This window comes from Algibacter sp. L1A34 (assembly GCF_009796805.1).
Classification (GTDB): Bacteria; Bacteroidota; Bacteroidia; order Flavobacteriales; family Flavobacteriaceae; genus Algibacter.
Genome location: NZ_CP047029.1, coordinates 4,547,129 through 4,604,799, shown reverse-complemented (window position 1 = coordinate 4,604,799; position 57,671 = coordinate 4,547,129). Strand labels below are relative to the sequence as shown.

The following is a 57,671-nucleotide window of genomic DNA, read 5'->3' as shown; positions in this document are numbered from 1 at the left end:
ATATGGTTATCATAGTTAGTAAAAGTCCAAAAAATATAGATTCCCATGGAGACATATGGTATAAACTAACCGAGTTAAACCTATCGGTATGTTCATGATGCTTTGCATGGATTTTCTTTAATATTCCTAAGCTATGAGATAGGTAATGTAAAACATACATTAAAAAATCCATTAACAAAAACACACTAATAAAAGAGACCCAAACACTAGATTCAGAAAATGTAATAATACCATTAAGCCATAATAAATATCCTGGTATCGCTATTACAATATTTATGCATAAAATAATTATTGAACCAATTATTTCCTCTCTAGGTAGCGTTTCTTGATGATTATAGACGTAATTCCAAAGCTTGCTAATAACAATAGTTAGTACATATGCTGCAATATTTGTTATTATTAGTAAAGGGAAAAATGTGAAAGGATTTTTTAAGTCCATATTCTATTTAGTGTTTTTTGTTTCAGTTAGCGGCTAATGTACTTCATGTTTACTGATGATTTTTTGTGAAAGGGTTTTAATGTAAAACGAAGTTAACTGTTTTGTTTTAGAAAGTCAAAAGCTTTTTTATTTGAGTATTTAATCAAACAGTATCTAAATTTCGGGTTTTGAACATATTTGCGTGCTAGAGTTTATGAGTAAAATATAAATAGTTTTTTATCTTTGCAGCATGAGTGAATTTAAAGAATATTTCGAAAAATTACAACAAAGCCTAATAAAGGATGAGTTTGTAAAACTTACACTAAGTAAACCTGTTAAACGAAGTGAAAGTTTATCAAATGTATACATGCGTTTATTTGTAGTTGATGGTAAAGAAGTTTTTCAATTTAAATACCGTTATACGGAAGAAGAGCTTTACAAACAGTTTACTTTAAAGGAGGCCATTGCCGAATTGGAAACATTGCTAATGGAATCTTTTAGAACAGGAACTCTATTTACTTTAAGTGAAGATTTGTTAGTGATTATTTCTAAGAAGAAAGTTGTTTCTTATAGAGAGACAGCTCCAAGTTTTAAAAATAAATTACCAGAAATACCATTAGAATCATAAGAATATCAATAATCTCTATTGATGTTGATAGAGGTTTTTATTCCATTAATAATTTTTTTATTTCTTCAATAGAATAGGTGAAATCAGACATTTTTTTACTTTTTCCAATGTGAATTGGACTATTGTTCATTCGGTTGGCTAAATCTTTTATTGGCATTTTTTCTAAAGATCCAAAATCATTTTTCCACCAATCCAATTGTTCAAGTCGTTGATTTTGGAATCCTGTAGTGCTTCGGTCATTATCGGTTGGAAGAAAATCTAGACTACCAATAATTGAATTCAGGTTTTCAAAGTCAATTATTATTCCATCATAAATTAGCTGTCCGAAAAGAGCATCCTTAAAAATTTCTTCAATGTTGCTTAATTCCGATGCTTTTATATCAGTCAAAATTACATTGTATTTAGTATATCCGTTTGTAATTAACCAACATTTTTTTCTGTCTACATAAAACACTGTAGCATTCCATTTTCCTAAAATTCCGCAATCAGTTTCTTTGTCTGTTGAGATAAGTTTCTTAACTAACTTTTCTAACTTTTTGGTAGTATGAATTTTTGTTCGTCTCAATTGATTCAGAATGATTTGGTATAGAAATACTTAACGAAGTTAATTGTTTTTTTGAAAAAATCAAAGTAAATTTTAGTTATTCTAATCAATAAAAAAAGATAAAATCTTACATATTCAAAATACTAATTCCATTTTAATATCTGCTCGGTTATATTGGTTGTTTTCTTCCAACGGGATTTCAATAAAACCATTTTTTTCATAAATGTAAATAGCATTTTCTAGCTTTCGGTTAGAATAAATAATAAGTTTAGAAATCTGTTTTGTTTTCGCAAACTCTATGACATGATGCATTAATTTCTGGCCAATTTTTAATCCGCGATGTTTTGGGGAAACGGCCATTTTGGTTAATTCAAAATTATCAGTATCTTTCGTCTTCATTAGAGCCACCGTGCCAATAATATCGTTATCAAGTTTAGCGAAAAATATATATCCACCTTGGTCTATAATATGTTCTTTAGAGTTACTTAGCACTACATCATCGTAAGGTTCAACATAAAAAAGAGATTGCAACCACTCTATGTTTAAGTTGTAAAAATCTTTTGCGTATTGCTGTTCAAAAGGGATTATTTGTAATTTCATAAAATTTAAAGCAACCTATAATTTATGTTTTAATATTCACCTTAATTTAAATAGGTAATTAAATTACGTAATATTTATTTTAACAATGTAATACGTCCAAAATAAAAAGAAGTTCGTATATAAAGCAAATATCGAGAATACATTAGTATTTTAAAATTAAACACAAAAGTAAGAAATATGGAAAATAATAGTAGTAGTACAGGGCTTAAAGTTGCTTTAGGCATTGCATTGGTTTTGTTTTTAGCAACTGGTTTTTATGCTATGAACCTAAATAAGAAAAGTAACGAAGTTGAAAAAGATTTAACCGAGCAAAAACGTTTGGTAATGAATGACCTTAATACTATGGCTAAGCAATATGACGAGGCTATTAGTGAAAATCAAATTTCGAATAAAAATTTAATTGATGCTCGTGGAAGAATTCAGGGTTTAATGGATTCTTTGCAAATATCTGAAACTAACGTAAAAAGCTTGTGGAGATATAAACAAAAGTATACATCATTACAGAAAGAAATGGATGTGTTAATGGCACAAAACGATTCTTTACGTGTTGAAAACTCTTATTTAGCTACATCTTTAGATAGTACTAGAGTGCGTTTAGAGGAACGTACTATTTTTACAGACTCTTTACTTATACAAAATACTGCATTGGCAGAAGTGGTTAATAGCGCATCTGTTTTAGGAGCTTTTGGTTTAAAAGGCTTTGGAGTTATAGAACGTGCATCTGGAAAATTAATACCAACAGAACGTGCTAGCCGTACCGATAAAATAAGAGTATGTTACACGGTTGCTAAAAACACCTTAGTGCAGAGTGGCGATCAGGAACTTTATGTACAAGTTATAGATCCTTTAAATCATACTTTAGGTTTAAATGAGCAAGTTCAGTTTGATGAAACTATATTGAACTATAGTATGATTAGTAAATTTAATTATGAAAACGCTTCTCTTAATGTATGTGAGTTTGTTGCATCTAAAGGAAAAGAGAAATTTGAAAAAGGACGTTATATTGTTAACGTTTATAATGAAAAAGATTTAGTATCAAGCTCTGAGTTTAGGTTAAAATAGACTCGTTAATTAATTCTTAATAGAAAAACTCAAGTTTAAAAAACTTGAGTTTTTTTTGTTTTATTAAAAGGCTGGTTATTTTTAAAATAGGTTAGTTGTTGTTTTATCTTATATTTGAAAACATAAAATAATTAAATTCCCAAATTTAAACCTATGAGAACCATTAAATTAATTGCTAGCGCTGTATTAATAATTTTATTTTTTAGCTGTGATGCACTAGATGAATTAACCAAATTTGAAATAAACTATACGGAAGAAATTGTAATAGAATCTGCTACTGTTATAGATTTGCCTTTTAATGCAGGAACACCCGAAGTTACTTCTAATTCTGAATCTACTTTTGAAAGTAATAATACGAATAAGGATTTAATAGAATCTATTGAATTAACTGCTATGGAATTGGATATTACAGCTCCTGAAACTGGTGATTTTGATTTTTTAAATTCCATTAAAATTTATATTTCTGCTGAAAATGAAGAAGAGGTTATTATTGCTTGGTTGGATCAAGTTCCTGAAAACTCGGAGAATGTTTTGGATTTAGAAACAACTTCAGACGATTTAAAAAACTATATAAAAAGTGACACCTATACTTTAAGAGTAGAAACGGTTACAGATGAATTGATTACAGAAGACCATAATATTGATGTAAATTCCACCTTCTTTGTAGATGCTAAAATATTAGGATTATAGATTTACTTTAGTTGATAATTGCTGATAAAAAAAACGGAATTTTAGTTTAAAAACTACCGCTGCGAACTATGCGCAAGGGATAGTAGTGAAAAGCCCACAGTAAGCCCGATGATAATCGGGATTACGAGGACTTGCAACGTATAGCCCGACCCGATAGGGTTGCGCCCAAAATAAAGTTATTGACTAGGGTTTCTACTTATCTTTTTTTGCATTACCTTTGTTTACCAAATACGTTTGGAACACCATATGAGTCAAAAAGTTTTACTTAACGCTAAAGCCATAAATATCATTCTTCACAGATTGGCTTGCCAACTTATTGAACGACATCACGATTTTTCGAATACCGTTTTAATTGGTTTACAGCCACGTGGCGTATTTTTAGCCAGTAGATTGGCTAAAATTTTAACCGAAGATTATAAAATTAAAGATATTAAACTAGGTAGATTGGATATTACCTTTTACCGCGACGATTTTAGACGAAGCGATAAACCGTTGGAGGCCAATGCTACTAAAATTAATTTTTTAGTTGAAGATAAAAATGTCGTTTTTGTGGACGATGTTTTATATACAGGACGTAGTATTCGTGCAGCTTTAACTGCTATACAGTCTTTTGGGAGACCTCAAGAAATTGAACTTTTAACATTTATAGATAGACGTTTTAGTAGGCATTTACCAATACAGCCCGATTATCGTGGCCGACAGGTTGATGTAATTAATAATGAAAAAGTAAAAGTAAACTGGACGGAGCAAGATGGTGAAGATGCGGTTTATTTAATTGAAAAATAGTTTTTTAGTTTTAGAAGAAGCTAGACAATATACAATTTGAACAACTGGCAACTATTGGGGCCAACTGAATATTAAAATCATGAGCGAATTAAGTGTAAACCACTTATTAGGTATTAAATACCTGAACAAACAGGATATTCAACTTATTTTTGAAACGGCCGATCATTTTAAAGAAGTGATAAACCGACCAATTAAAAAAGTGCCTTCGCTGCGTGATATTACGATTGCCAACCTATTTTTCGAAAATTCTACACGAACAAAGTTATCGTTTGAGCTGGCAGAAAAACGTTTGTCGGCCGATGTTTTAAATTTTTCTTCGGCGCAATCATCGGTTAAAAAAGGAGAAACTTTAATCGATACGGTAAACAATATTTTATCGATGAAAGTGGATATGGTTGTTATGCGACACCCAAACCCTGGCGCTGGTGTATTTTTATCTAAACATGTTAAGGCTAGTATTATAAATGCTGGTGATGGCGCGCATGAGCATCCAACACAAGCCTTGTTAGATTCGTATTCTATTCGTGAAAAACTAGGCGGCGTAAAAGGAAAAAAAGTGGTTATTGTTGGCGATATTTTACATAGTAGGGTAGCACTATCTAACATATTTGCATTACAATTGCAAGGCGCAGAGGTTATGGTTTGTGGACCAAAAACGTTGTTACCAAAATATATTGATAAATTAGGAGTAAAAGTAGAGACCAATTTAAGAAAAGCCTTAAATTGGTGCGATGTTGCTAATATGCTGCGTGTGCAAAATGAACGTATGGATATTAGTTATTTTCCATCCACTCGAGAATATACACAACAGTTTGGTGTTACTAAAGATTTACTAAACTCGCTAGATAAAGAAATTACTATCATGCATCCTGGCCCAATAAATCGTGGTGTTGAAATAACCAGTGATGTTGCCGATTCTGACCAAGCTATTATTTTAGATCAGGTGCAGAATGGAGTAGCGGTGCGTATGGCAGTAATTTATTTATTGGCATCTAAAATAAAACAGTAATTATGATAATAAATCAAAAAGAAAATACATCCATTATTACTCAAGTAAAAGCTACGAGTATAGAATTGATAAAAAAAATACAAGCTTTATACCCTAAGTTTAAAAACAATAACATAATTATAGCTTTAACGTCGTTAGATGCAATAAGTAAGGCTGAGGTTAGTGAGTTTTTACAAATTTCGAATACGCATCGTGCAGCAAACCATTCGTTTGTTATTGTTTCGGGTAAGATTGATTTAGACGAAGCTCCAGAGGAGTTAGCTATTGTGCCAACTTTGCAAGAAGCTCATGATCTTATTGAAATGGAAGTTATGGAGCGCGATTTAGGACTTTAATATGAGTCGGTATTTTTTATCTCAAGTAAATATAGCTAAATGTTTGGCGCCTTTAAGTGATCCCGTTATGCAAGGTTTTTTAGATAATGTGGATAAAATGAATGCTATTGCGGATGTTAGTGATGGTTTTATTTGGCGTTTAAAGGATGAAGATAAGGATGCGGCTGTACTTGTTTTTAAAGATGATACTTTAATCATTAATATATCGGTTTGGGAAAGCAGAGAAGCACTTTTTAATTATACCTATAGCTCTGGACATATTGAGGTTTTTAAGCGTAAAAAAGAATGGTTTAGCAAAATGAAAATGCTACACATGGCTTTCTGGTATATTCCTGAGGGTTATATACCAACGTTTCAAGACGCTAAAGATCGATTAGATTACTTAAATATACATGGTGAGACGCCTTATGCGTTCACCTTTAAAAGTAAATTTTCTGTTGAAGAAGCTTTACATTACAAACTAATAAAATAAATTTATGAAGCTCACAATTTTAGGCTGTTATAGCGCAACTCCAAGAGCTTTAACGAACACAACTGCACAGGTTTTAGAAATTAACAACCACATGTTTTTAATAGATTGTGGAGAAGGTACTCAAGTACATTTACGTAGGCATAAAATTAAATTCAACCGCATAAAGCATGTGTTTATTTCGCATTTGCATGGCGATCATTTTTTTGGATTAGTAGGTTTAATCTCTACTTTTAGACTGCTAAAACGAGAAGCCGATTTACATGTTTATGGACCAAAAGGTATTAAAGAAATAGTAACATTACAGATGAAGTTGGCCGATTCTTGGACCAATTATAATTTGTATTTCCATGAATTAACATCCAAAGAATCGGAATTAATTTATGAAGATGATGTGGTAGAAGTTCATACCATTCCGTTAGAACATCGTGTTTATACCAATGGCTACCTTTTTAAAGAGAAAATAGGCGAACGTAAACTCAATGCTTATTTAGCTGAAGAAGCCAATATAAATGTGGCGTATTATCGTAAATTAAAACAAGGTTTTGATGTTGAAAATGAGGATGGTGTTTTAATAAGAAATGAATCTGTTACTAGTCCTGCCGAAAAACCTAAAAGTTATGCTTTTTGTAGTGATACGGTCTATAAGGAAGATATTGTACCTATTATAAAAAATGTAGATGTGTTATATCACGAGTCTACGTTTTTGGAAAAACACGCACACTTAGGTCCAAAAACAAAACATTCTACAGCAAAAGAAGCAGCTAGGATTGCTAAGCAGGCCAATGTAGGTACTTTGGTGTTAGGACATTTTTCTACGCGCTATGGAGGTTTAGAAGGCTTTAAAACCGAAGCTGAGGAAGTTTTTGATAATGTGGAGTTAAGTGCAGATGGTAAAGTGTTCGATTTTGGTTAATTGTAGTAATTTTAATAATTACACTTTCAGTTTTTTTAATTTTAATAACTAGGTAGTGGCTTCTTTTAGAGATAAGCAGCGTTTTAGTTTTTTTTTGAGAAAAGTGTTTTTCTAGTGTAGTACTTTATAGCTTGATTTTTATTGCGCTTGTAACCATAAAGTTATATTCGGTATGCGTTCTCACCCAATTATTTGGGTCTACAGAGTAATTGTTTATTCTATTTGATATAAAATCAACTTTAGCATCTTCACCATAAAACTCTAAGATTTTATTAATCATCATGTAGCCTTTTTTTTCAATCAAAATGTACGCCTTCATTTAATTCTGAAATTATAATTTTGTTACAAAAATAGTACGTTCCGAAGGAAAGTTTTATTTTCTTATGCATCATGTTATTAAAATATTTTGAATTGTATTTTTTATTATTTACCACTCTTAATATTCGGAAAATCTTACGTTAAAAAAGTTTATAGAATTATTTTTTTTTGTTATTTTGTATCTATGGAAAATGATTTAAGTAACTATAGAAAATCTTATGATAAAGGCGAATTGCTTTTAAAAGAAGTGCCCGAAAACCCAATGGAATTATTTCAAAAATGGTTTCATGAGGTAGATTTACATTTTACTGAAGATGAAACAAATGCCATGACGGTTTCAACTTTTGGATTAGATGGCTATCCTAAAAATAGGGTTGTACTATTAAAACGCTATACTTATGAAGGTTTTATTTTTTATACAAATTATGAAAGTGAAAAGGGAAAAGCTATTGCAGTAAATCCAAATGTTTGTTTGTCTTTTTTTTGGCATGGTGCAGAGCGGCAAATTATTATAAAGGGTAAAGCTGAAAAAATAGCAGAGAACATGAGCGACGGATATTTTGAGTCGCGTCCAGTTGGGAGTCAGTTAGGAGCTTTAGTTTCTCACCAGAGTGAAGTTATTCCCGATCGTGCTTATCTTGAAAACAAACTGTCTGAATTAGAAAAAGAATATGAAGGCAAACCTATTTTGCGTCCTAAATATTGGGGAGGTTATATTGTAAAACCTATTGAAATAGAATTTTGGCAAGGACGACCTAATAGATTACACGATAGAATTCGATATCAACTTCAAGAGGATTATAATTGGTTGGTTAATCGCTTATCTTCTTAAAATGTCGTTGAAATACATTTTTAGATTTATTAAATATGTATTTCAGCGATAAAAAGCATTTAAAATCGATGAAAGGCTTGTTTTTCATCGATTTTAACATTTCGTTAACATTTTCTTTTAAGTAGGTGTATAACTTTGTTGAACCAAGTCAACAATTTTTAACCTACCTACTTATGAAATCATTTTTTAAACTTCCGTTATTTGCTTTTATAGCCATGTTTGCTTTTTCTTGTTCTACAGAGCGTATGGATGATGATTCTGGAACAATCGTGATTAGTGAAGTTACCATGGAATCCAAAACAATTGAAGTTGAAACTTTGGAATTAATTAATGATTACAGGCTGTCTAAAGGATTAAACCCTTTGGAGGATATGGATATTGTAAAATCTGTGGCTTATAGCCATACCGATTATATGCTTGAAAATAATAAAATTTCACACGATTATTTTTTTAAAAGAAGTGAGTATTTAAAATCTCATACAGGAGCAGAAAGAGTCTCAGAAAATGTTGCTTATGGTTATAGTTCGGCTAAAACATTAGTAACAGCTTGGTTAGAGAGTGAAGGACATCGCCATAATATTGAAGGAGATTTTACAAACTTTGATATATCTGCAGAACAAAATGAAAATGGAAGATGGTATTATACCAATATTTTTATAAAAAAATAAAGTAACGTAGTTACTTTAATGATAGCTTGTTTATTTACTAATTAATAGCCATAATGAATTAAACAGGTAAATTAATAACAAATTGAAGTGTTGTTATTTAATTTGAGATAAAAGAATCCTCTGAGTTAATCAGGGGATTTTTTTTGTGCGTAAATTTAAAATAATACCCTGTTAATATTTGAGTGTCTTTTCTGTTGTTATTAATCTAAAAATTTTCATTTATGAGTATTTGGTAAGCTTAATAAATATAACAGGCCGTAAGTTTTTAATAGGTCAAATTTTATAGAGATAATTCGATATCTGTTGATTTTAAAGCACTTTTATATTAAATACGACTATAATTTATACTAATTGCGCTATAATTTATGATGTTAAATATTTATTCTTACTAATATTGAATTATAAAATTAAGTAGTCTGCGATTGAAATTTAATCGCAATAATTAGATGATCGAAACTTGAAAAATTAAGTAAGAAAATTATAGATATTAAATATGAGGAATATGAAATTACAAATTTTAGGTGCGCTCTTTGTAACACTTCTAATGATAAATTGTGGCAAAAATAAAAGTGAAGTAGCACTAGAAACTAGTTTTGATGTTGATGCTCAATTAGCATATTGCGTTGGTCAGGCTTCGAGTGCTTTAAAATTGGTTCCAGCCGAAGGTGATATTCCAAGAAATATTGCACCAGGTAGTAAAGAATGGCGTTATGTAGATTATAAAGATTGGACTAGCGGTTTTTGGCCAGGAGAACTTTGGTATTTATATGAATTTAATAATGAAAAAACATGGGAGCAAACGGCAGATAAATTTACAGAATATCTTAAACCTCTTTCTGTAACACCTGCTTTAGATCACGATTTAGGTTTTCAAGTATTTAATAGTTACGGTAATGGTTATCGTTTAACTAAAAATCCAGAATATAAAGATGTTATATTAAAAACGGCAGATACATTGGCAACGTTGTTTAATCCTAATGTGGGAACTATTTTGTCATGGCCAAGAGATGTGCCTAATATGGAATGGCCGCAGCATAACACCATTATGGATAACATGATTAACTTAGAATTACTATTCTGGGCTTCTAAAAATGGTGATAATAAAGCGTTGTATGACATGGCTGTTAGTCATGCCGATGTAACTATGGAAAATCAATTTAGACCAGACTATAGTTCTTATCATGTTGTGATTTACGATAAAGATACAGGTGAGAAAATTAAAGCAGTAACACACCAAGGTTATAGTGATAGCAGTATGTGGGCTCGTGGACAATCGTGGGCTATTTACGGTTACACTATGGTTTATAGAGAAACAAAAGATCCTAAATATTTAGATTTTGCACAAAAAGTAACTCAAGTGTATTTAGACCGTTTACCTGAGGATTTAATACCTTATTGGGACTTCGATGCTCCAAATATTCCAAACGTAGAAAGAGATGCTTCTGCGGCTGCTGTGGTGGCTTCTGCCATCCTAGAATTATCAACCTTTACTAAAGATGAAAATTTAGCTAAAGAATATAGAGAAAAGGGAGAGAAGATGTTAGAAGAGTTGTCGAAAAACTACCAAAGTAAAGACGTTAATACGGCATGTTTATTGCATTCAACAGGTCATGCACCTGCTAATTCAGAAATTGATTATTCTATTATTTATGCCGATTACTATTATGTTGAAGCTTTATTAAGATTAAAGAAGTTAAATGAGGGTATTCCTTTATTGGAGCCTTTGCATAAAATATAATTTAGTAAAGGAGATTTTTGAGCTAGTCCTAAAAATCTCCTTTTTTATACTCTCCGTAATCATTTTATAAATTCTACTTCAAGTTGTTTAATACATTAGTTTTTTATGTTTTCTTACGCAACCAAATTCAAAAAGGTGTATCTAGAAAATAAAACTCAAAAGTATGAATAACAAAATTTATCTTATCGCATTAATTTTATTGGGAAACTTGATGTTATCTTGTGAATCTGATGATATTTCGCATAAAAATGGTTTTGAAGTTAGTCATCAAGTTCTAGAGGAATTTAAAATATCTAACAATAATTCATATAAATATATTGTTATTAAAAGTTCTTGGGTTGGTTGGTATTCGGAGACTACTATCACCGTTGCTAATGGTGTAATAATTAAAAGACACTTTGAATATTTTATTACTGACGATTTATCTGAAGATATTACAGATGAAGAATTGGAGTGGACCGAAAATGAGGATGAAATAGGGGATCACAAATACGCTGGAGCGGAAGCTTTAACGTTAGATGAAGTTTATGATAAAGCCGAAAATGAATGGTTGATTGATAGAGATAATTCCAAGGTTTATTTTGAAACTGAAAATGATGGATTAATTTCAACATGCGGTTATGTTCATGAAAATTGTGCAGACGATTGTTTTAATGGAATTTACATAAAAAAAATTGAAAGTATTTAATTGAAGTATAATAGGATTAGCTCTAAATACAAGTAAAATAAACGGGCTGAAAAGTATATTTCTTTTCAACCCGTTTAGATATAGAAATTATTTATTTTGTTCTGAAATTTATTGCTGAAAAATGAGATTCTCCTTTCTTATTGACAATTACTTGAGTGAAATTCAGATAATCTATTTTTTAGCGTTTCATTTCGGTCAGTTTTGGATTTAATTTTATCAAATTCAGATTCTAAAGATTTGATTTTCTTCTCAAGCTTTTCTCCTCGCTGAAGAGAATAAGTTTCAAAGTATTCAAAATTTATATTTTTCAATAAATTCCGATTATTTTTATATGTGTACTTCTGTTTCATTGCTGTTTGTTAAGTGACATAGTTTACACAAGTTAAAGATCATGCTTTACACTAAGTTTTGATTAAGCCATATAACAAAAATGCCCGATAAGTTAATTTTGAACTTATCGGACAGATTTATAATTTATTAAAGAAAATATGATTTTAATATTCTAGTTTAATAAGGTTTCTAACGGTATCTAGAGTATTTATAAGTTTTTCACTAAACTCGAAAGTCATAATATCACTTTCTGTTTTTCCAGCACGGATCAATTCATTAAAGTGAATAGCCTCGTAGTTATACCCAATAGTTTTATACCCAAAATCTAAAGTTTTTTCTTCTCCATTAGCGATCACAGTTACCGTGGTAGGCATGTGGAACATGGTATTAATTTTAATAGTTCCATTTTCACAATAAAAAATAGCTTCGGTTGGAGTATCTTCCAAAAGTGTGCTTTTTAGTTTCGCGGTTTTACCATTTTTATAACTAAAGGAAATATTGCAAGATGAATCTGCACCATTTTTAAAAAACGTAGCTTCGGCTTCCATTTTTTCTGGAATACCTAAAGTTGATAAGGCTGTAAAAATTGAGTAAATCCCAATGTCGAGTAGGCTTCCACCACCGAGCGATTTATTAAATAATCTTGCTGAATTATCAAAATCACGATGAAAACCAAAATCGGTTTCCACTTTTAAAAGCTTACCGTAAGTTTCATTTTTCAATTCCTTTAAAACAAACTGATAATGCGGTAAAAAGTAAGTCCAAAGCGCTTCCATTAGCAACACGTTTTTTTCTTTGGCTTTCGCTATCATAATACTAACTTCTTGAGCGTCCATAGCAAAAGGTTTTTCGCATAAAACTGCTATGCCTTTTTCTAAGCATAACAAGGTGTTTTCTTTATGTAAAGCGTGAGGTGTGGCAATGTAAATGGCGTCTATATTTTTGTCGTTTGCCAAGGCTTCATAACTATCATATGCTTTGGTAGCGCTATATTTATCAGCAAAAAGATCTGCTTTATCTTGTGATCGCGATGCTACAGCGTAAAGTTTAGCGTCTGGAATAGTTAATAAATCTGTTGCAAATTTATTAGCAATACTTCCTAAGCCAATAATACCCCAGTTTATTGTTTTAACTTGTGATTGGTTTTTCATTTGGAATAAGTATTTGAATTATACATGAAATTGCGATTACAATAGCACAACCCACAAAATTTAACCATAAAAATGGCAAGTTAATAAGATTGTTTAAGTCTAAAAGATATAATGCAATTACAATAAATTGCGTTATTAAGGCTCCTATAAATACGGCATTTCCTTTTACAAATTTAAAGAAAAAAGCTAACAAAAACACACCTAAAACGTTGCCATAAAAAATAGATCCAATAATATTTACAAGCTGAATTAAGTTTTCGGCTAAATTGGCAACACAAGCTACACCTATAGCAATAATTCCCCAAGCAAATGTAAACCAACGTGAGGCTCTTACCATTTCTTCTTCTGTTTTTTCGCTAGTATTTCGTTTGTATAAATCTATGGTTGTTGTAGAGCCTAAAGCGTTTAATTCACTTGCAGTACTCGACATGGCTGCGCTTAAAATTACTGCTAAAAGTAAACCGATTAGTCCGCGTGGTAAATTATTCAGAATAAAATGAATAAAAACATAATCCTTATCGTTGCTTTCTATTTTTATACTTTCACTTTCCGAAGCTTTATCAATTAAATCTCTAGCTTTTTGTCGCAATTTATCATTGGCTTCATTGGCTAAAGCGATTTGTTTTGATGCTTCTGGATTATCAGAATTTAAAAAAGATTTAATGATATTTTGCTTATCGTTAAAAATTGTTTTTTGTTCATTTTGAAGGGTTTTAAATTCATCGGCATATTTAGAATTTAAAACAACTTCTGTTGCTGTTGGATTAAAATTTACAGGAGCTTCATTAAATTGATAAAACACGAAAACCATAACGCCTACCAATAAAATAAAGAATTGCATAGGTATTTTTAAAAGTCCATTAAAAATTAAACCAAGTTGCATTTCTTTAACAGATTTGCCAGAAAGGTAGCGCTGTACTTGGCTTTGATCGGTCCCGAAATAGGATAACATTAAAAATGTACCGCCAATAATACCACTCCAAAAGGTGTAACGATTATTTAAGTTGAATGAAAAATCTAAAACTTCCATTTTACCACTAGCTCCAGCAATATCAAGTGCTTTACTGAATGTAATATCTTGCGGAAGCTTACTAACAATTAAAAAGAAAGCAACAAGCATCCCGATAAAAATAACGACCATTTGGTGTTTTTGAGTTACGTTTACAGCGCGTGTTCCTCCGGAAACGGTGTAAATAATGACTAGAAACCCGATAACAATATTTAGTGTCAGTAAATCCCATTTAAGAACTACGGAAAGAATAATTGCAGGTGCAAAAATGGTAATTCCTGCTGCCAAGCCACGTTGTATTAAAAACAGAATGGCCGTTAATGTTCGAGTTTTTAAGTCGAAGCGGTTTTCTAGAAATTCGTATGCTGTATAAACTTTTAATCTGTGGTATAATGGAATGAAAACCATACAAATAACTACCATGGCAATAGGTAAGCCAAAGTAGAATTGTACAAAGCCCATACCGTCGTTAAAAGCTTGCCCAGGCGTTGAAAGAAAGGTGATGGCACTGGCTTGGGTTGCCATTACCGAAAGACCGATGGTCCACCATTTTGATGTATTTCCTCCTTTTAAATAATCTTGTACATTACGGCTACCTCGGGTTTGGTACGTGCCGTAAGCTACTATAGCTATTAAAGTTACACAAAGCACTACCCAATCGATCCAATTTAAAGTTTGCATAAATTAAAAGGCTTTTGTTATTAAGTAAAAAAGGACGAAATAGATAGCGTTGGCAATTAGAACTAAAGAATATAATTTTAGCCAAACTTGTTTTTTTGGTTGTTTTTCTTCCATAGTTAATCGTTTAGTTTTGCCTCTTGTTTTAAATCTTCTTTACCAATAGAAAGCATATTAGCAAACAGTCTATAAGCTCCAGAAACTCCTGCCGGAAATTCTCTAAAAAAACTTAAACCAGTATAAATAAAATAACCATTACCATGTTTTGCAACGAGTAAGCTTCCTTTTTTGTCTGTTTCACCTTTATCATGCATTGATAGAATAGGAGTGAAGGTGGGCGCCCATTTATTAGGGAAATAAAGCCCACGTTCTTGCGTCCATCCTTCAAAATCATTTTGGGTAATTTTATTTGGGTAATTTAAAATAGGATGCTCTGGATTTAGAAAAGTAACATCGGCGGTTTCATCGGTAACTCTATCACGAGAAAGTTCTAATCTGAATGGTGCTAAATTGTCAACTTTTAAACGACGATTGGTATTGTATTGCACAATCATATTTCCGCCTTGAGCGACAAAATTAAACAGTAATTCTTGCTTAAACTTTAATTCTTCAACGGTGTTATAGGCTCTAATTCCTACAACAATAGCATCAAAACGGCTTAATGTTTCTGCATTAATTTCGTCGGGTTTTAAAATACGGACATTATATCCAATTTGTTGCAAACTCTCAGGAACCACATCGCCAGCACCTTGAATATAAGCAATATTTTCGCCTTTCTTTTTAATATCTAAGCGCACAATTTTACTTTCGCTTGGTAGTAAAACCGTTTGGAAAGGAATGTGATCATAATCAATTGAAATTAATTCTTTGGTATAATCTTTATCGCCAATATGTACGATAGGGCTAATAATACCTTCGCTTTGAGTTTTAGGAGGAATTACGGTGAATACTAAAGTTTGTTCTTCTCCTTTATTTTTAATTGAAATTTTTTGATTTTTTGGAAATATACTCCAATCTTTAGGATGGCAAACTTCTACCGACCCTTCTAAATTATCACGTCCAGCTTTTACAATTACTGAAATATCATGCTGGGCATTGGAATTTAGAATAATAACATTTTCTGTGATTTTTGCCGAAACTTCTGGGATAATTTCAAATGGACGATACAACTCACCTTTATCTGGTTTAGAAAATCGATACACCACATTTTTTGTGAATGTAATGGGTGTGTTATTAATAAGAAGATTGAAATCCACTTTGTAAACTCGTGGTGTTTCGGGTAAGCCTATTAAATTTGTATCATCCACTTGGTACATACCTAAAGTTCCTTTTTTAGTAAGCCAATATGGTGTTGTTGGTTGTTGATGACTTCCTATTTTAAAGGTTTCTTTGAAGTTGAATTTTGTGTTTTCTTTTAATTCAATATGTTTTGCAATATTTATAGCGTTTGCGTTTTTAATACTTTCTAAAGTAATGTTTTGATTACTTCGGTTTAAAACTTCAATATCTAATTTAACTATTTCGTTTTGGGTTGCCCAAGGCGTTTCTGCCGATGCCTCTAAATACAAACCAGCACACATTTCTATAATAGATTTTAATTCTTTAGTTTTTTGAATTCTCCAATGGTCGTCGTCTATGTTCTGAAGTAATTTATAGGCTTCAATTAATTGCGGAATATGTTCTGAAGGGTTTTTGAAATTGAAATTATTTTCAACTTCATATAAAATATCACCAATGGCTTTTCCTCCTTTTACTCGATTCCATGAGGTGTCAATTCCATTAAAAATATCTTTGTTTTCACTTAATGGATCTCCTTTTAAAAATTCAATATATTCTGTTTGCGAACCGCGCTCTAATGTGCGCCCAAAACCTTGACATAAATGCTGGCTTCTAGCTTGTGCAGCAACTTCGTTGTTAGACAGACCTTTTAACGGATAATATACCCCAATATCAAAATTTAACATGTTGCTTTTATCGACTGCATTAAATTTTTCTTCACTACCGTAAGCCCACCAACTCGTGTTGTAAAATATGCGTTTTGGTTGCCATAAAGAAGTTTGTTTTAATTGTTCTGGATAAGAGGAGCTATTGTTTGCTAAATCGAAGGCTTCTAAGCTTAAAATGGCAGAACTAGTATGGTGACCGTGCGTGCTTCCAGGAGTTCTGTGATCGAACCTATTAATAATAACATCGGGTTTAAACTGGCGGATTGCCAAAACAACATCGCTTAAAACTTGATCTTTATTCCAAATTTGTAAAGTTTCGTCTGGATGTTTAGAGTAACCAAAATCATTGGCTCTAGAAAAAAATTGTTCTCCACCATCAACGCGTCTAGCTGCTAATAATTCTTGAGTTCTAATAACGCCTAGTAATTCTCTTATTTCTGGACCAATTAGGTTTTGACCACCATCGCCACGTGTTAAAGAAAGATAGGCTGTTCTAGCTTTTACCTCGTTAGAAAGGTATGAGATTAATCTTGTGTTTTCATCATCGGGATGAGCTGCAACATATAAAACTGAACCTAAAAAATTAAGTTTTTGGATAGATTCGTAAACCTCGTTAGATGCTGGTGTTTTTGGTTTTTGTGCCTGTGAAAGGGAAACAGTTAAAACTAGTAATAAAAGATAATATTTTGAACTTTGCATAAATATATAGTTAGCTAAGCATCAAATATAACAAAGATTGAAAGGGTATATGACGGTTTTAATGTTTCTTTAACTTTATGTTTTTCCGTGTTTGTCGCTAATAGGTTTTAATATGTGTTTATTGAAGTTAAAGCCACTTTTTTCGTTTAAAATAGATAATCATTCCAATAAAAATAGCAATCATAACGCACCAAAGAATGTAATAGGAATTGTGGTAGTGTAACTCAGGAATGTTTTCGAAATTCATGCCGTAAATGCCTGCAATAAATGTTAACGGAATAAAAATGGAAGCCATAATAGTAAGTACTTTCATTACTTCGTTCATTTTATTGCTAATGGTAGTCATGTACATATCCATTAAACTCCAAATCATTTCGCGGTAAATATCGATGTTTTCAGCGACTTGAATTAAATGGTCGTAAACATCTCTGTAATAATTTAGAGTTTGTTTTGAAATTAATTCGTTGTCAGTTTTTTCAATACGGTTTATAACTTCGCGAAGTGGGAAAATGGCGCGGCGCACTTTTAAAATTTCACGTTTTAAATTTTGAATGTTCTGACTTACATCTTCCGTAGCATTTCCATTAAAAATATCAGTTTCAAAATCTTCAATTTTATCGCCTAATATTTCTATAATATTGAAATAATAATCCACTACAGCATCTATTAATACATAAAGTAAATAGTCGGAATTCATGTTTCTAACTCTTCCTTTCCCATGTCTAATACGCTCTCTAACGGCATCAAAAACATCACCTTCAGATTCTTGGAAAGACAATACATGGTCTTTGCCTAAAATAAAGCTGACTTGCTCCGAGATTATTTTTTCGTCCTTATCATAATAAAGCATCTTTAAAACAATAAAAAAGTAATTGTCGTATTCATCAATTTTTGGGCGTTGAGAAATGTTTACAATATCTTCTAATACAAGCGGATGAAATTCATAGTGCGTAGAAAGTTTTTCAATTTCTTCAACATGGTTTAAGCCATTTATGTTTATCCAAGTAATGGAATCACTTCCTTTGTATTGGATGGTTTCCGAAACATCGGTTAAATGTTTTTCAGTAAATCTTTTTTCATTGTAATCAAATACTTCAATAAATAGTTTTTCTGAAGATTTTGAACCGGTATAAATAGCTGTTCCCGGTATTTGGCCTGCCTTTTTTTTATAATTGTGTTTTCTCGTTTTTGCCATTAGGAAAAATATTTAGATAAAGATATAGATTATTTAAATAGCATCTACGCCGTCATCATGAGCCTCATCAATGGCATCTTTTTGAATTAAAGTTACGGCTTTTTGTAACATTAGATTGTTAGGGTAGGTTACTAAATTGCCATTATCTAACCTTAAATGAATTTGAAAAGCTCTAATATCTTCAATAATGGCTCTTATAGGGAAATCTTTATCGTGAATTTCAATTTTATCACCCACTTTATATGGGAAGTTGAAAAACATAATAATACCAGAAGTTATGTTGCTTAAAATTGACCAAATAGCAAACAGCGCAATACCAATAACAGCAAAAACGGAAGAAAAAACAACTGCCAAATCGTGGACTTGTGCTCCAAATATAAAAGATTCTATTAAAATTGCTATTAAAAACAAGGTTACGGTAATATAACGACGAATTAAGCGAACTCGGGCGTCATTTATACCGCTTTTACGTCCAATTTTGGTAATGGCAAAATGAATTAAATATCTAATAATGAACAAAACGATAAGTACAATTGCTGTACTTATTAATTCATTTTGAAAGGTATCCAAAAACTGCATGTTTTAAGGTTTTAAAATTCGCTGCAAATATACGTTGGAAAGCACAGCAAGTGTTTTTATTTTACTTTTAAAATGGTTTATTGGCAATGTTATTCAGTGTTTGGTAAACCAAGTGCGTTGGCAAACCCATAACATTAAAATAAGAGCCTTCTAGTTTGGTAACACCAATTTGTCCAATCCATTCTTGAATACCGTAAGCACCTGCCTTATCAAAAGGTTTTGATGTTTTTATATAATAAGTAATTTCTTCATCTGTAAAGTCTTTAAAAGTAACTTTAGTAATAGAGTATAGTGTTTTTTCGGATGTTTTGGTGGTAAAGCAGACCGAAGTAATCACTTCGTGAGTTTTATTACTTAATGATTTTAAAATATTGAAAGCATCGGCTTCATCTTTAGGCTTTCCAAGTGCTTTGTTATCGTTCCAAACAATAGTATCGCTGGTAATTAAAATATCATTTTTTTGTAATTCTTCTTTAAAAGGAAGTGCTTTTAGTTGTGCTAAATAATTACTAATTTCAAAATGAGTTAATCGATTTGGATATTCTTCTTTTACAGGCTTAAGTCTAATTTTAAAATCTAAACCCAAGTCTTTAAAAAATTGTTGCCTGCGTGGTGAGCCAGAAGCAAGAATAATATTATAGTTTTTTAATTTTTCTTTTAACATATTTAGATAGTGTTATTGAGAAATGATAAAGGGTTAACTTATGAATTTTATATTCAATTCAAAGTATTTTTCCTGTTTTTTAAAGGCCTTGTAGACTATTTAGAACAGTTAAGCTTTCAAATTAAAATAATAAATTAACAGTGAAAGCACTCCAAAAAACATAACCAATTTTAATAAATCACTAATAAAATGATAATCTTTTTTAGTTTTAGCGCTAAACAATTTAATGCTCGTAAAGATTATGGGGCCTATAATAAAAAATATATAATAACCAGCAGCAAAAATATCTGTATATAACGAATTTACAACATAATAAATTATCAAAAATATCGGTATTATCGATAAAACAAATAAGACTTTAGTGGTTCTATCTCTACCAATAGCAATGGGTAAAGTATTCATTCCTGCTTTGTAGTCACCGTCGATATCTTCTAAGTCTTTGGCGATTTCTCGCAATAAATTAAGCAGAAATGCAAACATAGCATAGTCTAGAATAATTTTAAAAAAAGTGAGTTGAATGGCTCTGTTTTCTAAAGTAAGTACAGGTAGTAATTCGAAAATCCCAACAATTAAGACGCTTAAACCAACTAAGATTGAAATAACAATATTTCCTATTAAAAGCGTGCGTTTTAAATAAGTAGCGTAAACGTAAAGCAAAGCAGAAATAATAACAAAAAGTGAAAAAAATGGACTTTTCCCAACTAAATGCGAAATATAGAATCCAACACCAACACCAATAATATTAAAAATAATAAATAGGTTGTAAGCCGTTTTTTCCGAAATTGAATTACCAACAATAAGTTTATGTGGTTTGTTTACAAAATCGGTCTCCACATCATAAATGTCGTTAATAATATTGCCCGCTGCAGCAATGCAAATTGTGGCAAAAATTAAAAGAAAAATACCAAAACCATCCAAACTCGTCGCTATTCCAAAAGGCTCTAAAAGTGCGTATTTTAATAATAATTGAGCTAGAGCAATCATTAATAAATTCTTCCAACGAATAAGGTTTAATAAGTTAAGCATCTATCAATTAAATAAATAGTTAAAATGAATAAAGGCACAGAACAATAGTCTTAGAGAAAAAGCATACCCGAAAATCGTCTTCTTTTTTTAGTCAAACTGAGCAGAGAAAAAACCACTCCATTTCCCTTGCACCTTCAAAACCTGTTCAATAACATCACGAACAGCGCCTTTACCACCTTTTTTATGCGAAATATATTTAGAGATACCTTTAATTTCTGGTACGGCATCTTGCGGACAACAAGGTAAGCCAATCCCTTTCATTACAGGGTAATCTGGAATATCGTCACCCATAAAAAGTACGTTTTCCGATTTAATATCATTTTTCGTGAAATAATCATTCAATTGCTCAATTTTATTTTGCGCCCCCAAATAAATATCCTTAATACCTAAACCTTCTAATCGTTTGCGCACGCCCTCATTTTTACCTCCAGAAATAATACACATGTTATAACCTTTATCAACAGCAGCTCTAATGGCATAACCGTCTTTAACATTCATAGTTCTTAGCATTTCTCCGTTTGTTAAAACTGAAACGGTACCATCAGTAAGTACCCCATCAACATCAAAAACAAAGGTTGTAATGTGTTCCAAATATTCTTTATAACTTTTTTCTTCCATGTGTTTTCTGTATTGACGATGTTAGTAGTTCGTAAATCTTTTTATGCTCAATATTATTATCTAAAATTCTCAAGTGCTTTTTAATCGTTTTTTTATCACGGCGAATAGCAGGTCCAGTTTGCGCTCTAAATGGCGATAAATGCTCTATTTTTTTTGCCGTTTCTAATATCAACGGTTTCAAGATATCAAATTCTGCTCCTTCACTTTCTGTAATTTCATGGCCAATTCTATATAACTGATTCGTGAAATTATTCACAAAAACAGCCGCCAAATGTAGCACACGCCGTTGGTCGCTATTAACCTTCTGTATCGGGCCACCTAAACTTAAGGCTAATTCCTTTAACATCGGGAAACTTTTTTTATCAATCGTTTCAATGCAAATTGGTACATCGGCAAAATCCAATTCCGCACCCTTGGTAAAACTTTGCAGCGGGTACAGCACGCCACGTCTGTGTTTTTTATCTAAATCGTAAACACCAACACCACCCGAAGTATGCACAACTACACGGTCTTCAAAGGGAAGTTGTTCCGATAGCGCACCAATAGCGTCATCACTAACTGCCAAAATATAAACATCGGCAAGCTTTAAATTCGTTAAATCGTCTGTAATATCAACCTCGTTGCTATGCTCCGAAATCGAATCTAAACTCCTGTTATACCATTGAGAAACAGTTACATTATCTGCCTCTCGAAATCCTCTATACAAATGGCTAGCCACATTGCCAGCCCCTAAAATTACTACTGAAATCATCTTGCAAAAATACTAACCAATTATCAATAACAAATTAATAAATCAAAATAATTTGCGCGTACCCCAAGGGTCGGACTTTATTCGTTGATTTCTATTTTAAATTAAAGAACTCATGAATATAAATATTTCACTACTCGCTCCCTTCCTTTGGTCGGGGATCTCAAACAGGTCGTTCAATTCTTTACAGATGTATTCGGAAATTTAGTTCTTGCCACAAAATTTTAGTTTATATATTAATTTTTATTGGCAGTTACCCGTTAGTTTTTCATAATTAAAAAAGAAGGAGCTTTTTTATTTTTATTTAGACCTCTTTTTAAATCAAAAAAAATCAATGTAAGCGCCGTCAACCTTTCAGTAATAATAAAATAAGCAGTAAATTTGAAACATGAAAAAAGATCTCGAAACCCGCGAAGATGTATATTTACTTGTTTCTTCATTTTATAAAAAAGTGAGGCAAGATAAAGTTTTATCGCCTTTTTTTAACGACGTTATAAAAGATTGGGATGCCCATCTCGAACGTCTTACAACTTTCTGGGAGGCCTCTTTATTTCTAAAAACAAAATACACAGGTAATCCGCTTGAAACTCATATAAAAGTAGATGCCGATAATAAAAATAAAATTAGTGAACGCCATTTCGGACTTTGGCTAAACCTCTGGTTAGAAACCATCGATGAGCTTTTTGAAGGCGACTTTGCACAAAACGCGAAATTTAAAGCCCGAAAAATGGGATCATTCTTATATTTAAAAATGTTTGAAGCTAGAATGGGGAAGTAGCTCGATTTTAAGACCTTAATGTTTCTGTTTTACTTGAGTTTAATGATAAAACTTAATTTTTTTTGTAAGAAATATTTTATTTTTAGGTGTGTAGTTCTCATCATATTTCAATGGTTTCTTATCAATTTTTTATCACAGTTTTAACACTTTAGAATAAACTTAAATCATTAAATTTGCACGACCTTAAAAAGGCCTAACTATGCAAAAAAAAATAGCTAACATACTTTTTTCAACGCGTTTAACATCTGTATTATTTCTTGCTTTTGCCGCAGCCATGGCAACAGGTACCTTTTTAGATGCCGGACAAGACATGTCTCCAACGCCATATACACGTAATTTAATTTACAACACTTGGTGGTTCGAGGGCATTATGGTGTTTTTTGTAATTAACTTTGTTGGTAACATTTTTCGTTTTAGATTATACAAAAAAGAAAAATGGGCAACTTTCATTCTGCATTTAGCTTTCATTTTTATTCTTTTAGGTGCATTTATTACGCGATATGCCAGTTTTGAAGGCATGATGGCCATTCGTGAAGGTGAAACTGAAAATTCATTTCTTTCTCAAAAAACATATATAACGGCATATATTGATGGTGATTTTAAAATAGATGGCGTTGCACAACGTCGTGTTTTGGAAAATGAAGTCGATTTCTCTGGACGTTTAGATAATGATTTTAACATAAACAGCGAGTACAATAAAAAGCCAATAAATATTCAACTAGAAAAATTTATTGTTGGAGCAGAGGAAGATATTATTCCAGACGAAAACGGCGAATCTTATTTAAAAATAGTAGAAGCAGGAACTAGTGGTCCGCATAATCATTTCTTAAAAGTAGGTCAAGTATCTAGTGTGCACAATGTATTATTTGCATTAAATAAACCAACCGATGGCGCTATAAATATTACTTTAGAAAACGATAACCTAACCATTAATTCTCCTTTTGATGGGGAATACATGACTATGGCAACGCGTGCTAAAGGTTTACTTGTAAAAGATAGCATACAGCCTTTACATTTACGTTCTGGGTATTCTATTGGTAACATGCAAATTGTATTTCCAAAACCTGTTGTAAAAGGTGTTTTTGATGTAGTTAAAAAAGCAGAATTCCTTAAAAACAATGAAGATGGTCTAGTTTTAAAAGTTACTGCTAATGGTGAAACTCAAAATGTAGGGTTACTTGGAGGAAAAGGATCAAACAGTAGTTTTAAACAAATAAAGGTTGGTGGATTAGATTTCGCTTTTAAGTACGGTTCTAAGAAATTAGAATTGCCTTTTTCAATTAAATTGAACGATTTTGAGGCTGAACGTTATCCAGGAACAGAAAGAGGATATTCTGCTTATTCTAGTGAAGTAACTGTTTTGGATGAAAAAGAAGGTGATTTTGATTATAAAATTTTTATGAATAATATTTTAGATCATGGTGGTTATCGCTTTTTTCAATCAGGTTTCGATCCAGATGAAAAAGGAACTATACTTTCTGTAAATCATGATTATTGGGGATCGTTAATCACTTATATTGGTTATTTTATGCTGTATTTTGGAATGATGTCGATTTTGTTTTCTAAGCATTCTCGTTTTGGTGATTTAAAAAAGCAACTCGAAAAGTTAAAAGCTAAAAAAGCCAAGACCTTAGCCGTTGTTATGCTGTGTTTTGGATTACAAGGGTTTGCTCAAGAGCATTCGGCAAACGACGGGCATAACCATAATAACAAACCTACAAAAACACAAATAGATTCTGTTTTAAGAGCTAATATTACTCCTAAGGCACATGCATCAGAATTTGGAAATTTGGTGATTCAGGATTTAAGCGGGCGTATGATGCCTATAAATACTTACGCTTCGGAAATGCTGAGAAAGTTAAGTAAGCATGATTCTTACGAAAATTTTGATGCCAACCAAGTGTTTTTATCTATTCAAGAAAGTCCGCAATTATGGTACAATGTGCCTATAATTTACTTAAAAACTAAAAAGGCCGATTCTATACGCCATATGATTGGTGTGGATTTAGATGAACAATATGCTACTCTGGCCGATTTTTTCACCGAAAGGGGAGAGTATATTTTAGCACCTTATTTAGATGAAGCATACAAAGCGCAAGTGCCAAATGGTTTTCAGAAAGAATTTAAAGAAGCCGATCAACGTGTAAATTTATTATTCAATACGGTTGAAGGACGTTCGTTAAAAATATTCCCAATTCCTAATGATGATAACCATAAATGGATTTCTAATTTCGATTATAAAGAAGATCCAACGGTTATAAAAGATTCACTTTACAATAATTTTGTAAAAAGTGGATTCTTAGCATATTTATACACTTTAAATTCAGCTAAAAAATCTGGCGATTTCTCTCAAGCTTCAAAACTGCTAAAAGCTTTTAAAGATACACAGCATAGGTACGGTGGTTCGGTTATGTTAAGTGATCAAAAGGTGAAAACAGAAGTATTATATAACAAATATGATATTTTTAAAAAATTATTTAGTTGGTATATGTACGCAGGTACGTTAATGTTTGTATTATTAATTATTCAAATATTTAAATCACACAGTAAAGGTTTAAATACGGCTATTAAAGTCTTTAAGTTTATAGTTATTGGTTTGTTTATATTGCATACAGCAGGTTTAATTGTACGTTGGTATTTATCTGGCCATGCACCATGGAGTGATGCTTACGAATCTATGATTTATGTGGCTTGGGCTACTATGCTATTCGGATTGCTTTTTGGTAGAAAAAGTGATTTAACCATGGCGTCAACTGCATTTGTAACAGCAATGATTTTAATGATTGCACATTGGAACTGGATGGATCCAGCAATAGCAAATTTACAACCCGTATTAAATAGTTATTGGTTAATGATTCACGTTGCGGTAATTGTAGCGAGTTATGGGCCTTTTACTTTAGGAATGATTTTAGGAGTAGTATCTTTATTCTTAATGATTTTCACCAATAAGGATAATAAAGATAAAATGTTACTCAACATTAAGGAGCTAACGGTAATAAACGAAATGGCTTTAACCGTAGGTTTGGTTATGCTAACCATAGGAAACTTTTTAGGAGGTATGTGGGCCAACGAAAGTTGGGGGCGCTATTGGGGCTGGGATCCAAAAGAAACTTGGGCGCTTATTAGTATTATGATTTATGCTTTTGTTATACACATGCGTTTGGTGCCAGGATTAAGAGGGCGTTGGTTCTTTAACCTATGGTCTATAATAGCTTTTGCTAGTATATTAATGACTTATTTTGGAGTGAATTTCTACTTAGCAGGGCTACATAGTTACGCTAGTGGTGATCAAATTGTGAGTGTTAAATTTATTGTTATTGCTTGTGGTATTGTGGCTGTTTTAGGAGCTTTCGCTTATCGAGGACATGTGAAGTATTATAAAAAGTAATTAGAAGAATATATATAGCAAAAACTTAATTTTTGCCAATAAAAAAAACAGTATTTCATAATTATGAAATACTGTTTTTTTTTATAAAGTAAATTATTCCTTGATTAGCATTTTCTATTATGATAGTACTAATAAGGAGTTAGGTTGGTTTATGGCCTTCCTTTTAATCTTTTTTCTATTTTTTGTTTTACCGCCGTCAATCGCTTCATTAAGTCCATGATTTCTTGGTCTTTGTCAACTTTGTATACGTCGTTTAGGCTCAAAATAAGGTCTTTAACTTCTCTTGAAGCTTCTATTCTTTCACTTGTAGTTTTAAAAGTATGTTTGCGTTGTTCAAATTCAACCGCTTTTTCAATAAGTTCCATATGTAATAATCGTTTTTCTAATAAATTTTTTGTAATAAAACACGCTGTGTATTATTCACAATTCGACAATATAATAAAATATTATAAATTTCTTGAATTAATAGTAAATATTTAGCTAAATTTTAATGATTGAGTACTTTATATGTTAGATTTTGGTTATTTTTTAGTTTTTAATGAAAAAACAAGGATTCTTTTTAATGTTTTGATAATTGCCGTTTTTCGGTTGTTTACCTTGTTTTTTATTACTTCGCTTTTTTAAGCTTTTGTTAACAATAATCAGTATTTTGATGTGTAATTTTATAGCTTATAAATAATTAAAACTAAAATGAAAAAACTATTATTAATTTTATTAGCATTTACTACAGTTTATACTGTAAATGCACAGATTGAAACTCCACAACCTAGTCCAAAAGCTAAGTTTGAACAAAAAGTTGGATTAACAGATGTAACTATCGAGTATTCTAGACCAGGTGTTAAAGGGCGTAAAGTTTTTGGAGACTTGGAAAGTTTTGGAACAATTTGGAGAACAGGTGCTAATGAGAATACTATAATTACCTTTAGCGATGATATAAAGATTGCAGGTAAAAGAGTTAAAGCTGGTTCTTATGCCTTATTTACTCGATTAATTTCAGCAACAGAATGGGAGTTTCTTTTTTATAATGACACAAGCAATTGGGGAACTCCAAAAAAATGGGATGATACCAAAGTTGTAGCATCTGCGAAAGTAGTTGTTGAACCTATTCCTTTTGTAGTAGAAACTTTTACTATTGATATTAACAATATTACAAATAATGGAGCAACTTTAGAACTTCTTTGGGAGAATTCTTATGCGGCTTTACCATTTACAGTTCCTACTGAAGAAATTGTTTTAGCAGGTATTGATAAAGTAATGAATGGTCCAGGCGAAGGAGATTACTATGCAGCGGCAGCATACTACTTAGCTGAAGGGAAAGACATGAAACAAGCTACAGAATGGATTGATAAAGCTGTGGATATGACAAAAGGGAAACCTCGTTTTTATTATTTACGTAGACAAGCATTAATTCATGCAGCAAACGGAGATAAGGAAGGTGCAATTAAAGCAGCTAAACAATCTTTAATTCTTTCTAAAGAAGCAGGAAATGATGGTTATATCAAAATGAATACGGAATCTCTAAAAGAATGGGGAGCACTATAATTAACTCTATTGATATTTAATTAGAGTCAACTATTTTGAAACAAACAAAGCTCAATGGTGTTATATCGTTGGGCTTTTTTTGTTTCAAAATGTACTATAAGTTTTGTGTGTAATTTATTTAGGCATACAATCTTGGTAGTATGTCATTGTTATTTATGAAGTATTCCAATTTTAGCCATTAAAATTATCTTCATGAATTTTAAAAATATCAGTATAATAAAACTATTTTGAAGAAACCATTTCGGAAAGTTTAGGACGTTACATTATACTAAGTTATACCTACAAATTAAATGCAGGGAAAAGAGCGAAAAAACCGAGAATAGGGTAGATGCTTAATTTTGTAGCTGGTTGAGTTTGCTTTTTTAATTCAGAAATAATTTTATAATAAAAAACCCTCAGAATTGAAAATCAATCCTGAGGGTTTTAAAATTTATATATTACTGGTAATTATTTTAAGCTACCAACCATTTCTTCTGGTTTTACCCAAGCATCATAATCTTCGGCTGTAACATAACCTAAATTAACGGCTTCTTCTTTTAAAGTTGTTCCGTTTTTATGAGCTGTATTAGCAATTTCAGCAGATTTGTAGTAACCAATTTTTGTGTTTAAAGCAGTAACAAGCATTAATGAGTTGTTTACTAATTTAGTAATTACTTCTTGGTTTGGTTCAATACCAGAAGCACAGTTTTCTTCAAAACTTTTACAAGCATCACCAATTAATTGTGCCGATTGTAAAAAGTTTGCAGCCATAACAGGTTTAAAAACGTTTAGCTCATAATGGCCTTGCATACCTCCAACAGAAATAGCAACATCGTTACCTATAACTTGAGCGCAAACCATTGTTAAGGCCTCACATTGTGTTGGGTTAACTTTTCCTGGCATAATAGAACTTCCTGGTTCGTTAGCAGGGATTATAATTTCTCCAATACCTGAACGAGGACCAGAAGCCATCATTCTAATATCGTTTGCAATCTTATTTAAAGAAACGGCAAGTTGTTTTAATGCACCGTGTGTTTCAACTATAGCATCATGTGCAGCTAAGGCTTCAAATTTATTTGGAGCAGTTATAAAAGGTAATCCAGTAAAATCTGCAATATATTCGGCAACACGTTTACTATAACCCTTTGGAGTATTTAAACCTGTTCCAACCGCTGTTCCTCCTAAAGCTAATTCGCTTAAGTGTGCTAAAGTGTTTTCTAAAGCTTTTAAGCCGTAATCTAATTGTGCTACATAACCCGAAATTTCTTGTCCTAACGTTAACGGTGTTGCATCCATTAAATGCGTACGTCCAATTTTTACAACGCTTTTAAAAGCTTCAGATTTTTTCTTTAAAGTTTCTCTTAATTGTTTTACTCCAGGAATAGTAGTTTCAACTATTTTTTTATAAGCTGCGATATGCATTCCAGTAGGGAAGGTATCGTTAGATGATTGTGATTTGTTTACATCATCATTCGGTTGAATCGTTTTTTCGCCTTCACCAACAACTTTTCCAGCTAATTGGTGTGCTCTATTCGCAATTACTTCGTTAGCATTCATATTACTCTGTGTACCAGAACCCGTTTGCCAAATAACTAACGGAAATTGGTCGTCGAGCTTGCCTTCTAAAATTTCATCGCAAACTTGTGCAATTAAATCTCTTTTTTCAATATCTAAAACACCTAATTCGCAATTTGTATAAGCGGCAGCTTTTTTTAGATAAGCAAAGCCGTAAACAATTTCTAAGGGCATAGACGCAGAAGGTCCAATTTTAAAGTTATTTCTTGAGCGTTCTGTTTGAGCGCCCCAAAGTTTATCGGCTGGTACTTTTACCTCGCCCATAGTATCTTTTTCTATTCTGTAACTCATGGCAATAATGATTTAATTATGAATTACAAAGTTAATTTATTTAGCCGTTTTATCCTTTTAAAAGATGAGTTATTATGCCTAATTTTTAACAAATTGATAAGATTTAAAATTATTTGTCTCGTTAAAAATTAATTATCTTTATAATGAATTTAAATAGTGATTAATTTTAAACCAAAACAGAAATGGCAACAATTAGATTAGGAGATGAAGCTCCAAATTTTACAGCAGAAACATCTGAAGGAACAATTAATTTTCATGAATGGTTAGGTGATAGTTGGGGAATATTATTTTCGCATCCAGCAGATTATACACCTGTTTGTACTACCGAGTTAGGAACCGTTGCAAGATATACAGATGAGTTTAAAAAGCGTAATGTAAAAGTTGTAGCATTAAGTGTAGATGGTGTAGAATCTCACCGAGGATGGATTAAAGATATTAATGAAACACAAAATACAACTGTTAACTTTCCAATTATTGCAGATGAAGATGGAAAGGTTTCTGAACTTTATGATATGATTCACCCAAACTCAGATAGTAAGCTTACCGTGCGATCGGTTTTTGTAATTGATAATAATAAGAAGGTGAAATTGATAATTACTTATCCTGCTTCTACTGGTAGAAATTTTGACGAATTATTGAGGGTTATCGATTCTCTTCAGCTAACGGCTTATTATAAAGTGGCAACTCCAGCAAACTGGAAAAATGGTGATGATTGTGTAGTTGTGCCCGCAATTGCAACTGCAGATATTCCTTCTGTTTTTCCAAAAGGATTTAAGGAAGTCAAACCTTATTTACGTATGACGCCGCAACCTAATTTAGATTAGTGAATAACCTGTTGATAAATGTTAACATTGTTATTGGAAAACAAAATGGTTTATATTATATTTGTGGCATATTTATAAAAGACACCAACAATTATGTTTGATTTTGATCAATATTTAGGCTTTTTAGCATTTTTAGGAATATTAACTTTAGGGTTTTGGTTAATGATTTTCTTAATAACCTTTGTAGTCCCTTACTGGATTGGAGGTGCTTTAATTGAAAGAATAAAAGAAATTAAAGAAGAAAAGAAAGCAAAACGATTAAATGCTTAAAATTTAATTGAAAATATATTTACAAAAAAGGTAGCTCAACGAGCTACCTTTTTTGTTTGAATTATTTAATTCTTACAAATAAAAAAACCTCAAAATAATTTTTGAGGTTTTTTTATTATCAGGTTTTAAGTAATGCATATTACATTTCCATACTGTCGCCACCTTCTCCACGGCCTCCAGAACGTTCTTGTTTCTTTTGTTGGTTAAAACGGTAGGTAAACGATAAATTGTAAGTTGTACCACCTCTAAATTGAATTTCTTGGTATGCTGTAAAAGTATCTGTGGTGATATCATTTCTGTGAACACCAGAGTTAAATACATCTCTAACATTAAAGGCTATCGATGCCTTATCTTTTAAAATATCTTTACTAAGCGCTGTGTTAACTGTTCCGCTTCCTTGTCTATCGTTTTGTGAGTCTTCACTAGGACCTCGATAATTTAAGTTTGTTTGCCAATCTATAGCATATGGAAGTGTTAGCTTGTTTGTTAAACGCGCATTCCAGGTTACATTGTTTGCTGTTAAGTCAATATCCTCAAAGCTACCATCTCGTTCTAATTTGTAAATATTAAAATCGGTATTTACACGCCATTTTCTTGATGGGCTAAAGTTTAAGTTAAACTCAAAACCATAGCGATTATCGGTAGCTAAATTAACAGGGCCTCGCTGAATAACATCAAATGTTTCACCATTTATCTCAACACTTTCTCCATTCTTTCTACTCACAAAAGACATAACATCTGTTGAGTTTGAATAATAAATAGATGAGCTTAAAGTGAATTTTCCAAATCTATTTAAATATCCAATATCAAAAACACTAGAGTACGTTGGGTTCAAATCTGGATTTCCTTGAAAAACATTAGTTAAACTTGATCGAGAAGGGAAGGGGTTAAGCATAAAACCACGTGGTCTGCGTAATCGTCGGTTATAACCAATCGTCATACTTTCATCGTCGCTAAACTTATAACTTACGTTTACCGTAGGAAATAGGCCTGTTAAGTTTTTTCTTTTAAAATCGCCCGAAGTAGGCTGGTCTAGCGTGGTTTTAGTGTTTTCCAAACGTAGACCTAACAAATATGAAAAATCATCAATTTTACTTCCAAACTGAAAATAAGCAGCATTTAAATATTGTTTAAAATTAAATACGTTAGATAGGTTGGTGTTTAATTCAAATGCACCAGAATCGTTAAGTAATGAAACTTGATAATCTGTATCTGTAGTGCTAAAATCTCCACGGTATCCCATTTCAATCTGGCTATTATCACCTAAAGGTAAAACATAATCGGTTTGCAGTAATACTTGTTGTTCATCTTCCAAAGTTTGTAAAATATCGGTATCGATACCATCATTATTAATTAATGAATATTCATCATCATTCGATTTTTCAAATTGAAAATCGAAAGAAAATTTATGTCCGTCTGTTTTAAAATCTTTTGTAAAATTTAAAGCATATTGAAAGGTACCACTATCGCTATTCTCAGGGTCTTTCCTTACACTTTTTGAAGTGGTATTGTTTTCTTTATTTAGAGATAAAAGGTTGTTTACGGAGTTGTTTTCGCTGCTATTGTCGCTAAAAACAATGGAGTTTGTTATCGATGCAGAGTCGGTAATATACCATTCAATACCAGTGTTTGTTGTAATACCTTTTCTGGTATCATTCCAGTTCCTTTTTTCATCTAAATCGGGTTTAGTAATATCAAAATTTTTCACATCGTTATACCACCTACCAACACTTTCTGTGTACCTGTATGATGTGGTATTAAAAATATTTACATTACCCGTTCTATAATTAATATTCCCCGAAATTCCAGCGGCATCAGGATTTCCAACGTTAGTCGTTATAGAACCGTTAAAACCTAAGAGTTTACTACGGCGTAAAATAATATTGATAATTCCTCCAGTTCCTTCAGCTTCATATCTTGCCGATGGCGAAGTTATAACTTCTACTTTTTCAATAGCATCAGCAGGTAATTGTTGTAAAGCTTCCGCTGAATTTAAGCCTACTAGTCCCGATGGTTTTCCGTTTATTAAAATGCGTACATTATCGTTTCCGCGTAAAGCAACACTCCCTTCAGCATCTACAGAAACCGATGGTACATTGTCAAGAACATCACTAACCGATCCACCGCTTACGGTTAAATCTTTACCAACGTTATATATTTTTTTATCGAGCTTAATTTCAACAGTGGTACGTTCTGCTATTATTTCAACTTCACCTAAAGATTCTGTATCGATTTCTAAAGAATAAGATCCAATATTTTCCGATTTACTAATTTGTTTATCAGCAATAGTAATCGTTTTAAACGAAATATATTCGATAGTAATATTGTAAAAACCAACAGGAACTGGGATAGAAAAATTTCCTTTTAAATCGGTAATCCCACCCGTTTCCATTTTATTTGCCTTTTTATTGAAGAAAGCTATTGTTGCGTATTCTAGAGGTTGGTTGGTTTCTTTATCTATTACTTTTCCACTAATTGTAACTTCTTTTTGTGCGATTACAAATAATGAAAATAGGCTGAAAATTGTAAATAAAAATAATTGTTTTACCATAAAGGTCTATTAATTGGTTGAAAAAATTAGACTGCAAATTTATGAGTTGGTTTAACTTGTTTCAGTTAAAGCTTTGTTAATTAACATGACTAAAATTAACGTCTGCGGAAGAGGAAAGCTTATATTGAAGCTGCAGGACAAAATATTATGTTTTTTTTATTCCGTTGTAAACATTTGGATTATGTTTTTCCATATAAAACTCAGGATTAGGTAATTCTGTAAATCCAAATTTTTTATAAAGCCATTCTGCTGTATCTGTTAATAAAATCCATCGTCTTAATCCTTGAAGATTTGGGTGATTCATGATTTCATTTATAAGCCATTTGCTCAACCCTTTTCCTCTATATTCCTTTAGAACAAAAACATCTCCTAAATATGCAATGGTTGAATAGTCTGAAATTATTCGAGCATATCCTATTTGTTGATTTTTGTAATAAAGCCCAAAATTTAAAGAGTTTTCAAAAGATGTTTTTAAGGTGGTTAGTGGAATCCCGTTACTCCAGTCGGTTTCGTTTGCAAGGAATTTGTGAATAACAGCAACGTCAAGTTTATTCTTGTCGGTTGAAACGGTGTATTCGTTTTTATGAACTTCTATGATTTCCAAATTAGTATTTTATTACAATTTCACATATAATCTTTAGTGAATCCTAACTAAACAATATCAACAATCAAGCTTGGTGGTCTTCCAATAACAGCCTTCTTTCCATTAACAACAATTGGGCGTTCAATAAGCTTCGGGTTTTGCACCATGGCATCAATAACTTCGGTATCAGTTAAGTCTTTACCTTTAAAATCACTTTTCCAAATGGCTTCGTTTTTTCTAACTAATTCTATAGGTTTTATTTTTAAAAGACTTATTATTTCTTCTAACGCTTCCGCGGAAAGGGTATCGTCCAAATATTTTACAATCTCGAATGGTTTTCCCGAGTTTTCTAGAATTTCTAGACCTTGTCTCGATTTTGAGCAACGTGGATTATGATAAATTTTTGTCATTTTAATTAAATGTTTTTTGTTTAAAATTAAACCTACCAAGCTTTTAAGCCTAATAGGTTTTTTTAATTATATTTTACAGTTGCCCATCATCTTCAACCTTTTGTCCCATCATCATTAAATAGGCCTTTAAAAAGCTGTCTATATTACCATCCATCACGGCATCTACATTCCCGGTTTCGTGTGCTGTACGTACATCTTTCACTAATTTATAAGGATGCATCACGTAGTTTCTAATTTGGCTTCCCCATTCAATTTTCATTTTTCCAGCTTCAATATCATCACGCTGTGCCAATTGTTTTTGAAGTTCAATTTCATACAATTGCGATTTAAGCATTTGCATAGCACGCGATCTATTATCGTGTTGAGAACGTGTTTCAGAACATTGAATTTGAATTCCTGAAGGTTTATGCAACAACTGAACTTTGGTTTCAACTTTATTTACATTTTGTCCACCAGCACCACTAGATCGTGCCGTTGTAATCTCGATATCGGCAGGGTTTATTTCAACTTCAATAGTATCATCAACAAGGGGGTATACGTAAACCGAAGCAAAACTGGTATGGCGTTTGGCATTACTATCAAACGGAGAAATACGTACTAATCTGTGTACGCCATTTTCACCTTTTAGCCAACCAAAAGCAAAGTCACCTTCAATTTCTAGCGTTACAGTTTTTATACCAGCAACATCACCTTCTTGAAAGTTAAGTTCCTTCACCTTAAAACCACTTTTTTCTGCATACATTAAGTACATACGCATAAGCATACTTGCCCAGTCGCAACTTTCTGTTCCGCCGGCACCGGCTGTAATTTGTAGTACAGCACTAAGGCTATCTCCTTCTTCCGAGAGCATGTTTTTAAACTCAATATCTTCTAGCTGGGTTGCTAATAAATTGTATTGCGTTTCTACATCTTCGGCCGTGGCTTCATCTTCCTTATAGAATTCGTATAAAACCTCAAGGTCTTCGTATCGCGTTTTTGCTGTTTTGTAATCTCCCACCCATTTTTTCTTCACACGGAGTGATTTCATTATAATTTCTGCAGCTTTAGAGTCGTTCCAGAAATTGGGGTCGAAAGTTTGTTCTTCTTCGTTTTGTATTTCTATCAGTTTGGCGTCTATGTCAAAGATAGTGCCTAAGTTTATCGAGGCGGGTATTTAGATCTTTAATTTGATCGGAAGTTATCATGTATAATTTTATTTGAAACAAAAATAAGATTTCTTTACCCCAGCAGAAAACAATTCTGAATATAATTTTATAGCTTTATACACAAATTAAAGATATGATTATTGATCTAAGAAGTGATACCGTTACAAAGCCATCAAAACCCATGTTAGAGGCCATGATGCAAGCATCTGTAGGCGATGATGTGTTTAGAGAAGATCCAACAGTAAACGAACTTGAAAGCCGAATAGCAAAAATGTTTGGTAAGGAAACTGCAATGTTTTTTCCGAGTGGTACCATGGCAAACCAAACAGCTATAAAATTGCATACCAATCCTGGAGACCAAGTAATTTGCGATAAATATGCTCATATTTTTAACTACGAATCTGGTGGAGCATCCTTTAATAGTGGAGTGTCTTGTAATTTATTAGATATAAATAACGGCATGTTTACGGCAAGTGATGTTTTGACAACCATAAATCCAGAAGCTTATTATTATAGTAAAACGAGTTTAGTAGAAATTGAAAATACGGCAAATAGACGTGGAGGTTCATGTTGGGATTTTAATGAAATACAGAAAATTAGAAAAGTTTGCGATGAAAATAACCTAGGATTTCATTTAGATGGTGCACGTTTATGGCATGCTTTAGTTGAAAAAAATGAAACTACGGAGCAATATGGAAAAGTGTTCGATACCATTTCTGTGTGTTTAAGTAAAGGTTTAGGTTGTCCTGTTGGTTCCGTTTTAGTTGGTGACGGAGTTATTATGCAAAACGCTATTAGAATCCGTAAAATATTTGGTGGAAACATGCGCCAGGCCGGGTATTTAGCTGCGGCAGGTTTGTATGCCTTGGATAATAATATTGAAAGATTGGCTGAAGATCATAAAAAAGCAAAAGAAATTGGAGCTGTTTTAGGTGATCTTTCAATTGTTAAATCTGTAGAACCTATAGAAACGAATATCGTAATATTTGAACTAATTGGTGGAGCGGACGAAAATGAATTCACTCAAAAATTAGCCGATAAAAACATCCATATTATAGGTATGGGCGGTAATAAATTACGTATGGTTACGCATTTGGATTACACCAATGTTATGCACGATAAACTTTTGAGTGAATTAAGAAAATTTTAAATTTACTTAAACATATCCATTCCAGGAATATTAGGCATTCCATCTTTTGCAGCTGCAGCAAGTTCAGCTTCATTAATTTGGGTTGCCTTTTCAATAGCCTTATTTAGTGTTAAAACAAGGTAATCTTCAAGTTGTTCCTTATCTTTTAATAACTCATCGTCTATATCAATAGATTTAATAGTTCTATTGGCCGTTAAAGTAATTTTAAGTTTATTATCGTTACTAGCTTCATCAACTAAAACGGTATTTAAACGTTCTTTTGTTTCTTCTACTTTTTTCTTGGCTTCTTTGAGTTTGCTCATCATGCCCATCATATCTCCAAACATATTTTTATATTTTTTAAGGGGGTTGGTAAATGCAAATTTATCAAATACTAAGCCAATTTATTGTATTTTAAACGAAAAATGAAAATAGCAACCATTCTTTTAAGCGTAAGTTTTACTTTTGCCGCTTCGTGTAAAAATATAAATATGAGTAAATCTATAAATGAAGTAACTATTCCTTCAGCTAAAAAAATATCGAAAACATTAGAAATGCATAATGATGTTAGAATCGATAATTATTATTGGTTAAACGATCGTGAAAATCCTGAGGTTATTGATTATTTAAATGCTGAGAATGATTATACAAAGGCATTAATGAAGCATACAGAGGGGTTTCAGAAGGATTTATTTGAAGAAATGAAGGGGAGAATTAAAGAAGACGACTCATCATTACCATATAAATTAAACGACTATTGGTACATTACGCGTTACGAAACAGGAAAAGATTACCCTATTTATTTGCGTAAAAAAGAAAGTTTAGATGCTAAAGAAGAAATTCTATTCGATTGTAATGAAATGGCAAAAGATCATTCATACTTTAGTTTAGGAGGTATTTCCATAAGTCCAGATAATAAAATGGCAGCTTTTTCTACCGATACTGTCAGTAGAAGGCAATATACGGTTCAAATTAAAAACCTTGAAACCGGTGCTATTTTAGATGATAAAATTTTAAATACTACTGGAAGTGCTACATGGGCAAACGATAATAAAACGTTGTTTTATACCATGAAGGATGAGATAACTTTGCGTTCTCATAAAATATTTAAGCATAAATTAAGTAGTGATTCCACAGATGATGTTGAGGTTTATCATGAAGCCGATGAGACCTTTAATACCTTTGTTTATAAAACTAAATCTAAAAAATATATTATCATTGGTTCGTCGAGTACATTATCTTCGGAATATCAAATTTTAAGTGCCGATACTCCTGATGCTGCATTCAAAATATTTCAAGAAAGAACAGACGATATGGAATATAGTATCGCTCATTATGATGATGCTTTTTATATTATTTCTAATTGCGATGGTGCTACAAACTTCAAGCTATTAAAAACGAGTGAAACAGCTACAGAGAAAGAAAATTGGAAAGATTTACTGCCTCATAGAAAAGATGTTTTATTAGAGGATATTGAGATTTTTAAAGATTATTTAGTTGTTAATGAACGTGAAAACGGATTAAACAACATCCGAATAATAAGCTGGGATGGTAGTGAAGATTATTACTTACCTTTCAATTCTGAAACTTATACATCTTACATTGGTAATAATCCAGATTTTGATAGTGATGTTATGCGTTATGGTTTTAATTCGTTAACCAACCCGAGTTCGGTAATGGATTATAACTTCAAGACCAAAACTAGTGAAATTAAAAAAGAACAAGAGGTTTTAGGCGGGAAGTTTAATAAGGAAAACTACGAATCTAAGCGTGTTTGGGCAACCGCTCGCGATGGTGTAAAAGTGCCAATTTCTTTAGTTTATAAAAAAGGAATTAAATTGGATGGAACAAATCCATTATTGCAATATGCTTACGGTTCTTATGGTTCAACCATAGATCCTTCGTTTTCTACCATTCGTTTAAGCTTGCTAGATCGAGGTTTTGTTTATGCTATTTCGCATATTAGAGGTGGTGAATATTTAGGTCGCAATTGGTACGAAACAGGAAAACTGCTAACCAAGAAAAATACATTTACAGATTTTATAGATTGTTCTAAATTCTTAATTGAAGAAAATTATACGTCAAACAAACATTTATATGCTTACGGCGGTTCTGCTGGTGGTTTGCTAATGGGAGCAATAATTAATATGAATCCAGAATTGTACAACGGTGTTTTAGCGGCTGTGCCATTTGTAGATGTGGTTACTACTATGCTAGACGACTCTATACCTTTAACTACTGGAGAGTATGACGAGTGGGGAAACCCAAATAATGAGACTTATTACCATTACATGAAATCGTATTCACCTTATGATAATGTAGAGGCTAAAAACTATCCGAATATGTTGGTTACAACTGGTTTACACGATTCTCAAGTGCAATATTGGGAGCCAGCAAAGTGGGTTGCGAAGCTTAGAGAATTAAAAACAGACACGAATAAATTACTGCTTCAAACGGATATGGAATCGGGGCATGGAGGGGCTTCTGGGCGTTTTGAAAGTCTTAAAGAAGTTGCTCTAGAATACGCGTTTTTGCTAGATTTGGAAGGAATTAACCGCTAATAAAAAAAAATGTCTTATTTTTGTCAAGTTTTGAGAAGTTTTGATTTATAAAATTAGAGCAACTTGTAAAATGAATTTATGAAACACAGAAATCAAGTATTTGATAATGTATTAGAGTTAGTTGGCAATACTCCTTTAGTAAAGCTAAATAGAATAACCTCTAAGTTCGAAGGAGATTTTTACGCTAAAGTAGAATGTTTTAACCCAGGGCAATCATCAAAAGATAGAATAGCACTTTACATTATAGAACAAGCCGAGAAAGAAGGTGTTTTAAAACCAGGCGATACTATTGTAGAAACAACCTCTGGAAACACCGGTTTTAGTATTGCGATGGTAAGTATCATTAAAGGATACGAATGTATTTTGGCGGTAAGTTCAAAGTCTTCTCCAGATAAAATTGATATGTTACGTACCATGGGCGCTAAGGTTTATGTTTGTCCAGCGCATGTTAGTGCAGACGATCCAAGATCTTACTATCAAGTTGCAAAACGTATTCATGAAGAATTAAAAGGTTCAGTTTACATTAATCAATATTTTAATCAATTAAATATTGATGCACATTATAATTCTACAGGTCCGGAAATTTGGAAACAAACAGAAGGAGAAATAACGCATTTAGTCGCTTGTAGTGGAACAGGAGGAACTATTTCCGGAACAGCAAAATACTTAAAAGAGCAAAATCCTAACATAAAAGTGATAGGTGTTGATGCTTTTGGTTCGGTACTTAAAAAATACCACGAAACTAGAGAATTCGACGAAAAGGAAATTTATCCTTATCGAATAGAAGGTTTAGGTAAAAATTTAATACCAGGTGCTACAGATTTCGATATTATAGATGAATTTGTAAAAGTAACCGATGAAGAAAGTGCTCATACTGCTAGAGAAATAGCTAGAACAGAAGGTTTGTTTGTAGGTTATACATCTGGAGCTGCTACACAGGCTATTAAGCAATTGGGTGAGCAAGGCGAGTTTAAAGAAGGAGATAAAATTGTTGTTATTTATCCGGATCACGGTTCTCGATATATGAGTAAAGTGTATAGCGATAAGTGGATGAGTGATCAAGGGTTTTTCGATTCGCAAAATGAAGCAGCAGCGCAGAGCATACAATACATAAAATAATTAAGAATATTATAACATATTATATGTCCATATTTTACTAAATTGTGAAATATGGACTTTTTTTATGCTTCGAAAAATCGATATAGATGATTTTTTTAACTTTATTGTCTATATTTCGTAAATGCATGGTAAAAAATTATGTTCAATGCATATAAATATTTAATTTTGCAGCTACTAACTAAAACAAAAGCATTCTTTATTCTTTCATAAGCAACTTATATTGTTTGTGTTCCTAAAAAGCAGTTTTATTCTAGTTGGAGTTATATCTCAAGTTTAATAGCAATACCAATTTATAATAGATGAAGGATTTATTTGAAAAGATTTATAAAGACAAAGGACCACTAGGAAAGTGGGCGTCTCAGGCTGAAGGTTATTTTGTGTTTCCAAAATTGGAAGGTGAAATTTCTAATAGAATGAAGTTTCAAGGAAAAGACGTAATCACTTGGAGTATTAATGACTACTTAGGTTTAGCCAATCACCCAGAAGTACGTAAAGTAGATGCTGAGGCAGCTGCACAATACGGTTCTGCTTATCCAATGGGAGCTAGAATGATGTCTGGCCACACTGATTTACACGAAAAACTTCAAAATGAATTGGCATCTTTTGTAAGTAAAGAAGCAGCATATTTATTAAACTTTGGATATCAAGGTATGGTATCTACTATCGATGCTTTAGTGTCTAAACATGATATTATTGTTTATGATGTTGATGCTCACGCTTGTATTATTGATGGTGTACGTTTACACATGGGGAAACGTTTTACATATAAACATAATGATGTAGCTAGTTTAGAGAAAAATTTAGAGCGTGCTACTAAAATGGCAGAACAAACAGGCGGAGGAATTTTAGTGATTTCTGAAGGTGTTTTTGGAATGCGTGGTGAACAAGGTCGTTTAAAAGAAATTGTAGCTCTTAAAAAGAAATTTAATTTCAGATTATTTGTTGATGATGCTCATGGTTTTGGAACTTTAGGGAAAACAGGAGCAGGAACAGGTGAAGAACAAGGTGTGCAAGATGATATTGATGTATATTTTGCAACATTTGCTAAATCTTTAGCTAGTACAGGTGCTTTTATTGCCGGTGATAAAGAAATAATCGATTATTTAAAATATAATTTACGTTCTCAAATGTTTGCAAAATCTTTGCAAATGCAATTAGTAGCTGGAGCTCTTAAGCGTTTAGATATGCTTAAAACAATGCCAGAACTTAAAGCTAAACTTTGGGAAAATGTAAATGCATTACAATCTGGTTTAAAAGCAAGAGGTTTCGATATCGGTACAACGCAAAGTTGTGTAACGCCAGTATATCTAAAAGGAAGTATTCCAGAAGCCATGGCTTTAGTTAAGGATTTACGTGAAAACTATGGTGTTTTCTGTTCTATAGTAGTGTATCCTGTAATTCCAAAAGGACTAATTTTATTAAGATTAATTCCTACGGCAACACATACTTTGGAAGATGTAACTGAGACTTTAAATGCATTTGATGCTATTAGAGAGCGTTTAGAAAATGGAACGTACAAACGTTTATCTGCTTCTGTTATGGCAGCAATGGGCGAATAATTACAATAAAATATATTAAAAAAACCGATTCAATTTTAATTGAATCGGTTTTTTTATTTTTATAACTAAAGTTTTAAAGTAGCTTTTTATACGTTTTTCTTCGTTTGTAAACCACAGGATCAAAATGCTTCCATATTTGGTGGATGGCATGATTATCTTCTAATTCTGGCGTTCTAAAACAAGTCTCAATACCCTTTTCTTTAAACGTTTCGTAATATTCGTTAAAAATTACGGCATGTACACCTTTGTTTTGGTAGTCTGGATGAATTCCTATTAAATAGAAAATAACATCTTTACTATTCTTTTTGGCATTCAAAATATGGCGGAAACCAAAAGGAAAAAGTTTACCATTCATCTTTTTTAAAGCTTTTGCAAAGGCTGGCATTACAATGGCAAAACCAACTAGTTTATCATCTTTATCAACTACAAATTTGATATATTCTGGATTAACAAAACTTATAAATTTCTTCTTAAAATATGCTTTTTGAATATCATTTATCGCAACAAACGATGATAATGAAGCGTAGCTTTCGTTAAATAAATCGAACATTTTATCAACATAAGGCATTACTTCACTCGTTTTAGTGAACTTTAAAGCTTTTAGTTGATAACGTCTTTTTATAAGTTCTTGTGCTTTTTTAAAGAATTCTGGCTTAACGTTTTCAAAGGGGAAACGACTTTCAGAATAAGATTTTTCTATCTCAAAACCGGCAGCTTCGTAATGTTTTACATAATAGGCATGATTATACCAGGTAACCATAGGAGCGATGCTCTCAAAGCCTTCTGTCATAACACCTACTTTATCTAAATTAGAGAATCCGACAGGACCTTCAGTATATTCTAAATTTTTACTTTTTCCTATTTCAGAAACCTTGTTAAGTAAAATCTTAGAAACCTCTAAATCGTCAATAAAATCGAACCAACCAAAACGCATTTTTTTTATGTTTTGATCTTCTATTTCTAAATTGTTAGTAATTGCAGCTATTCGTCCAACAATATTATTGTTTTTGTATGCTAAGAATAACTGAGCTTCGGCATCTTTGAAAACAGGATTTTCATTTTTATCAAATGTTTTTACTTCCTGACTAATTATCGGAGGTGTCCAGTATTCACAATCTTTGTACAATGTAAAAGGGAATTTTACAAATGCTTTTAGATCTTTTTTAGTTTTTACTTCTTTTAGTGTAATCATATGCTTTTATACTAAATTTCTCCGATTAATCTTCAAAATCTATAGCGTCACGTTTTTGTTTTTTTGTTTCTTCTTTAGTACTTTTTTTACCACTCTTTTTCTTCTTCTTACTTCCTTTTCGTTTCATGGAATCTTCAACGGATGTGCCATTGTCCATTTCTTTGTCTTTATGAAAATCTAATCGGTAAGACATCCCAAAATTCACACTAAAAACGGATGGTGTGTCTTTAGTATTAAAGGTTAATGCTGTATCTAATTGAAAATCTTTGCCCCACAAATAAGCGCCACCAAATCTAAACAAATTATCGGCATAATAATCACTTTTAATAGCTTGAGTTTCTCCAAAAACAACCCACTGCGGACTAAAAGAATGTGTTAAGGTTAATATATATTGAAAGTCCGATTGCTCTGTGCCAATACGATCTTTAATTAAATTCATTACAAAAACCCAACCTCCAGAAAAATTATTTTGGGTAGCAATCATCACTTTAGGGCTAACTCCTTCTATGGCATCGGCTGTATAAGGATTGTCTGGCGTATCGAAATTTGCACCAGCATAAACCGCTATTGCAGGAATTAAAGACTTCCATTTAAATCTGTGGTTAGCTTTCCAACTGAATAAATTAGGCTTGTCTTCTTCAGCATTTTTATAAGGATCATATACTAAATATTTGGCACCAAGTGTTAGGTATTTAAAATTTGAACGTCGGTCTTTATTAGATAAATCTGTCGAAAAAGATTTGTTATCACTTTGATAGTTTCCTTCAAAATTAAGTTCCAATGGTTCCCATAATAATCCGTAACGTATAGCAAAATCTGCTCCAAAACCTGAAACTTTATAACCAATTGCCGGCGTACGTTCTTCTTCAATAATGTATGGGCCAACTTCAAATTGCGCTACGTTTGTTCCTACAGAAAAGGCACTTCGCGAAACGCCTGGTCGATTAGAATTTATAACATCGGTATATTGGCAAAAAGCTTGAGTTGAAACAAAACTTAGTAGGATAATTAAAATCGATTTGATGGCTTTCATATTTGAAATTTTTAACGCATTCTTAGTGTGCGTGGATTTTATATTTTAATGTGCTAATGATAAAGGGTTGTCAAATATAGATATTTTATATATTTTTTATCATTTTTCAATGTTTTTTAAACGTATAGAATTGTATTTTTGTTGTTAGTTTTAATCAAAAGTTTCAGTTATGGGTTTATTAAGAACCATATTTATAATTGTTTTAGTTTATTATTTATTCAAAGTGCTTTCAAGAATATTTGCGCCTTTTTTGATGAAGTTTGCCGTAAAAAAAGCTGAAGAGCGATTTGGTGGTCAGTTTCAAAAGAAGCAGCAAGAGCCTGTTAAAGAGGAAGGGAAGGTTACTATTGATAAAATTCCGAATATAAAAACATCCAATAAAGATGTTGGTGATTACGTGGATTATGAAGAAGTCGATTAAGGTGAATTCTTTTTTTTATTTCCGCGAAAGCGTTAATTTTTTAAAATAAAAGATAAACTTCGATGCTAAGAAAATAATAACTAATTTTCACATTCATTGTTATAAAATACTTTCATGCAATTTACAATTAAACGCATACTTCCACATATCTTAGTTCTTTTAGGGTTTGTAATATTATCATTGGCCTATTTTAGCCCTGTTTTACAAGGTAAAGAAATCTATCAAAGTGATATTGTTCAGTTTATTGGCATGAGCAAGCAACAAAAAGATTTTAAAGCACAAACTGGAGAAGAAACCTATTGGACAAACGGAGCCTTTGCTGGTATGCCAACGTACCAATTGGGAGCCAAATACCCACATAATTACATTAAAAAAATAGATTTGGCACTGCGCTTTTTACCTCGCCCAGCTGATTATTTATTTCTTTATTTATTAGGTTTTTACGTTTTGTTATTAGTACTAAAAGTCGATTTTAAGCTCGCTGTGCTTGGAGCTATAGCCTTTGGGTTTTCAACTTATTTAATCATTATTTTGGGAGTTGGGCACAATAGTAAAGCACATGCTATAGCATACATGCCTTTGGTACTAAGCGGTATTATACTCACGTTTAGGAGGAAATATATAGCAGGTTTTTTGCTTACGGTATTGGCAATGGGTTTAGAAATTGTGTCGAATCATTTTCAAATGACTTATTATTTAATGCTGTTGGTGCTTATTTTGGGACTCGCTTATTTAGTAGATGCTTATAATAAACAAGCATTACCTCATTTTTTTAAATCCGTAGGTATTTTGTTTGCAGCTGTTATTCTTTCTATTGCCTTAAACGCAACTAGCGTTATGGCTACAAATGAATATGTAAAGGAAAGTACCAGAGGAAAAACCGAACTAACGATTAATGCCGATGGTTCTCCAAAAGCAGTTTCAAACGGATTAGATAAAGATTATATCACGCAGTTTAGTTATGGTTTTGCTGAAACATTTAACCTGTTTATTCCTCGGTTTATGGGTGGTGGTAATGGTGAAAATGTTGGAAAAGATTCAGCTACTTATGAAGCTTTTAGAAAATTAGGAGCTACAACAACACAAGCTGCCGAAGAAGCTAAACATGCACCATTATATTGGGGAGATCAACCCATAGTGGAAGCGCCAGCTTATGTAGGTGCGGTTATTTTATTTCTATTTGTATTCGCTTTGTTTTTGGTAAAAGGGCGTTTAAAATGGTGGCTTGTTGGTGGAACATTATTTTCTTTATTGTTGTCTTACGGAAAGAATTTAGGCTTTCTAACTAACTTTTTTATTGATTATGTACCACTTTACAACAAGTTTAGAGCGGTAACTTCGATACAAGTTTTATTAGAATTGTGTATTCCTGTTTTAGGCGTTTTTGGTTTAGTACGCTTGTTTAATAAATATGAGAAGGAAGATGAAAAGCTAAAGGCGTTAAAATATGCCACAATAATTACAGGCGGTTTAGCTCTTTTGTTTTTAATGTTGAAATCGTCCCTATTTGATTTTGTTGGTATGAATGATGGTTATTATCGTCAGAATTACGGAGCAGAATTTGTGGATGCATTAAAAGAGGATAGAAAGAGTGTTTTTACATCGGACACTTTAAGAAGTTTAGTTTTAGTATTGCTTTCAGCTGGATTAATTTTCGCGTATTTAAAAGGTAAGCTAAAAGAAAATTTATTGGTTGTTGCCTTTGCTGTGCTTTTATTGTTCGATTTAGTTGGGGTTGATAAACGGTATGTAAATAATGACGATTTTGTATCATCAATTAAAATGAATAAACCTTTTGAGGCAAATGCTGTCGATAAAGCTATTTTACAAGATAAAAGTTATTATCGTGTCTACGATTTAGTTTCGGGGCCATCAAAACCATCCTATTTTCATAATTCTATGAATGGTTATAATGCTGCTGAATTAAAACGGTATCGAGAAGTTTTCGATTTTTATATTTCGAAGAACAATATGAATGTGCTAAATATGTTTAACACGAAATATATTATTGCTCAAGGTGAAAAAGGAGAAACATTTCCATACACAAATAGAGATGCAAATGGAGCGGCTTGGTTTGTTAATGATTTGAAAATGGTTAATTCTGCAAACGAAGAGATTAAAGCATTAGATAGTTTAGATAATAAACATATTGCTGTTTTTGCTAAAAGAAGCGATGTGTTAATTCCAACGGAAAGCAAACAATTTACTGTTGATTCTTTGGCTAGTATTAAAATTGTAGAGCAGCAACCTAATTATTTAAAGTATAGCTCTAATAATGCAAATAACGGTTTTGCTGTATTTTCTGAAGTGTATTATGGAAATGGTTGGAAAACATTTATCGATGGAGAAGAAACGCAGCATATACGAGTAAATTACACCTTACGTGGTTTAGAAGTTCCTGCAGGTAAACATGAAATTATATTTAAATTTGATCCAGATGTTGTAAAAACAGGAAGTACCATTGCTCTTGCTAGTTCTGTTTTATTTGGGTTATTATTGCTAGGCGGACTTTTCTACGGATTTAAAAAAGAATAGTTTTTATTTTCGTTTATGTGGAACTCTAAAAAATGAAGAAATTAAAAGTACTCATTATAACGTATTATTGGCCGCCAGCAGGTGGGCCAGGAGTGCAACGTTGGTTAAAGTTTGTAAAATACTTGCCAGAATTTGATGTTGAGCCTATTGTTTATATTCCAGAAAACCCAAATTATCCTTTAGTTGATGAGAGCTTAATTCCGGAAGTTTCAAAAGACATTACTATTTTAAAACAGCCTATAAACGAACCGTATAAATTGGCGAGTTTATTTTCAAAAAAATCATCTAATACCATTAGTAAAGGTATTATTCCAGAACAAAAAACTCAAAGTTTTATTGAAAAATCGATGCTTTATATTCGTGGAAACTTCTTTATTCCCGATGCTCGTAAAAGTTGGGTAAAACCATCCGTAGCCTATCTTTTAGATTATATTGAAAAAGAAAATATTTCGACTATAATAACTACCGGCCCACCGCATAGTTTACACCTTATAGGTCTGCAACTAAAAGAGAAATGTGGTGTGAAATGGATTGCAGATTTTCGCGATCCATGGACAACTATTGGTTATCACAAGCAATTAAAATTAACAGAAACTTCTAAGCTAAAACATAAAGCTTTAGAAAAACAGGTTTTAAAAACAGCCGATGATATTTTAGTGACAAGTTCGGTTACAAAAACTGAATTTGAAAGCATAACAGATAAGCCAATTGAAGTCATTACGAATGGTTACGATTATGAAACGGCTGAAACTAAACCACTAGATACTAAATTCACAATAGCACATATTGGGTCATTATTGTCTAAACGGAATCCTGAAATTTTATGGCAAGTTTTAGCAGAATTAGTAAATGAGAACGAAATGTTTTCTAAAGATTTTCAGTTAAATTTTGTTGGAGCCGTTAGCGAAACCGTTTTAAAGTCTATTGAAAAAAAAGGACTGACTGATTACGTGAATAATATTGGTTATGTATCACATAAAGAATCAATTACTTATCAAAAAAGTTCACAGGTTTTATTATTAGTTGAAATTGATTCCGAAGAAACAAAATGTATTATTCCTGGTAAATTGTTTGAATACATGGTTTCTAATCGTCCAATTTTGGCTTTAGGTCCAAAAGATACAGATGTGGAAAGCATCATTAAAGAAACCAATACAGGAAACTACTTTTATTACACAGATTATAAATCCTTAAAATCGACTATCTTCGCGTATTATAAGAGCTATCAAAATAAAAGTTTGCAGATGCATGCTATTGGCTTGCAAAAATATAGTAGAAAAAACTTAACTTCTAAACTAGTTTCGGTTTTAAAAAAGCCTTGAGAATCTATATTATAAACATCGGTATTTATAGTTTTAACATTGAAATTTTATAAAAATAATGGGCATAGTTGCTTCTCAATCTTTTAAAAATATAGTTTCTACCTATTTGGGGTTTTTAATTGGAGCAATAAATACCTTATTTCTTTACACCAAAATTTTAAGCGACGATAACTATGGTATGGTTGGCTATATGCTTTCTTTAGCCTATGTTATTATGCCATTAATGTCTTTTGGTGCGTATAATTCTTTGGTTAAGTTTTATACTACTTTTAAAACTCGAGAATCATTAAATAGTTTTTTAACACTCATGTTGTTAATGCCTATTGCGGTCATTATTCCTATTGTTTTACTCACATATTTCGGTTATGATTTTATTGGCGATTTATTGGCGAATAAAAACCCGATAATCAAAAAATATTTATGGCACACGGTTGTTATTGCTATTTCACTAGCTTATTTTGAATTGTTTTTTTCATGGGCGAAAGTGCAAATGCAAACTGTTTTTGGTAACTTTATGAAAGAAGTCTTTCATCGTGTAGGTAGCATGTTATTACTATTTGCTTTTTATTATAAGTATATAGATTTAGAGCAATTTATGGCTGGTTTGGCTGTTATTTATTTTATTAGAATGTTGATTATGAAGGTGTATGCTTTCACTTTAAAATTTCCAAAATTAACCTTTAAAAAGATTAAAAATTTAAGCCGGATTTTAAAATATTCTGGATTAATAATTATAGCAGGAGCCATTGCTACCTCTCTTTTAGACGTTGATAAAGTGATGCTCGGCCACTATATTCAAATTAAAGAAATTGCGTATTATAATGTAGCTATTTTTATAACTGCAGTTATTGCGGTACCACAACGGTCTATGCATCAATTATTAATGCCAATGACGGCTAAGTTATTAAATGAACGCGATTATGATACTCTAGAAGATTTGTATAAACGTAGTTCGTTAAACCTATTTATTGTTGGTGGTTTCATTTTTTTATTAATAGTTTTAAATATTAATCAGTTATATCTAATAATTCCAGAGGAATTTAATGAGGGGCTTTATGTGGTTTTTATGATTAGTGTTGTAAAACTTTACGATTCCCTTTTAGGAAGCAATAACGCTATTCTTTTTAATAGTGATTATTATAGAATGGTACTTGTTTTAGGTGTTATTTTGGTAATTGTTATGGTAGTTTTTAATATGTTGTTTATTCCGGTTCTTGGAATTAATGGAGCAGGATTAGCTACATTTTTAGCTGTGTTTTTATACAATTCGATTAAATTATATTTTGTTTATAAGAAATTTAAAATCTCACCATTTTCTGCTAAAACACTTCAAATTGGATTGTTTATAGGTGCTTGTACTTTAATATTTTATTTCTGGGATTTTCCATTTCATCCTATTTTAAACATTGCATTAAAGTCCATTTTAATAGCTGTTCTTTATGGCTTTGTTGTTTTTAAATTTAAATTTTCTGAAGATATTTCTAAGTTACTTCAAAAGTATTTGAAGGTTTAGAATAAACTTGATTTTGAGCTTTTATTTCTCTAAATTCGTTGAATAACGATGGTATGAAATTATTTATATCATAGTATTTTGAATACGCTAAAAATATAAATCATTTGAAAATACTTCACACAGCCGATTGGCATTTAGGACATAGATTGCATGAACAATCTCAAGTTGCCGAACAAACTTTGTTTTTAAGTTGGATTGAAGCGTACATCATTGAACAAAATATAGATGTACTTTTAATTTCTGGAGATGTTTTCGATACAGGTTCACCATCCAACCAGAGTTTAGAAATGTACTATAGTTTTTTAGTGAAGTTAAAAACGACAAGTTGCAAATCAATAATTATTACTGGCGGAAATCACGACTCGGCAGGTACTTTAAATGCACCCAAACATATATTAAATGCTTTGGCAATAAAAGTAGTAGGAAAAGCTACGGAAAATATTGAAGATGAGGTTTTTGAAGTTGATGTTAATGGTGAAAAAGTAATTATAGGAGCCGTTCCTTATTTACGTGATGGTGATATTAGGCGTGCCGTTGCAGGAGAATCTTTCGATGAGCTCACCGATAAATACAAAACAGCACTAATTAATCATTATAAGGCATCTGCCGAGCAATGTAAATTGATAAATATGAGTAATGCTCCTGTTATAGCTATGGGGCATTTATTTGCAACAGGAGGCTCGGTTTCGGATAGTGAGCAAAATATTTACGTAGGAACACTTGGCCATATAGGTGCTCAGGATTTCCCCGTTTATTTCGATTATATAGCTTTAGGACACTTACACAGACCCCAAATTATTGGTGGGAATGATAAAGTACGCTATTCTGGATCTCCAAATATTTTAAGTTTCAGTGAAATTAATTATGATAAAAAGATTGTTATTTTAACTGTTGAAGGCAATAAAATCAGTACCATTAAAGATGCTATAGTTCCACGTTTTAGGGAGTTTTATAAGCTAACAGGTAGCATATCTGAATGTATTGATGCGTTTCCAAGTATTACTTCTAATACTTATGAATTAACACCTTGGGTAGAAATTGTATTAAATGAAACACATACTGTTAATACTGAAGATCTAAATAAAGCCGCCGAAAAATATCCTTTTGAAATATTAAAAACAGCTCTAAAAAATCTACGAAAACAAAAAGGAATAGAGGAGTTGTTAGAAGAAACAAAATCGATTAAAGAATTATTACCAACTGAAGTTTTCAAGTTGAAATGTAAAGAAATTGGTTTCGATTTAGAAAGTAGGCCTGAAGTAGAAGATGCTTTTAATGAAATTTTACACGCCGTTAAAAATCAGTAAGAGCAGACAGATATGAAAATTTTAAAAATTGAATTACAAAATATAAATTCTTTAAAATCTGATTCTTCTATAGTAATAGATTTTGAAAGTGAACAGTTTAAAGATGTTGGTCTATACGCGATTACTGGTTCTACTGGAGCGGGTAAAACAACTATTTTAGATGCTGTAACTATTGCGCTATATCACAATGTACCAAGGTTTAATGGAACAAAAGGATCATTAATAAATGTAGTGAGTCATGGGGCTCATGATGCTTTTAGTAGAATTACTTTTGAAAACGATAATGTAATTTACGATGCCTTTTGGGGTATGAAGGTTGCCGATAAATCTGGTAAAAAGTATAAGAATCCGAAGGAAGAAGTTAGTTTAAAGAACTTAACAACAGGCGCTATTTTGGCGAGTCAGAAACGGAGTTTAATATCAGAAGTGGTTCGAGTAACTCAATTAGATTACAATCAGTTTTTACGTTCTGTAATGTTGGCTCAAGGTGAATTCGCTTCATTTTTAACAGCTAAAGGCCCGGAGAAAGGGAAGCTGCTAGAACAAATTACAGGCGAAGAAATTTATAAAAAGATAGGGCAGAGCATTCAAGAACGAAAAGCTAAAGAAGAAAATGCGCTTAAAGATATTCAGTCTAGAATTAATTCTGATGATGTTTTATCAGAAGAAGCTAAGGTTGAGTTAACTCAAAAAGATAAAGCACTCGATACCGAAATTTTAAAGATTGAAAAGGAGATAAAAACCACTCAAAGTATTGTAGAATGGTATGTGAAATTCCAGAAAATACTTGATGAATCGGAAAAGTTAGAAATAGAATCTAAGGAGGTAAATTTATTTGTTGAAAAGCATAAACAAGAATTAGAACAGTTAGATTTAAATGAAAAGGCAGCACCTTTTAAAGAGTTACTTCAGAATTTAAATAGAACAGAGCAAGAGTCTGTTGATAAATCTAAACAATTAGAACGTTTAGAGTCTGAACTTAAAACCTTAAAACCAGAGATTGAAAAATTAAGTTCACAAACTCAAAAAGAAACGGATTTGCTAAATGTGGCAGACAAAACGTTTGCGGATTGGTTACCAAAATTTGATGCTATAAATAGCTTAGATGGTAAACTTAAAAATGAAGCTGAAAATAAGCAAAAATCAATTTTAGAATTAGAAGCGTTAGCCAAACAAATTAAGCTTTTAAGAGAAGAGCAAACCAAATTGAATAAAGATTTAGCGGATACTGAAGCTAAAATAAAAATAGATCAAAGCTTTATTTTTGAGCATAAATTATTGAAGGATGTTGATTTACAAATATCCAATTGGGCAAGTGAATTAACTGCTTTAAAAGCTAAAAAAGAAAGTTTAAAAGAAGCTCAAGATTTTGTTTCTGTAAAAAAAGAAGAGGTAGAAAAAACAGAAGCGCGCTTAAAAGAGGGCAATAAATTACTGAAAGTTGAAACTGACGAAATTGAAAAAACAGAAAAATTATTAGCTGAGATCACTTTAAAATTATCTAAAAATAATTTAACCGATTTACTAGCGACTAAAACCAAATTAGCTACTAAAGAAACAAACTGGAAACAGTTTAAAACCCTTTCTGAGCAAATACTTAAAGTTGAAAAAGAACAAACCGATTTATTAACTAAACAAAAAGCGCTTGCAAAGGCATTAGAGGTTAGTAAAAAGGAAATACAAGCGGTTAATCAACAAATTGAAGCTCAAGAAAAGTCGGTTGCAGATGCAGATAAAATTTTAAACTTAGAGAAAAGTATTTCTAAGTATGAAGGTGATCGTCAGAGTTTAACTGAAGGAACACCTTGTGGTTTGTGTGGTTCATTAGAGCATCCGTTTACCGAGAATTTGGTTTCGGTAGGTGTTTCAAAATCTGAATTAGAACTTAATAAACGCAAAGAAAAGCTCCAAGCCTTAATTGTTTCAAAAAACGAATTAGAGAAAAAAGAAGTTGTAGCGAACACAACCATCGATGGATTAACGCAACGTCATGGTTTAATTAATGATGAAGTAAAAGCATTAAAATTAAAGACGAAACAATTAAATATAGATTGTGAGTTATCGAATACCGCTCAAATTGAAATTGAGGTTAAACAAATAACGCAGGATATTTTATTATTAGATAAAAAGTTAAAAGTAGCTCAACAATTACAAAAGGATAGCAATAAATTAAACGATACTTTTAAAATACAAAGTGAGAGGTTTAATAAGATTAAAAATGGTGTAGCTACGCTTGTTGAAAAGAATAAAAATAGCAATAAGGATATTGCAGAAAAGCAAAAACTAATTGTTAATTTAAAAGAAATCTGTAATAATTTAGAGATTGCTTTAAAAGAAAAACTATCTAAATTTAATTACCAATTTCCTTCAATTGAAAAGAGTAGTGAGTTTATTGAAAGTCTTAAAATTTTAATTGCGGATTTTAATAAAAAAGAGAAGAATTTAGACTTATTAAAATCGAGTATATCGGTTGTAAACACTAAGTTAGAAAATAATAAGGAGAAGTTAGAAATACAACTTAAAGCAGAAGAAGTTTGTTCTAAAACGATTACAGTATCTATTGTTAAAATAGAACAATTAAAAAAACAGCGTGAAGCTATTTTACCTATTGCTATTTCTGTAGAACAGAAGCGAGAACTTTTACAAACAGAACGAATGGCTTTGTCTAAAAAGGTAGAGTTCAGTAAACAGAAACGCCAGGAGTTTTTAGATTTACAAAACAAAAAAGAAGCTTTAAAAATAGAAACGAATAAGGAGGTATTAGTTTTAAAAGAAAAGCTAGACACGTTAAATTCTATTTTTGATACTCAATTAAAAGTTAGCGATTTTGATACAAGAGAATTGGTACAGAAAGCAATACTTCTAGATGCCGATTTGGTGCGGTTTACAAAAAATAAAGAAGCCATAAAAGAAAAACAACTTCGTTTAAAAGCTTACAGAGAATCTAACGAAAAAGCTAAAGTAGATTTAGAAAAATTTAAAACATTTGAAATTACTGAGGCCGAGTGTAAATTGGCTTTAGAAGATTTGAATAAGGCAAATAAAACACTGTTATCGGAAAAAGGTGAGATTATACAAGCCTTTAAAAAGGATAAGGAAATTAGAGATCGAAATAAAGAAATCTATAAAAAAATAGATGCTCAAGAAACGGTTTGCAATGTTTGGAGGGAGCTGTTTAAAATTATAGGGAATTCTAAAGATGCCTTTAACGTATATGTGCAACGCTTAACTTTAAAGCACTTACTAGATTTAGCCAATGTGCATTTGTTTAAATTAAATAAGCGCTATTCTTTAAAAATGGAAGAGGCTTATAAACCTAAAGAGGAACTTAATTTTAATTTAATAGACCATTACCAAACCGATCAGGCCAGGTTGATAGACACATCTAGTGGAGGTGAGAAGTTTATTATTAGTTTGGCTTTGGCTCTTGGTTTGTCTGATTTGGCTAGTAAAAATGTAAAAATCGATTCGTTGTTTATTGATGAAGGTTTCGGAACCTTGGATAAAAATACTTTAGAAACGGTTATTTCTACTTTAGAAACTTTGCAATCGCAAGGTAAAATGATTGGTATAATATCTCACGTTGAAAATTTAAAAGAGCGTATTTCTACCCAAATTCAAATTACTAAAAAGAATAATGGAGTGAGTGTGGTGGATATAATGTGATTTTTCTAAAATGTATTGCCACAGCCGTAACTCGCGTTAGGGATTGCAACGGCATCCTTTTTTTTGATAATTAAGAAAATAGTATCGGTTTTGCTTATGTTTTAATTGGAGTGCTAAATTTGCTTAAAGGACCCCGAGCTAAAAAAAGATATAGTGTAAAGCCCGACCCTTGTGGTAACGCTCAAACTATTAAAAATGAAAAACCCCGTGATGTTGCTTTGAAGCAAACGGTTCACAGGGATTTTTCGTACTAACCAACCAAAATTTTTACGATCGTCTACGTGTGGTTGTCGATCTTGTATTGTTGCTAGATTTACGACTACTTTGTGTGGCTTTACTATTGCTTGTTCTTGGTGCTTTAGTAACGGTAGCTACACGTTTCGTGCTTCTAGTATTATTGCTGTTTCTATTATATGTACGTGCGTTAGATGTTTTTGGATTTTTAGAAACCGTATTTATTTTCGCACGGCTTACATTTCTAGTATTTGTGCTGTTCGCACTAGGTCTTGTAGATCTAGTAGTTGTTGTTTTAGTAACCGTTCTGTTCGGTGTTGTTCTTGCTACACGACTATTATCGCGTTGTGTATAATTACGGTTTGTACTTTTTGCATTAGAGTTTCTATTTGGTGATGTTGTTGTGTAACGACGGTTGTTATTTGTTGTTGCATTACGTCTGGTTTGTGTGTTACGGTTAATTTTTGTAACGTTTCTAGAACTTCTATTTACTGTAGCGTAATTACGGTTTCTGGCAACAGTGTTTCCACGACGACTATATATAGCTGATGATGGACGGTGGTTGTTGTAAAACGGACGGTTGTACACATAACGCACTGGAGCATAATGTTGACGGTAAGGACGATTAAATACTACACGAAAATTAACTAATGGCGCGCGGTAATAATTGTGCCATGGACGGTAAATGTAACCACGGTTATACACGTTTATAAAACCAGTATAGTGAGAATATCTGTTATAACGATCATAGTGCACATATAGTCCGCCAACGTTAGATATGTAACCATTGTTGTTGTAGTTTATGTTTACGTTTCCAGCTTGCGAAATTCTACCGTAATAATCGTAATAAATAGGTGTGTTTTCTATTTGAATAATTGCACCAAACTCATCGTACTGCACGTATGCATTATAATCGTATCCAGAGTTAAAACTTAAATCTAGATTTCTAGAATGTAAAGATACATTTACGTTTGATGTTTGTCGTTGTAAATTAAAATCGAATTGACCATCGGCAAAAATCGAAAATTCTATTCCGTTTTCAACAAATATGAAAGAGCTGCCGTAACCTCTGTTAATATTTGATGCTTCGTTTGTTTGGTTGGCGGTTGTTGTGTCTGCACTAGCGGTGAATCCTGCAAGGACCAATCCGGCTAATAAGAATATATACTTTTTCATATCTGTATGTTTTAATGTTATACAGTTAGGTATTTGCAAACAGCGTGCCAAAAAACGTGAAAGGGGTTTAGTGTGTTGGTATTGAGTTAGTTATTTTTATTTTTTAAGTTGAAACGCTCTTTTTGAATTTGTAATAAGCTAGATTTAACGGTTAGCTATAATAAATATAGATACAAAATTTGATAAGAATTAATGAAGATTTAATAATTGGCATTAGAGCACAAAGAAGTATATCCCTAATATTAATAAAGGAAATGTGAGGATTGATTTTTAGGTTATAATTATACCTAATAAGAAAGATAAATAAGTTAACACTTAAAAATGAGCTGAGATTTTATCGAAAGTGATAGCCGTAAAATCTTTAATTTTTAAATTAGCATTACTGTAATCTTGGTTTTTTGAATGTACACTATCATAACCAACGCAAAAAATATTGGCGCCATTTGCCGCAGTTATACCGTTAGTCGAATCTTCAATAACAATACATTCCGAAGTTTTAAAACCAGATGCGTCGGCTGCTTTTATAAAAATTTCTGGATGAGGTTTCGATGCTTTTAAATCGGCACCACTTAATTTGGCTTTAAAATATTGGTTTAAATCGAAACGTTTAAAAATACGCTCTATACTAGGCATAGAAGCTGATGATGCTAAAACTAGGGTAAGGCCATTGGCATGGTAATTTTTAATTAAATCTAAAACGCCGTCAATTAAATCGAAATCTTTATCGTTTTCAAAAATGTACTCATAATGTTTACGTTTTATGGCAACTAAAGTTTCGGGACTTTCATTCAAATTAAAATGATCTTTAACTTGTTTACAAACATTTAAAGTAGATTGCCCAGTGAAAGATTCGTATAGTTCACTAGTCATGTTAGCACCAACATCACTAAACATTTTGTGGTAGGCAGCGTGGTGTAGCGGTTCGCTATTTATTATAACACCATCCATATCGAAAATTGCAGCTTTTAACATCTTAAAGTTTATTTATGGCGAAGATAAAAGAATTCGTTTCAATAATTAAAACGAGATCGAAATTATTAAGTTTGCACCTTAAATTAAAGAATTATGATAACTGTTTTTTCCTTACTATTAAGTATCGTTTTTCTTGTGCTCGCGGTTATTCATTTTAATTGGTTTTTTGGAGGGCAATTTGGTTTCGAAGCGTCGTTACCAACAAAAGAAAATGGCGAACGCGTTTTAAACCCTAAAAAAATAGATAACGCC

The 57,671-nt window shown here is 31.9% G+C and carries 53 protein-coding genes (2 of these 53 running past the window's edge); 28 read left to right on the top strand and 25 right to left on the bottom strand.

Annotated elements, in window-relative coordinates; translation table 11 throughout:
- A protein-coding gene (locus GQR97_RS19465) for a sterol desaturase family protein (RefSeq protein ID WP_158851457.1) crosses the window boundary here: on the bottom strand, nt 1-439 show its 5' portion. 215 nt of this gene lie to the left of the window's left edge; 439 of the gene's 654 nt are visible here — the first part of the coding sequence; it begins with the start codon at nt 437-439; the stop codon falls past the left edge of the window.
- Nucleotides 440-668: 229 nt separating this feature from the next.
- On the opposite strand from GQR97_RS19465, the gene GQR97_RS19460 reads away from it, so the two are divergent.
- Nucleotides 669-1,046 (top strand): hypothetical protein, encoded by a 378-nt coding sequence (locus GQR97_RS19460; protein ID WP_158851456.1) that lies wholly within the window; start codon nt 669-671, stop codon nt 1,044-1,046.
- A gap of 37 nt (nt 1,047-1,083) precedes the next feature.
- Here the strand turns inward: GQR97_RS19460 and GQR97_RS19455 are convergent, their stop codons facing one another.
- Both GQR97_RS19455 and GQR97_RS19450 read right to left on the bottom strand, forming a co-directional pair.
- On the bottom strand, nt 1,084-1,611 hold the full coding sequence (locus tag GQR97_RS19455; RefSeq protein ID WP_158851453.1) for a DUF6933 domain-containing protein: 528 nt from the start codon (nt 1,609-1,611) through the stop codon (nt 1,084-1,086).
- A 114-nt stretch (nt 1,612-1,725) separates the two neighbouring features.
- Nucleotides 1,726-2,190, bottom strand: a complete 465-nt coding sequence (locus tag GQR97_RS19450; protein WP_158851451.1) for a GNAT family N-acetyltransferase — start codon at nt 2,188-2,190, stop codon at nt 1,726-1,728.
- Between the two features lie 177 nt (nt 2,191-2,367).
- Here GQR97_RS19450 and GQR97_RS19445 point away from each other — a divergent pair, with 177 nt between their 5' ends.
- The 7 genes from GQR97_RS19445 (at nt 2,368) to GQR97_RS19415 (ending at nt 7,457) form a co-directional block, all read left to right on the top strand.
- A complete protein-coding gene (locus GQR97_RS19445; protein ID WP_158851450.1) occupies nt 2,368-3,252 on the top strand; it encodes a chromosome partitioning protein ParA in 885 nt (294 codons plus the stop codon).
- 153 nt (nt 3,253-3,405) lie between these two features.
- On the top strand, nt 3,406-3,942 hold the full coding sequence (locus tag GQR97_RS19440; protein ID WP_158851448.1) for a hypothetical protein: 537 nt from the start codon (nt 3,406-3,408) through the stop codon (nt 3,940-3,942).
- A gap of 246 nt (nt 3,943-4,188) precedes the next feature.
- Complete coding sequence (gene pyrR, locus GQR97_RS19435) at nt 4,189-4,728, top strand: bifunctional pyr operon transcriptional regulator/uracil phosphoribosyltransferase PyrR (protein WP_158851447.1); 540 nt, start codon at nt 4,189-4,191, stop codon at nt 4,726-4,728.
- Between the two features lie 79 nt (nt 4,729-4,807).
- The gene (locus GQR97_RS19430; RefSeq protein ID WP_158851445.1) at nt 4,808-5,737 is read left to right on the top strand and encodes an aspartate carbamoyltransferase catalytic subunit; all 930 of its coding nucleotides are present in this window, start codon (nt 4,808-4,810) and stop codon (nt 5,735-5,737) included.
- 2 nt (nt 5,738-5,739) lie between these two features.
- Complete coding sequence (locus tag GQR97_RS19425; RefSeq protein ID WP_158851443.1) at nt 5,740-6,072, top strand: ribonuclease Z; 333 nt, start codon at nt 5,740-5,742, stop codon at nt 6,070-6,072.
- Between the two features lies 1 nt (nt 6,073).
- Nucleotides 6,074-6,544, top strand: a complete 471-nt coding sequence (locus GQR97_RS19420) for a DUF3291 domain-containing protein (RefSeq protein WP_158851441.1) — start codon at nt 6,074-6,076, stop codon at nt 6,542-6,544.
- 4 nt (nt 6,545-6,548) lie between these two features.
- The gene (locus GQR97_RS19415) at nt 6,549-7,457 is read left to right on the top strand and encodes a ribonuclease Z (RefSeq protein ID WP_158851439.1); all 909 of its coding nucleotides are present in this window, start codon (nt 6,549-6,551) and stop codon (nt 7,455-7,457) included.
- 124 nt (nt 7,458-7,581) lie between these two features.
- Here the strand turns inward: GQR97_RS19415 and GQR97_RS19410 are convergent, their stop codons facing one another.
- A complete protein-coding gene (locus tag GQR97_RS19410; RefSeq protein ID WP_158851437.1) occupies nt 7,582-7,740 on the bottom strand; it encodes a hypothetical protein in 159 nt (52 codons plus the stop codon).
- A 219-nt stretch (nt 7,741-7,959) separates the two neighbouring features.
- Here GQR97_RS19410 and pdxH point away from each other — a divergent pair, with 219 nt between their 5' ends.
- The 4 genes from pdxH (at nt 7,960) to GQR97_RS19390 (ending at nt 11,701) form a co-directional block, all read left to right on the top strand.
- Nucleotides 7,960-8,607 carry a pyridoxamine 5'-phosphate oxidase gene (pdxH, locus tag GQR97_RS19405; RefSeq protein WP_158851435.1) on the top strand — a complete coding sequence of 216 codons (648 nt, stop codon included), beginning with the start codon at nt 7,960-7,962 and terminating at the stop codon, nt 8,605-8,607.
- A 173-nt stretch (nt 8,608-8,780) separates the two neighbouring features.
- The gene (locus GQR97_RS19400) at nt 8,781-9,275 is read left to right on the top strand and encodes a CAP domain-containing protein (protein ID WP_158851433.1); all 495 of its coding nucleotides are present in this window, start codon (nt 8,781-8,783) and stop codon (nt 9,273-9,275) included.
- Nucleotides 9,276-9,777: 502 nt separating this feature from the next.
- Nucleotides 9,778-11,013: a glycoside hydrolase family 88 protein gene (locus tag GQR97_RS19395; protein WP_158851431.1), complete on the top strand. Its 1,236-nt coding sequence runs from the start codon at nt 9,778-9,780 to the stop codon at nt 11,011-11,013.
- Between the two features lie 163 nt (nt 11,014-11,176).
- Entirely contained in the window at nt 11,177-11,701 is a 525-nt protein-coding gene (locus GQR97_RS19390) for a hypothetical protein (RefSeq protein WP_158851429.1), read from the top strand.
- A 137-nt stretch (nt 11,702-11,838) separates the two neighbouring features.
- Here GQR97_RS19390 and GQR97_RS19385 read toward each other — a convergent pair whose 3' ends face one another.
- The 10 genes from GQR97_RS19385 to GQR97_RS19340 all read right to left on the bottom strand — a co-directional run bounded on the left by GQR97_RS19385 (nt 11,839) and on the right by GQR97_RS19340 (nt 22,347).
- Nucleotides 11,839-12,051, bottom strand: coding sequence for a hypothetical protein (locus GQR97_RS19385; protein WP_158851427.1), 213 nt, complete (start codon nt 12,049-12,051; stop codon nt 11,839-11,841).
- A 144-nt stretch (nt 12,052-12,195) separates the two neighbouring features.
- Nucleotides 12,196-13,182 (bottom strand): Gfo/Idh/MocA family protein, encoded by a 987-nt coding sequence (locus GQR97_RS19380; RefSeq protein ID WP_158851425.1) that lies wholly within the window; start codon nt 13,180-13,182, stop codon nt 12,196-12,198.
- Nucleotides 13,160-14,872: a sodium:solute symporter gene (locus tag GQR97_RS19375; protein WP_158851423.1), complete on the bottom strand. Its 1,713-nt coding sequence runs from the start codon at nt 14,870-14,872 to the stop codon at nt 13,160-13,162. Before GQR97_RS19375 ends, GQR97_RS19380 begins: the two co-directional genes overlap by 23 nt.
- 116 nt (nt 14,873-14,988) lie before the next feature.
- Nucleotides 14,989-17,514: a PIG-L family deacetylase gene (locus GQR97_RS19370; RefSeq protein ID WP_158851421.1), complete on the bottom strand. Its 2,526-nt coding sequence runs from the start codon at nt 17,512-17,514 to the stop codon at nt 14,989-14,991.
- A gap of 127 nt (nt 17,515-17,641) precedes the next feature.
- Entirely contained in the window at nt 17,642-18,709 is a 1,068-nt protein-coding gene (gene corA, locus GQR97_RS19365; RefSeq protein ID WP_158851419.1) for a magnesium/cobalt transporter CorA, read from the bottom strand.
- Nucleotides 18,710-18,742: 33 nt separating this feature from the next.
- Nucleotides 18,743-19,288 (bottom strand): mechanosensitive ion channel domain-containing protein, encoded by a 546-nt coding sequence (locus GQR97_RS19360; RefSeq protein WP_158851417.1) that lies wholly within the window; start codon nt 19,286-19,288, stop codon nt 18,743-18,745.
- Between the two features lie 67 nt (nt 19,289-19,355).
- Nucleotides 19,356-19,952 (bottom strand): Maf-like protein, encoded by a 597-nt coding sequence (locus GQR97_RS19355; protein WP_158851415.1) that lies wholly within the window; start codon nt 19,950-19,952, stop codon nt 19,356-19,358.
- A gap of 108 nt (nt 19,953-20,060) precedes the next feature.
- A complete protein-coding gene (locus GQR97_RS19350) occupies nt 20,061-20,978 on the bottom strand; it encodes a geranylgeranylglycerol-phosphate geranylgeranyltransferase (protein WP_158851413.1) in 918 nt (305 codons plus the stop codon).
- Nucleotides 20,979-21,065: 87 nt separating this feature from the next.
- Nucleotides 21,066-21,596: a KdsC family phosphatase gene (locus GQR97_RS19345; protein ID WP_158851411.1), complete on the bottom strand. Its 531-nt coding sequence runs from the start codon at nt 21,594-21,596 to the stop codon at nt 21,066-21,068.
- The gene (locus GQR97_RS19340; protein ID WP_158851409.1) at nt 21,577-22,347 is read right to left on the bottom strand and encodes a Rossmann-like and DUF2520 domain-containing protein; all 771 of its coding nucleotides are present in this window, start codon (nt 22,345-22,347) and stop codon (nt 21,577-21,579) included. Before GQR97_RS19340 ends, GQR97_RS19345 begins: the two co-directional genes overlap by 20 nt.
- Before the next feature lie 385 nt (nt 22,348-22,732).
- Between GQR97_RS19340 and GQR97_RS19335 the strand changes: the two genes are divergently transcribed.
- On the top strand, nt 22,733-23,122 hold the full coding sequence (locus GQR97_RS19335) for a group III truncated hemoglobin (protein WP_158851407.1): 390 nt from the start codon (nt 22,733-22,735) through the stop codon (nt 23,120-23,122).
- 199 nt (nt 23,123-23,321) lie between these two features.
- Nucleotides 23,322-26,510, top strand: a complete 3,189-nt coding sequence (gene ccsA / locus GQR97_RS19330; protein ID WP_158851405.1) for a cytochrome c biogenesis protein — start codon at nt 23,322-23,324, stop codon at nt 26,508-26,510.
- 149 nt (nt 26,511-26,659) lie between these two features.
- On the opposite strand, the gene GQR97_RS19325 is transcribed toward ccsA, so the two are convergent.
- The gene (locus tag GQR97_RS19325; RefSeq protein WP_042498369.1) at nt 26,660-26,875 is read right to left on the bottom strand and encodes a hypothetical protein; all 216 of its coding nucleotides are present in this window, start codon (nt 26,873-26,875) and stop codon (nt 26,660-26,662) included.
- 325 nt (nt 26,876-27,200) lie between these two features.
- Between GQR97_RS19325 and GQR97_RS19320 the strand changes: the two genes are divergently transcribed.
- Nucleotides 27,201-28,052 (top strand): DUF2911 domain-containing protein, encoded by an 852-nt coding sequence (locus GQR97_RS19320; RefSeq protein WP_158851403.1) that lies wholly within the window; start codon nt 27,201-27,203, stop codon nt 28,050-28,052.
- A gap of 447 nt (nt 28,053-28,499) precedes the next feature.
- Here GQR97_RS19320 and fumC read toward each other — a convergent pair whose 3' ends face one another.
- On the bottom strand, nt 28,500-29,897 hold the full coding sequence (fumC, locus tag GQR97_RS19315; RefSeq protein ID WP_158851401.1) for a class II fumarate hydratase: 1,398 nt from the start codon (nt 29,895-29,897) through the stop codon (nt 28,500-28,502).
- Nucleotides 29,898-30,079: 182 nt separating this feature from the next.
- Here fumC and GQR97_RS19310 point away from each other — a divergent pair, with 182 nt between their 5' ends.
- Nucleotides 30,080-30,721, top strand: a complete 642-nt coding sequence (locus GQR97_RS19310) for a peroxiredoxin (RefSeq protein WP_158851399.1) — start codon at nt 30,080-30,082, stop codon at nt 30,719-30,721.
- 93 nt (nt 30,722-30,814) lie between these two features.
- Nucleotides 30,815-30,991: a hypothetical protein gene (locus tag GQR97_RS19735; RefSeq protein WP_199269889.1), complete on the top strand. Its 177-nt coding sequence runs from the start codon at nt 30,815-30,817 to the stop codon at nt 30,989-30,991.
- A gap of 139 nt (nt 30,992-31,130) precedes the next feature.
- Here GQR97_RS19735 and GQR97_RS19305 read toward each other — a convergent pair whose 3' ends face one another.
- The 4 genes from GQR97_RS19305 to prfB all read right to left on the bottom strand — a co-directional run bounded on the left by GQR97_RS19305 (nt 31,131) and on the right by prfB (nt 35,719).
- Nucleotides 31,131-33,542 carry an outer membrane beta-barrel family protein gene (locus tag GQR97_RS19305; protein ID WP_158851397.1) on the bottom strand — a complete coding sequence of 804 codons (2,412 nt, stop codon included), beginning with the start codon at nt 33,540-33,542 and terminating at the stop codon, nt 31,131-31,133.
- Nucleotides 33,543-33,687: 145 nt separating this feature from the next.
- Nucleotides 33,688-34,146, bottom strand: a complete 459-nt coding sequence (locus GQR97_RS19300) for a GNAT family N-acetyltransferase (protein ID WP_158851395.1) — start codon at nt 34,144-34,146, stop codon at nt 33,688-33,690.
- Nucleotides 34,147-34,193: 47 nt separating this feature from the next.
- On the bottom strand, nt 34,194-34,535 hold the full coding sequence (gene arsC / locus GQR97_RS19295) for an arsenate reductase (glutaredoxin) (protein WP_158851393.1): 342 nt from the start codon (nt 34,533-34,535) through the stop codon (nt 34,194-34,196).
- A gap of 73 nt (nt 34,536-34,608) precedes the next feature.
- Nucleotides 34,609-35,719, bottom strand: a protein-coding gene (prfB, locus tag GQR97_RS19290; RefSeq protein ID WP_158851391.1) for a peptide chain release factor 2 whose coding sequence is annotated in 2 segments (ribosomal slippage) — nt 34,609-35,655 and nt 35,657-35,719 — 1,110 coding nt in all. Because the reading frame shifts where the segments join, the coding sequence is not laid out codon by codon here.
- Nucleotides 35,720-35,813: 94 nt separating this feature from the next.
- Here prfB and GQR97_RS19285 point away from each other — a divergent pair.
- Nucleotides 35,814-36,830, top strand: a complete 1,017-nt coding sequence (locus GQR97_RS19285) for a threonine aldolase family protein (RefSeq protein ID WP_158851389.1) — start codon at nt 35,814-35,816, stop codon at nt 36,828-36,830.
- Between the two features lie 2 nt (nt 36,831-36,832).
- Here GQR97_RS19285 and GQR97_RS19280 read toward each other — a convergent pair whose 3' ends face one another.
- A complete protein-coding gene (locus GQR97_RS19280; RefSeq protein WP_158851387.1) occupies nt 36,833-37,156 on the bottom strand; it encodes a YbaB/EbfC family nucleoid-associated protein in 324 nt (107 codons plus the stop codon).
- A 78-nt stretch (nt 37,157-37,234) separates the two neighbouring features.
- Here GQR97_RS19280 and GQR97_RS19275 point away from each other — a divergent pair, with 78 nt between their 5' ends.
- The 3 genes from GQR97_RS19275 (at nt 37,235) to GQR97_RS19265 (ending at nt 42,048) form a co-directional block, all read left to right on the top strand.
- Nucleotides 37,235-39,370, top strand: coding sequence for a S9 family peptidase (locus tag GQR97_RS19275; protein ID WP_158851384.1), 2,136 nt, complete (start codon nt 37,235-37,237; stop codon nt 39,368-39,370).
- Between the two features lie 78 nt (nt 39,371-39,448).
- Nucleotides 39,449-40,489 (top strand): PLP-dependent cysteine synthase family protein, encoded by a 1,041-nt coding sequence (locus GQR97_RS19270; protein ID WP_158851382.1) that lies wholly within the window; start codon nt 39,449-39,451, stop codon nt 40,487-40,489.
- A 299-nt stretch (nt 40,490-40,788) separates the two neighbouring features.
- Nucleotides 40,789-42,048: an aminotransferase class I/II-fold pyridoxal phosphate-dependent enzyme gene (locus tag GQR97_RS19265; RefSeq protein ID WP_158851380.1), complete on the top strand. Its 1,260-nt coding sequence runs from the start codon at nt 40,789-40,791 to the stop codon at nt 42,046-42,048.
- A gap of 73 nt (nt 42,049-42,121) precedes the next feature.
- Here the strand turns inward: GQR97_RS19265 and GQR97_RS19260 are convergent, their stop codons facing one another.
- On the bottom strand, nt 42,122-43,240 hold the full coding sequence (locus GQR97_RS19260; RefSeq protein ID WP_158851378.1) for a GNAT family N-acetyltransferase: 1,119 nt from the start codon (nt 43,238-43,240) through the stop codon (nt 42,122-42,124).
- Nucleotides 43,241-43,265: 25 nt separating this feature from the next.
- The gene (locus GQR97_RS19255) at nt 43,266-44,273 is read right to left on the bottom strand and encodes a transporter (RefSeq protein WP_158851376.1); all 1,008 of its coding nucleotides are present in this window, start codon (nt 44,271-44,273) and stop codon (nt 43,266-43,268) included.
- A gap of 169 nt (nt 44,274-44,442) precedes the next feature.
- Between GQR97_RS19255 and GQR97_RS19250 the strand changes: the two genes are divergently transcribed.
- The 6 genes from GQR97_RS19250 (at nt 44,443) to GQR97_RS19225 (ending at nt 55,037) form a co-directional block, all read left to right on the top strand.
- Nucleotides 44,443-44,694, top strand: coding sequence for a DUF4834 family protein (locus tag GQR97_RS19250; RefSeq protein WP_158851374.1), 252 nt, complete (start codon nt 44,443-44,445; stop codon nt 44,692-44,694).
- A 114-nt stretch (nt 44,695-44,808) separates the two neighbouring features.
- Complete coding sequence (locus GQR97_RS19245) at nt 44,809-47,229, top strand: YfhO family protein (RefSeq protein ID WP_158851372.1); 2,421 nt, start codon at nt 44,809-44,811, stop codon at nt 47,227-47,229.
- A 32-nt stretch (nt 47,230-47,261) separates the two neighbouring features.
- Nucleotides 47,262-48,551, top strand: coding sequence for a glycosyltransferase family 4 protein (locus GQR97_RS19240; protein ID WP_158851370.1), 1,290 nt, complete (start codon nt 47,262-47,264; stop codon nt 48,549-48,551).
- 58 nt (nt 48,552-48,609) lie between these two features.
- Nucleotides 48,610-50,064 carry a lipopolysaccharide biosynthesis protein gene (locus GQR97_RS19235; protein WP_158851368.1) on the top strand — a complete coding sequence of 485 codons (1,455 nt, stop codon included), beginning with the start codon at nt 48,610-48,612 and terminating at the stop codon, nt 50,062-50,064.
- 104 nt (nt 50,065-50,168) lie between these two features.
- Nucleotides 50,169-51,371 (top strand): exonuclease subunit SbcD, encoded by a 1,203-nt coding sequence (sbcD, locus tag GQR97_RS19230; RefSeq protein ID WP_158851366.1) that lies wholly within the window; start codon nt 50,169-50,171, stop codon nt 51,369-51,371.
- A gap of 12 nt (nt 51,372-51,383) precedes the next feature.
- Entirely contained in the window at nt 51,384-55,037 is a 3,654-nt protein-coding gene (locus GQR97_RS19225; RefSeq protein ID WP_158851364.1) for an AAA family ATPase, read from the top strand.
- Nucleotides 55,038-55,304: 267 nt separating this feature from the next.
- Here the strand turns inward: GQR97_RS19225 and GQR97_RS19220 are convergent, their stop codons facing one another.
- Together GQR97_RS19220 and GQR97_RS19215 are read right to left on the bottom strand one after the other, a co-directional pair.
- Nucleotides 55,305-56,447: a hypothetical protein gene (locus tag GQR97_RS19220; RefSeq protein WP_158851362.1), complete on the bottom strand. Its 1,143-nt coding sequence runs from the start codon at nt 56,445-56,447 to the stop codon at nt 55,305-55,307.
- A 315-nt stretch (nt 56,448-56,762) separates the two neighbouring features.
- Nucleotides 56,763-57,419: an HAD family hydrolase gene (locus tag GQR97_RS19215; RefSeq protein WP_158851360.1), complete on the bottom strand. Its 657-nt coding sequence runs from the start codon at nt 57,417-57,419 to the stop codon at nt 56,763-56,765.
- Nucleotides 57,420-57,512: 93 nt separating this feature from the next.
- Between GQR97_RS19215 and GQR97_RS19210 the strand changes: the two genes are divergently transcribed.
- A protein-coding gene (locus GQR97_RS19210) for a DUF3995 domain-containing protein (RefSeq protein WP_158851358.1) crosses the window boundary here: on the top strand, nt 57,513-57,671 show its start. The gene runs 267 nt beyond the window's last position; 159 of the gene's 426 nt are visible here — the first part of the coding sequence; the start codon lies at nt 57,513-57,515; the stop codon falls past the right edge of the window.

What these genes read in the sequence shown, in the direction of transcription:
- GQR97_RS19395 (WP_158851431.1), top strand. Translation starts at nt 9,778, where the DNA reads ATGAAATTACAAATTTTAGGTGCGCTCTTTGTAACACTTCTAATGATA.
- GQR97_RS19285 (WP_158851389.1), top strand. Translation starts at nt 35,814, where the DNA reads ATGATTATTGATCTAAGAAGTGATACCGTTACAAAGCCATCAAAACCC.
- GQR97_RS19360 (WP_158851417.1), bottom strand. Translation starts at nt 19,288, where the DNA reads ATGCAGTTTTTGGATACCTTTCAAAATGAATTAATAAGTACAGCAATT.
- GQR97_RS19420 (WP_158851441.1), top strand. Translation starts at nt 6,074, where the DNA reads ATGAGTCGGTATTTTTTATCTCAAGTAAATATAGCTAAATGTTTGGCG.
- GQR97_RS19260 (WP_158851378.1), bottom strand. Translation starts at nt 43,240, where the DNA reads ATGATTACACTAAAAGAAGTAAAAACTAAAAAAGATCTAAAAGCATTT.
- GQR97_RS19385 (WP_158851427.1), bottom strand. Translation starts at nt 12,051, where the DNA reads ATGAAACAGAAGTACACATATAAAAATAATCGGAATTTATTGAAAAAT.
- GQR97_RS19325 (WP_042498369.1), bottom strand. Translation starts at nt 26,875, where the DNA reads ATGGAACTTATTGAAAAAGCGGTTGAATTTGAACAACGCAAACATACT.
- GQR97_RS19370 (WP_158851421.1), bottom strand. Translation starts at nt 17,514, where the DNA reads ATGCAAAGTTCAAAATATTATCTTTTATTACTAGTTTTAACTGTTTCC.
- GQR97_RS19400 (WP_158851433.1), top strand. Translation starts at nt 8,781, where the DNA reads ATGAAATCATTTTTTAAACTTCCGTTATTTGCTTTTATAGCCATGTTT.
- GQR97_RS19270 (WP_158851382.1), top strand. Translation starts at nt 39,449, where the DNA reads ATGAAACACAGAAATCAAGTATTTGATAATGTATTAGAGTTAGTTGGC.
- GQR97_RS19375 (WP_158851423.1), bottom strand. Translation starts at nt 14,872, where the DNA reads ATGCAAACTTTAAATTGGATCGATTGGGTAGTGCTTTGTGTAACTTTA.
- GQR97_RS19235 (WP_158851368.1), top strand. Translation starts at nt 48,610, where the DNA reads ATGGGCATAGTTGCTTCTCAATCTTTTAAAAATATAGTTTCTACCTAT.
- GQR97_RS19220 (WP_158851362.1), bottom strand. Translation starts at nt 56,447, where the DNA reads ATGAAAAAGTATATATTCTTATTAGCCGGATTGGTCCTTGCAGGATTC.
- corA (WP_158851419.1), bottom strand. Translation starts at nt 18,709, where the DNA reads ATGGCAAAAACGAGAAAACACAATTATAAAAAAAAGGCAGGCCAAATA.
- GQR97_RS19255 (WP_158851376.1), bottom strand. Translation starts at nt 44,273, where the DNA reads ATGAAAGCCATCAAATCGATTTTAATTATCCTACTAAGTTTTGTTTCA.
- GQR97_RS19425 (WP_158851443.1), top strand. Translation starts at nt 5,740, where the DNA reads ATGATAATAAATCAAAAAGAAAATACATCCATTATTACTCAAGTAAAA.
- fumC (WP_158851401.1), bottom strand. Translation starts at nt 29,897, where the DNA reads ATGAGTTACAGAATAGAAAAAGATACTATGGGCGAGGTAAAAGTACCA.
- GQR97_RS19350 (WP_158851413.1), bottom strand. Translation starts at nt 20,978, where the DNA reads ATGCTTAACTTATTAAACCTTATTCGTTGGAAGAATTTATTAATGATT.
- GQR97_RS19280 (WP_158851387.1), bottom strand. Translation starts at nt 37,156, where the DNA reads ATGTTTGGAGATATGATGGGCATGATGAGCAAACTCAAAGAAGCCAAG.
- GQR97_RS19430 (WP_158851445.1), top strand. Translation starts at nt 4,808, where the DNA reads ATGAGCGAATTAAGTGTAAACCACTTATTAGGTATTAAATACCTGAAC.
- GQR97_RS19225 (WP_158851364.1), top strand. Translation starts at nt 51,384, where the DNA reads ATGAAAATTTTAAAAATTGAATTACAAAATATAAATTCTTTAAAATCT.
- GQR97_RS19380 (WP_158851425.1), bottom strand. Translation starts at nt 13,182, where the DNA reads ATGAAAAACCAATCACAAGTTAAAACAATAAACTGGGGTATTATTGGC.
- GQR97_RS19250 (WP_158851374.1), top strand. Translation starts at nt 44,443, where the DNA reads ATGGGTTTATTAAGAACCATATTTATAATTGTTTTAGTTTATTATTTA.
- GQR97_RS19390 (WP_158851429.1), top strand. Translation starts at nt 11,177, where the DNA reads ATGAATAACAAAATTTATCTTATCGCATTAATTTTATTGGGAAACTTG.
- GQR97_RS19310 (WP_158851399.1), top strand. Translation starts at nt 30,080, where the DNA reads ATGGCAACAATTAGATTAGGAGATGAAGCTCCAAATTTTACAGCAGAA.
- GQR97_RS19450 (WP_158851451.1), bottom strand. Translation starts at nt 2,190, where the DNA reads ATGAAATTACAAATAATCCCTTTTGAACAGCAATACGCAAAAGATTTT.
- GQR97_RS19345 (WP_158851411.1), bottom strand. Translation starts at nt 21,596, where the DNA reads ATGGAAGAAAAAAGTTATAAAGAATATTTGGAACACATTACAACCTTT.
- GQR97_RS19215 (WP_158851360.1), bottom strand. Translation starts at nt 57,419, where the DNA reads ATGTTAAAAGCTGCAATTTTCGATATGGATGGTGTTATAATAAATAGC.
- GQR97_RS19245 (WP_158851372.1), top strand. Translation starts at nt 44,809, where the DNA reads ATGCAATTTACAATTAAACGCATACTTCCACATATCTTAGTTCTTTTA.
- GQR97_RS19335 (WP_158851407.1), top strand. Translation starts at nt 22,733, where the DNA reads ATGAAAAAAGATCTCGAAACCCGCGAAGATGTATATTTACTTGTTTCT.
- GQR97_RS19415 (WP_158851439.1), top strand. Translation starts at nt 6,549, where the DNA reads ATGAAGCTCACAATTTTAGGCTGTTATAGCGCAACTCCAAGAGCTTTA.
- GQR97_RS19735 (WP_199269889.1), top strand. Translation starts at nt 30,815, where the DNA reads ATGTTTGATTTTGATCAATATTTAGGCTTTTTAGCATTTTTAGGAATA.
- GQR97_RS19265 (WP_158851380.1), top strand. Translation starts at nt 40,789, where the DNA reads ATGAAGGATTTATTTGAAAAGATTTATAAAGACAAAGGACCACTAGGA.
- ccsA (WP_158851405.1), top strand. Translation starts at nt 23,322, where the DNA reads ATGCAAAAAAAAATAGCTAACATACTTTTTTCAACGCGTTTAACATCT.
- GQR97_RS19275 (WP_158851384.1), top strand. Translation starts at nt 37,235, where the DNA reads ATGAAAATAGCAACCATTCTTTTAAGCGTAAGTTTTACTTTTGCCGCT.
- GQR97_RS19355 (WP_158851415.1), bottom strand. Translation starts at nt 19,952, where the DNA reads ATGTTAAAAGAAAAATTAAAAAACTATAATATTATTCTTGCTTCTGGC.
- arsC (WP_158851393.1), bottom strand. Translation starts at nt 34,535, where the DNA reads ATGACAAAAATTTATCATAATCCACGTTGCTCAAAATCGAGACAAGGT.
- pyrR (WP_158851447.1), top strand. Translation starts at nt 4,189, where the DNA reads ATGAGTCAAAAAGTTTTACTTAACGCTAAAGCCATAAATATCATTCTT.
- GQR97_RS19440 (WP_158851448.1), top strand. Translation starts at nt 3,406, where the DNA reads ATGAGAACCATTAAATTAATTGCTAGCGCTGTATTAATAATTTTATTT.
- GQR97_RS19445 (WP_158851450.1), top strand. Translation starts at nt 2,368, where the DNA reads ATGGAAAATAATAGTAGTAGTACAGGGCTTAAAGTTGCTTTAGGCATT.
- GQR97_RS19305 (WP_158851397.1), bottom strand. Translation starts at nt 33,542, where the DNA reads ATGGTAAAACAATTATTTTTATTTACAATTTTCAGCCTATTTTCATTA.
- GQR97_RS19320 (WP_158851403.1), top strand. Translation starts at nt 27,201, where the DNA reads ATGAAAAAACTATTATTAATTTTATTAGCATTTACTACAGTTTATACT.
- GQR97_RS19240 (WP_158851370.1), top strand. Translation starts at nt 47,262, where the DNA reads ATGAAGAAATTAAAAGTACTCATTATAACGTATTATTGGCCGCCAGCA.
- GQR97_RS19460 (WP_158851456.1), top strand. Translation starts at nt 669, where the DNA reads ATGAGTGAATTTAAAGAATATTTCGAAAAATTACAACAAAGCCTAATA.
- GQR97_RS19340 (WP_158851409.1), bottom strand. Translation starts at nt 22,347, where the DNA reads ATGATTTCAGTAGTAATTTTAGGGGCTGGCAATGTGGCTAGCCATTTG.
- GQR97_RS19410 (WP_158851437.1), bottom strand. Translation starts at nt 7,740, where the DNA reads ATGATGATTAATAAAATCTTAGAGTTTTATGGTGAAGATGCTAAAGTT.
- pdxH (WP_158851435.1), top strand. Translation starts at nt 7,960, where the DNA reads ATGGAAAATGATTTAAGTAACTATAGAAAATCTTATGATAAAGGCGAA.